The sequence below is a fragment of the Neobacillus niacini genome, assembly GCF_000759675.1.
Lineage (GTDB): Bacteria > Bacillota > Bacilli > Bacillales > Cytobacillaceae > Neobacillus > Neobacillus niacini_A.
In genome coordinates, this window is sequence record NZ_BAWM01000006.1 from 115,343 (window position 1) to 171,692 (window position 56,350).

General features: G+C 38.5%; 61 protein-coding genes, 3 pseudogenes and 3 riboswitches (1 of these 67 only partly in view). Of the genes and pseudogenes, 47 read left to right on the forward strand and 17 right to left on the reverse strand.

The genetic code is table 11. The features are described 5' to 3' along the window. Positions 1-225 carry the 5' portion of a VWA-like domain-containing protein gene (locus tag TR08_RS03380; RefSeq protein ID WP_045515742.1) on the reverse strand. It extends 186 nt beyond the left edge of the window, so only the first 225 of its 411 coding nucleotides appear in the window; its start codon is at positions 223-225; its stop codon lies off the left edge, out of view. Positions 226-411: 186 nt separating this feature from the next. Here TR08_RS03380 and TR08_RS03385 point away from each other — a divergent pair, with 186 nt between their 5' ends. The 6 genes from TR08_RS03385 (at position 412) to TR08_RS03410 (ending at position 8,509) form a co-directional block, all read left to right on the forward strand. Further along, positions 412-1,893 carry a helix-turn-helix domain-containing protein gene (locus tag TR08_RS03385; protein ID WP_193747663.1) on the forward strand — a complete coding sequence of 494 codons (1,482 nt, stop codon included), beginning with the start codon at positions 412-414 and terminating at the stop codon, positions 1,891-1,893. A gap of 201 nt (positions 1,894-2,094) precedes the next feature. Next, positions 2,095-3,768 (forward strand): urocanate hydratase, encoded by a 1,674-nt coding sequence (gene hutU / locus TR08_RS03390; protein WP_045515889.1) that lies wholly within the window; start codon positions 2,095-2,097, stop codon positions 3,766-3,768. A 13-nt stretch (positions 3,769-3,781) separates the two neighbouring features. Further along, on the forward strand, positions 3,782-5,080 hold the full coding sequence (gene hutI / locus TR08_RS03395; RefSeq protein WP_045515744.1) for an imidazolonepropionase: 1,299 nt from the start codon (positions 3,782-3,784) through the stop codon (positions 5,078-5,080). Next, positions 5,052-6,059 (forward strand): agmatinase family protein, encoded by a 1,008-nt coding sequence (locus TR08_RS03400; RefSeq protein WP_045515745.1) that lies wholly within the window; start codon positions 5,052-5,054, stop codon positions 6,057-6,059. The genes hutI and TR08_RS03400 overlap by 29 nt, the downstream gene beginning before the upstream one ends. A 130-nt stretch (positions 6,060-6,189) precedes the next feature. Next, positions 6,190-7,527, forward strand: a complete 1,338-nt coding sequence (locus tag TR08_RS03405) for a YjiH family protein (RefSeq protein WP_081954329.1) — start codon at positions 6,190-6,192, stop codon at positions 7,525-7,527. Positions 7,528-7,726: 199 nt separating this feature from the next. Beyond that, a complete protein-coding gene (locus tag TR08_RS03410; protein ID WP_081954330.1) occupies positions 7,727-8,509 on the forward strand; it encodes an alpha/beta fold hydrolase in 783 nt (260 codons plus the stop codon). A 10-nt stretch (positions 8,510-8,519) separates the two neighbouring features. Here the strand turns inward: TR08_RS03410 and TR08_RS03415 are convergent, their stop codons facing one another. Next, positions 8,520-9,077 carry an undecaprenyl-diphosphatase gene (locus tag TR08_RS03415; RefSeq protein ID WP_045515746.1) on the reverse strand — a complete coding sequence of 186 codons (558 nt, stop codon included), beginning with the start codon at positions 9,075-9,077 and terminating at the stop codon, positions 8,520-8,522. A 258-nt stretch (positions 9,078-9,335) separates the two neighbouring features. Between TR08_RS03415 and TR08_RS03420 the strand changes: the two are divergent. Both TR08_RS03420 and TR08_RS03425 read left to right on the forward strand, forming a co-directional pair. Then, positions 9,336-9,797 (forward strand): annotated as a pseudogene (locus TR08_RS03420) (metallophosphoesterase family protein); the annotation flags it as partial. A 24-nt stretch (positions 9,798-9,821) separates the two neighbouring features. Beyond that, positions 9,822-10,064, forward strand: a complete 243-nt coding sequence (locus TR08_RS03425; protein WP_045515895.1) for a glutaredoxin family protein — start codon at positions 9,822-9,824, stop codon at positions 10,062-10,064. A 28-nt stretch (positions 10,065-10,092) separates the two neighbouring features. Here TR08_RS03425 and TR08_RS03430 read toward each other — a convergent pair whose 3' ends face one another. Next, positions 10,093-11,412, reverse strand: a complete 1,320-nt coding sequence (locus TR08_RS03430; protein WP_045515747.1) for a YheC/YheD family protein — start codon at positions 11,410-11,412, stop codon at positions 10,093-10,095. 137 nt (positions 11,413-11,549) lie between these two features. Continuing rightward, positions 11,550-11,678 (reverse strand): hypothetical protein, encoded by a 129-nt coding sequence (locus TR08_RS33530; RefSeq protein WP_045515749.1) that lies wholly within the window; start codon positions 11,676-11,678, stop codon positions 11,550-11,552. An 80-nt stretch (positions 11,679-11,758) separates the two neighbouring features. After that, a riboswitch (cyclic di-AMP (ydaO/yuaA leader) is annotated at positions 11,759-11,900 on the forward strand. Positions 11,901-12,025: 125 nt separating this feature from the next. Between TR08_RS33530 and TR08_RS03440 the strand changes: the two genes are divergently transcribed. After that, complete coding sequence (locus TR08_RS03440) at positions 12,026-13,852, forward strand: APC family permease (protein WP_045515751.1); 1,827 nt, start codon at positions 12,026-12,028, stop codon at positions 13,850-13,852. Between the two features lie 93 nt (positions 13,853-13,945). Here TR08_RS03440 and TR08_RS03445 read toward each other — a convergent pair whose 3' ends face one another. Then, the gene (locus TR08_RS03445; RefSeq protein ID WP_045515752.1) at positions 13,946-14,380 is read right to left on the reverse strand and encodes a hypothetical protein; all 435 of its coding nucleotides are present in this window, start codon (positions 14,378-14,380) and stop codon (positions 13,946-13,948) included. A 147-nt stretch (positions 14,381-14,527) separates the two neighbouring features. Between TR08_RS03445 and TR08_RS32330 the strand changes: the two genes are divergently transcribed. Beyond that, the gene (locus tag TR08_RS32330) at positions 14,528-14,677 is read left to right on the forward strand and encodes a hypothetical protein (protein ID WP_193747664.1); all 150 of its coding nucleotides are present in this window, start codon (positions 14,528-14,530) and stop codon (positions 14,675-14,677) included. 120 nt (positions 14,678-14,797) lie between these two features. Then, positions 14,798-15,604 (forward strand): histidinol-phosphatase, encoded by an 807-nt coding sequence (locus TR08_RS03450; protein ID WP_045515897.1) that lies wholly within the window; start codon positions 14,798-14,800, stop codon positions 15,602-15,604. 326 nt (positions 15,605-15,930) lie between these two features. On the opposite strand, the gene TR08_RS03455 is transcribed toward TR08_RS03450, so the two are convergent. Next, positions 15,931-17,145, reverse strand: a complete 1,215-nt coding sequence (locus TR08_RS03455; protein WP_045515753.1) for an MFS transporter — start codon at positions 17,143-17,145, stop codon at positions 15,931-15,933. 198 nt (positions 17,146-17,343) lie between these two features. Here TR08_RS03455 and TR08_RS03460 point away from each other — a divergent pair, with 198 nt between their 5' ends. Then, the gene (locus tag TR08_RS03460; RefSeq protein ID WP_045515754.1) at positions 17,344-18,714 is read left to right on the forward strand and encodes an MATE family efflux transporter; all 1,371 of its coding nucleotides are present in this window, start codon (positions 17,344-17,346) and stop codon (positions 18,712-18,714) included. Positions 18,715-19,353: 639 nt separating this feature from the next. Beyond that, positions 19,354-19,908 (forward strand): competence protein ComK, encoded by a 555-nt coding sequence (locus TR08_RS03465; protein WP_045515755.1) that lies wholly within the window; start codon positions 19,354-19,356, stop codon positions 19,906-19,908. A 19-nt stretch (positions 19,909-19,927) separates the two neighbouring features. Here the strand turns inward: TR08_RS03465 and TR08_RS33810 are convergent, their stop codons facing one another. After that, complete coding sequence (locus tag TR08_RS33810; RefSeq protein WP_152597326.1) at positions 19,928-20,131, reverse strand: DUF5957 family protein; 204 nt, start codon at positions 20,129-20,131, stop codon at positions 19,928-19,930. Positions 20,132-20,418: 287 nt separating this feature from the next. Here TR08_RS33810 and TR08_RS32335 point away from each other — a divergent pair, with 287 nt between their 5' ends. From TR08_RS32335 to TR08_RS03520, 11 genes are all read left to right on the forward strand, one after another. Beyond that, positions 20,419-20,589, forward strand: a complete 171-nt coding sequence (locus TR08_RS32335; RefSeq protein WP_193747665.1) for a hypothetical protein — start codon at positions 20,419-20,421, stop codon at positions 20,587-20,589. Continuing rightward, positions 20,573-21,619, forward strand: a complete 1,047-nt coding sequence (locus TR08_RS03470) for an anthranilate phosphoribosyltransferase (RefSeq protein ID WP_045515757.1) — start codon at positions 20,573-20,575, stop codon at positions 21,617-21,619. Before TR08_RS32335 ends, TR08_RS03470 begins: the two co-directional genes overlap by 17 nt. Before the next feature lie 149 nt (positions 21,620-21,768). Beyond that, positions 21,769-21,870, forward strand: a riboswitch (SAM riboswitch). 69 nt (positions 21,871-21,939) lie between these two features. After that, positions 21,940-22,656 (forward strand): phosphoadenylyl-sulfate reductase, encoded by a 717-nt coding sequence (locus TR08_RS03480; protein ID WP_045515761.1) that lies wholly within the window; start codon positions 21,940-21,942, stop codon positions 22,654-22,656. 15 nt (positions 22,657-22,671) lie between these two features. Continuing rightward, positions 22,672-23,730: an inorganic phosphate transporter gene (locus TR08_RS03485; RefSeq protein WP_045515762.1), complete on the forward strand. Its 1,059-nt coding sequence runs from the start codon at positions 22,672-22,674 to the stop codon at positions 23,728-23,730. A gap of 207 nt (positions 23,731-23,937) precedes the next feature. After that, entirely contained in the window at positions 23,938-25,107 is a 1,170-nt protein-coding gene (sat, locus tag TR08_RS03490; protein ID WP_045515763.1) for a sulfate adenylyltransferase, read from the forward strand. Positions 25,108-25,120: 13 nt separating this feature from the next. After that, on the forward strand, positions 25,121-25,720 hold the full coding sequence (gene cysC, locus TR08_RS03495; protein ID WP_045515765.1) for an adenylyl-sulfate kinase: 600 nt from the start codon (positions 25,121-25,123) through the stop codon (positions 25,718-25,720). Positions 25,721-25,750: 30 nt separating this feature from the next. Continuing rightward, a complete protein-coding gene (gene cobA / locus TR08_RS03500) occupies positions 25,751-26,527 on the forward strand; it encodes a uroporphyrinogen-III C-methyltransferase (protein ID WP_045515766.1) in 777 nt (258 codons plus the stop codon). A 21-nt stretch (positions 26,528-26,548) separates the two neighbouring features. Then, the gene (locus TR08_RS03505; RefSeq protein WP_045515767.1) at positions 26,549-27,274 is read left to right on the forward strand and encodes a sirohydrochlorin chelatase; all 726 of its coding nucleotides are present in this window, start codon (positions 26,549-26,551) and stop codon (positions 27,272-27,274) included. A gap of 162 nt (positions 27,275-27,436) precedes the next feature. Further along, positions 27,437-29,239 (forward strand): assimilatory sulfite reductase (NADPH) flavoprotein subunit, encoded by a 1,803-nt coding sequence (locus TR08_RS03510; protein WP_045515769.1) that lies wholly within the window; start codon positions 27,437-27,439, stop codon positions 29,237-29,239. A 27-nt stretch (positions 29,240-29,266) separates the two neighbouring features. Beyond that, positions 29,267-30,985: an assimilatory sulfite reductase (NADPH) hemoprotein subunit gene (gene cysI, locus TR08_RS03515; RefSeq protein WP_045515770.1), complete on the forward strand. Its 1,719-nt coding sequence runs from the start codon at positions 29,267-29,269 to the stop codon at positions 30,983-30,985. Positions 30,986-31,184: 199 nt separating this feature from the next. Beyond that, the gene (locus TR08_RS03520; RefSeq protein ID WP_045515771.1) at positions 31,185-31,460 is read left to right on the forward strand and encodes an aspartyl-phosphate phosphatase Spo0E family protein; all 276 of its coding nucleotides are present in this window, start codon (positions 31,185-31,187) and stop codon (positions 31,458-31,460) included. A gap of 76 nt (positions 31,461-31,536) precedes the next feature. On the opposite strand, the gene TR08_RS03525 is transcribed toward TR08_RS03520, so the two are convergent. Further along, positions 31,537-31,722 (reverse strand): hypothetical protein, encoded by a 186-nt coding sequence (locus tag TR08_RS03525; RefSeq protein ID WP_045515772.1) that lies wholly within the window; start codon positions 31,720-31,722, stop codon positions 31,537-31,539. Between the two features lie 260 nt (positions 31,723-31,982). Continuing rightward, the gene (cysK, locus tag TR08_RS03530) at positions 31,983-32,894 is read right to left on the reverse strand and encodes a cysteine synthase A (RefSeq protein WP_045515774.1); all 912 of its coding nucleotides are present in this window, start codon (positions 32,892-32,894) and stop codon (positions 31,983-31,985) included. A 186-nt stretch (positions 32,895-33,080) separates the two neighbouring features. Between cysK and TR08_RS03535 the strand changes: the two genes are divergently transcribed. The 4 genes from TR08_RS03535 (at position 33,081) to TR08_RS03550 (ending at position 36,161) form a co-directional block, all read left to right on the forward strand. Further along, complete coding sequence (locus TR08_RS03535; RefSeq protein WP_045515775.1) at positions 33,081-33,923, forward strand: ABC transporter ATP-binding protein; 843 nt, start codon at positions 33,081-33,083, stop codon at positions 33,921-33,923. Next, entirely contained in the window at positions 33,856-34,617 is a 762-nt protein-coding gene (locus TR08_RS03540; protein ID WP_045515777.1) for an ABC transporter permease, read from the forward strand. The genes TR08_RS03535 and TR08_RS03540 overlap by 68 nt, the downstream gene beginning before the upstream one ends. 33 nt (positions 34,618-34,650) lie before the next feature. After that, on the forward strand, positions 34,651-35,643 hold the full coding sequence (locus TR08_RS03545) for an aliphatic sulfonate ABC transporter substrate-binding protein (protein WP_045515778.1): 993 nt from the start codon (positions 34,651-34,653) through the stop codon (positions 35,641-35,643). A gap of 92 nt (positions 35,644-35,735) precedes the next feature. Next, on the forward strand, positions 35,736-36,161 hold the full coding sequence (locus tag TR08_RS03550) for an OsmC family protein (RefSeq protein ID WP_045515898.1): 426 nt from the start codon (positions 35,736-35,738) through the stop codon (positions 36,159-36,161). A 68-nt stretch (positions 36,162-36,229) separates the two neighbouring features. Here TR08_RS03550 and TR08_RS03555 read toward each other — a convergent pair whose 3' ends face one another. Then, positions 36,230-36,760: a J domain-containing protein gene (locus TR08_RS03555; RefSeq protein ID WP_045515780.1), complete on the reverse strand. Its 531-nt coding sequence runs from the start codon at positions 36,758-36,760 to the stop codon at positions 36,230-36,232. Between the two features lie 117 nt (positions 36,761-36,877). Then, positions 36,878-37,378 (reverse strand): preQ(1) synthase, encoded by a 501-nt coding sequence (gene queF / locus TR08_RS03560; protein WP_045515781.1) that lies wholly within the window; start codon positions 37,376-37,378, stop codon positions 36,878-36,880. 129 nt (positions 37,379-37,507) lie between these two features. After that, positions 37,508-37,554: riboswitch (PreQ1 riboswitch) on the reverse strand. 238 nt (positions 37,555-37,792) lie between these two features. Here queF and queC point away from each other — a divergent pair. The 3 genes from queC to queE are packed head-to-tail and all read left to right on the forward strand — an operon-like array spanning position 37,793 to position 39,657. Then, positions 37,793-38,449: a 7-cyano-7-deazaguanine synthase QueC gene (queC, locus tag TR08_RS03565; protein WP_045515782.1), complete on the forward strand. Its 657-nt coding sequence runs from the start codon at positions 37,793-37,795 to the stop codon at positions 38,447-38,449. Between the two features lie 3 nt (positions 38,450-38,452). Next, positions 38,453-38,932, forward strand: a complete 480-nt coding sequence (queD, locus tag TR08_RS03570; RefSeq protein ID WP_045515783.1) for a 6-carboxytetrahydropterin synthase QueD — start codon at positions 38,453-38,455, stop codon at positions 38,930-38,932. Then, positions 38,929-39,657 carry a 7-carboxy-7-deazaguanine synthase QueE gene (gene queE / locus TR08_RS03575; protein ID WP_045515784.1) on the forward strand — a complete coding sequence of 243 codons (729 nt, stop codon included), beginning with the start codon at positions 38,929-38,931 and terminating at the stop codon, positions 39,655-39,657. Before queD ends, queE begins: the two co-directional genes overlap by 4 nt. Positions 39,658-39,679: 22 nt before the next feature. Here queE and TR08_RS03580 read toward each other — a convergent pair whose 3' ends face one another. Next, on the reverse strand, positions 39,680-40,777 hold the full coding sequence (locus tag TR08_RS03580) for an AbrB family transcriptional regulator (protein WP_238579067.1): 1,098 nt from the start codon (positions 40,775-40,777) through the stop codon (positions 39,680-39,682). A gap of 218 nt (positions 40,778-40,995) precedes the next feature. Here TR08_RS03580 and TR08_RS03585 point away from each other — a divergent pair, with 218 nt between their 5' ends. The 3 genes from TR08_RS03585 to TR08_RS03595 all read left to right on the forward strand — a co-directional run bounded on the left by TR08_RS03585 (position 40,996) and on the right by TR08_RS03595 (position 44,162). Continuing rightward, positions 40,996-41,202, forward strand: coding sequence for a Fur-regulated basic protein FbpA (locus tag TR08_RS03585; RefSeq protein WP_045515785.1), 207 nt, complete (start codon positions 40,996-40,998; stop codon positions 41,200-41,202). A 378-nt stretch (positions 41,203-41,580) separates the two neighbouring features. Next, positions 41,581-41,865 carry a hypothetical protein gene (locus TR08_RS03590; protein WP_045515787.1) on the forward strand — a complete coding sequence of 95 codons (285 nt, stop codon included), beginning with the start codon at positions 41,581-41,583 and terminating at the stop codon, positions 41,863-41,865. A 188-nt stretch (positions 41,866-42,053) separates the two neighbouring features. Further along, positions 42,054-44,162, forward strand: coding sequence for a transglycosylase domain-containing protein (locus tag TR08_RS03595; RefSeq protein ID WP_045515902.1), 2,109 nt, complete (start codon positions 42,054-42,056; stop codon positions 44,160-44,162). 200 nt (positions 44,163-44,362) lie between these two features. Here TR08_RS03595 and TR08_RS03600 read toward each other — a convergent pair whose 3' ends face one another. From TR08_RS03600 to TR08_RS32340, 4 genes and pseudogenes are all read right to left on the reverse strand, one after another. Continuing rightward, positions 44,363-44,629 (reverse strand): hypothetical protein, encoded by a 267-nt coding sequence (locus tag TR08_RS03600; RefSeq protein ID WP_045515788.1) that lies wholly within the window; start codon positions 44,627-44,629, stop codon positions 44,363-44,365. A gap of 469 nt (positions 44,630-45,098) precedes the next feature. Further along, a complete protein-coding gene (locus TR08_RS03605; RefSeq protein WP_045515790.1) occupies positions 45,099-45,344 on the reverse strand; it encodes an AbiV family abortive infection protein in 246 nt (81 codons plus the stop codon). A gap of 154 nt (positions 45,345-45,498) precedes the next feature. Further along, the gene (locus TR08_RS03610; RefSeq protein ID WP_045515791.1) at positions 45,499-45,717 is read right to left on the reverse strand and encodes an AbiV family abortive infection protein; all 219 of its coding nucleotides are present in this window, start codon (positions 45,715-45,717) and stop codon (positions 45,499-45,501) included. Positions 45,718-46,118: 401 nt separating this feature from the next. Next, positions 46,119-46,301 (reverse strand): annotated as a pseudogene (locus tag TR08_RS32340) (hypothetical protein); the annotation flags it as partial. Between the two features lie 239 nt (positions 46,302-46,540). On the opposite strand from TR08_RS32340, the gene TR08_RS03615 reads away from it, so the two are divergent. The 7 genes and pseudogenes from TR08_RS03615 (at position 46,541) to TR08_RS03645 (ending at position 51,228) form a co-directional block, all read left to right on the forward strand. Beyond that, positions 46,541-46,912, forward strand: coding sequence for a GntR family transcriptional regulator (locus TR08_RS03615; RefSeq protein ID WP_045515792.1), 372 nt, complete (start codon positions 46,541-46,543; stop codon positions 46,910-46,912). Continuing rightward, a pseudogene (locus TR08_RS03620) lies at positions 46,909-47,805 on the forward strand (ABC transporter ATP-binding protein). The gene TR08_RS03615 and the pseudogene TR08_RS03620 overlap by 4 nt, the downstream one beginning before the upstream one ends. Continuing rightward, positions 47,802-48,488 carry a hypothetical protein gene (locus TR08_RS03625; protein ID WP_045515797.1) on the forward strand — a complete coding sequence of 229 codons (687 nt, stop codon included), beginning with the start codon at positions 47,802-47,804 and terminating at the stop codon, positions 48,486-48,488. Before TR08_RS03620 ends, TR08_RS03625 begins: the two are co-directional and overlap by 4 nt. Before the next feature lie 72 nt (positions 48,489-48,560). Next, a complete protein-coding gene (locus TR08_RS03630; RefSeq protein WP_045515799.1) occupies positions 48,561-48,803 on the forward strand; it encodes a catalase-related domain-containing protein in 243 nt (80 codons plus the stop codon). Positions 48,804-48,950: 147 nt separating this feature from the next. Further along, the gene (locus TR08_RS03635; RefSeq protein WP_045515801.1) at positions 48,951-49,316 is read left to right on the forward strand and encodes a VOC family protein; all 366 of its coding nucleotides are present in this window, start codon (positions 48,951-48,953) and stop codon (positions 49,314-49,316) included. Between the two features lie 27 nt (positions 49,317-49,343). After that, positions 49,344-50,372 carry a hypothetical protein gene (locus TR08_RS03640; RefSeq protein ID WP_045515806.1) on the forward strand — a complete coding sequence of 343 codons (1,029 nt, stop codon included), beginning with the start codon at positions 49,344-49,346 and terminating at the stop codon, positions 50,370-50,372. A gap of 388 nt (positions 50,373-50,760) precedes the next feature. Beyond that, complete coding sequence (locus tag TR08_RS03645) at positions 50,761-51,228, forward strand: CoxG family protein (RefSeq protein WP_045515807.1); 468 nt, start codon at positions 50,761-50,763, stop codon at positions 51,226-51,228. A 41-nt stretch (positions 51,229-51,269) separates the two neighbouring features. On the opposite strand, the gene TR08_RS03650 is transcribed toward TR08_RS03645, so the two are convergent. Continuing rightward, positions 51,270-51,653, reverse strand: a complete 384-nt coding sequence (locus tag TR08_RS03650; protein ID WP_045515810.1) for a hypothetical protein — start codon at positions 51,651-51,653, stop codon at positions 51,270-51,272. A 382-nt stretch (positions 51,654-52,035) separates the two neighbouring features. Here TR08_RS03650 and TR08_RS03655 point away from each other — a divergent pair, with 382 nt between their 5' ends. The 6 genes from TR08_RS03655 to TR08_RS03680 all read left to right on the forward strand — a co-directional run bounded on the left by TR08_RS03655 (position 52,036) and on the right by TR08_RS03680 (position 56,297). Next, the gene (locus TR08_RS03655) at positions 52,036-52,449 is read left to right on the forward strand and encodes a VOC family protein (protein ID WP_045515811.1); all 414 of its coding nucleotides are present in this window, start codon (positions 52,036-52,038) and stop codon (positions 52,447-52,449) included. Positions 52,450-52,552: 103 nt separating this feature from the next. Continuing rightward, entirely contained in the window at positions 52,553-53,209 is a 657-nt protein-coding gene (locus TR08_RS03660) for a hypothetical protein (protein WP_052427329.1), read from the forward strand. An 81-nt stretch (positions 53,210-53,290) separates the two neighbouring features. Beyond that, a complete protein-coding gene (gene fosM / locus TR08_RS03665) occupies positions 53,291-53,713 on the forward strand; it encodes a FosM family fosfomycin resistance protein (protein WP_045515813.1) in 423 nt (140 codons plus the stop codon). A gap of 89 nt (positions 53,714-53,802) precedes the next feature. After that, entirely contained in the window at positions 53,803-54,549 is a 747-nt protein-coding gene (locus tag TR08_RS03670) for a metallophosphoesterase family protein (RefSeq protein WP_045515814.1), read from the forward strand. Between the two features lie 88 nt (positions 54,550-54,637). Next, positions 54,638-55,465 carry a GNAT family N-acetyltransferase gene (locus tag TR08_RS03675; protein ID WP_045515815.1) on the forward strand — a complete coding sequence of 276 codons (828 nt, stop codon included), beginning with the start codon at positions 54,638-54,640 and terminating at the stop codon, positions 55,463-55,465. A gap of 439 nt (positions 55,466-55,904) precedes the next feature. After that, complete coding sequence (locus TR08_RS03680) at positions 55,905-56,297, forward strand: hypothetical protein (RefSeq protein ID WP_045515817.1); 393 nt, start codon at positions 55,905-55,907, stop codon at positions 56,295-56,297. Positions 56,298-56,350 lie beyond the last annotated feature (53 nt).

Here is a 56,350-nt window from a genome sequence, read left to right on the forward strand (position 1 = left end):
GTGTGTGTGATACTTGATTTCAGTGCCTTCTGTAATAGGCTCTGCAGTGCGTATTTTAAAATCTGCTTGAACAAGCATGGTTTCAGGTGCTAATTCTTTGAAAAACGTTACGACATTTGCAATTAGGTCAATTTTTGTTTCATTTGTGGATGTATCGACCACTACTGCAAGTTTTTTGCCTTGCCGGTCTTGTACGATTTTTAGAAGATTTTTGTGCCATCTCATCCCTATTATTTTCCCCTCTCTTCAATAGTCACAAAAATTATTATGCTCATTATGAACAAGTGAATTCGAATTAAATTATTTCATTTAATGAATAAGAAAATGAATTTAAAATAACTTGTAGAAATTAAGATAGAAGGTATACTTTTATTATATTACTAGTATTTTTTTTAGATGGGAGGGAGCATATTGGAAGGGAAATGGCTGATTGCCGATCGTGATTTAAATGAACGTGAGGGATTAAAATGGCTGTTAAAATCATCCTCCATTCCTGTAACAACGATTCTATTAGCATCTAATTTTCAGGATTTTATTGGTCATTTTGAAAAAGAGTCCCCGGATATCATCCTTTTAGAACTCGATATGGTTAATAGGGAGAATTGGTCTAGCTTTAGAGAATTGATGCAAATTTATGCACCTATCGTGATAGTAACTAGCGCAGAGGCCACCTTTGAAAAAGCTCGTTTAGCGATTGAACTTCAAGCCTTAGAACTGATGATTAAACCTTTTTCTGCTACCAAAGTAAAGTCAGCTTATCAAAAGGCAACGAAAGTACTTGAAAAAAAACAATATTTGTATGCTGCTCCTCATTCAAATACCATTAAGGACTTATCTTATGAGGCACTATTTATTTCTCAGCCAGATGTATCGGATGATTACAAAATGGCAATTTTTAAAACAGAAAGTATAGAGAAGGTCAGTATCTTATATTCCTTTTTATCAGACTACCCATTTAAAGAATCACATGCTATTTTTCCACTGAGCGATATGGTAGTCCTTTTGTTTAAGGAAACCTGCAAAAATACCAAAGAACAGTGTCAAAAGGCGATGAGAAAGTGGGAGGAGGAATTTTTTGAACCACTGGCAATTGTGATTCGTAACGATAAGTCACCACATATTAGTCTCAATGAAAAATTTATAGAAGCACGGAAGATGCTGGAGTTTACCTATTATTACGGATACCAGCAAATTGTTGAGTTTGAGTACACTCCCGACTGGGTACATATCGATCCCTTCTTGGCTCCTCCGGAACAAAGAGTTTGGGTGGACATGCTGGCAAATCATGATATTGAAAAAATAAAAAAATGGTTATACGATGAATTTCTCCAATTAGTGAATCCATATCCAGACCCAGGCTTGGTAAGAATAAGACTGACAAGCATTCTCGCACAAATAAGAAGATTTATGAAAACTCACAATTTAGATGAACAGCAAATCTACGAAAGAGAATATCGTTATATCTTTCATTCGATTTTGTATGATAGTGTCCTTTATCGGTCCGTACAAAATTTAATCTTGTTTATTCAAAAAATATTTTTGGGTGCGGATTCCAGCCAGTTGATGTTCACACAGGATCCCATTGAGCGCGGAATTTCCTATATAGAGTCAAATTTTTCAAACTGTGAGCTAAGACTTGAAGATGTGGCGAAACATGTCGATCGAAATCCATCTTATTTCAGTCATTTACTGATTTCCAAAACAAGCAGGAGCTTTACGGATATACTGACAGATATAAGATTGAAAGAAGCAAAACGGATACTAACTGAAACCAGTAAACCTGTAAAAGAGATTGCTCGTTTGGTTGGTTTTTATCATCCGAATTATTTTAGCAGAATCTTTAAAGAAGTAGTCGGAGTGTCACCGAGAGAATATCGAAGGGATAAGAGATAAAATGAAAAGACTCAGAATCAACTGGGTCTTATTTTTTTCTAAAAAATTTACCTATTTCTAAAAATAGTATAGTTTTAGGCTAAAAATAAACAAGTTATATCTATAAAAAGTGTTGATTTTCAAATGATAGATTTGTATTTTTCAGAAGATTTTATTTTTATAATGAAGGGGAAGAAAAAAGTATTTAAGGGAGTGAAAATAATGGAAACAAATACTGCAAAATCAAGAGTAATCAAAAATTATAAAGGTACAGAATTACATGCAAAAGGGTGGATTCAAGAGGCTGCACTTCGTATGCTGATGAATAATCTTGACCAAGAGGTTGCAGAACGACCAGAGGATCTAGTGGTTTACGGAGGAATAGGCAAAGCTGCACGTAACTGGGAAGCTTATGACGCGATTGTAAAATCATTGCTTGAATTAGAAAGTGATGAAACGCTGTTAATCCAGTCTGGTAAACCGGTGGCTGTCTTCAAATCACATAAGGACGCACCACGTGTGTTGCTGGCGAACTCCAATTTAGTCCCAGCATGGGCGAATTGGGAGCATTTCCACGAGCTAGATAAAAAGGGTTTAATGATGTACGGACAAATGACAGCAGGAAGCTGGATTTATATTGGTACACAAGGAATTGTCCAAGGTACCTATGAAACGTTTGCAGAACTTGCCCGTCAAGAATTCAGCGGTTCATTAAAGCATACGATTACATTAACTGCCGGGCTTGGGGGCATGGGTGGCGCTCAGCCATTAGCGGTAACGATGAATGATGGTGTGTGTCTAGCGATTGATGTCGATGAAACAAGAATTGACCGCCGGATTGAAACCGCTTACCTTGATGTAAAAACAAGCGATTTAGAAGAGGCTATTAATCTTGCTATGGAGGCAAAAAAAGCTGGAAAGGCACTTTCGATTGGCTTAATAGGAAACGCTGCAGAGATATTACCGAATATGATTGAAAAAGGTTTTAATCCCGATGTCTTAACTGACCAAACGTCTGCTCATGATCCTTTAAATGGTTATGTTCCAGTGGGCTACAGCTTAGTTGAAGCAGCTGAACTTAGAAATGAAGATCCTTCTAAATATGTAAAACTATCAAAGCAAAGCATGGCAATTCATGTAAAGGCTATGCTGGCGATGCAGGAAAAAGGCGCAATAACCTTTGATTATGGCAATAACATTCGTCAGGTGGCAAAGGACGAGGGAGTAGAAAATGCGTTTGATTTCCCAGGCTTCGTACCAGCTTACATCCGTCCGTTATTCTGTGAGGGAAAAGGACCTTTCCGCTGGGCGGCATTATCTGGGGATCCTGAGGATATTCGAAAAATTGATGAAGTACTACTTCGTGAGTTTAAGGATGATGAGCACCTTTGTAAATGGGTAAGAATGGCTCAGGAAAGAATCAGCTTCCAAGGACTTCCGGCACGTATTTGCTGGTTGGGATACGGAGATCGTGCTCGTTTAGGAAAACTCATTAATGACCTAGTAGCTTCAGGGGAAGTGTCGGCACCGATTGTTATCGGACGTGATCACTTAGATGCAGGCTCGGTAGCTTCTCCAAACCGAGAAACGGAAGGCATGAGGGATGGAAGTGATGCAGTGTCCGACTGGCCAATCCTCAATGCTATGATTAATGCAGTCGGTGGTGCCAGCTGGGTTTCATTACACCATGGCGGTGGAGTAGGAATGGGCTATTCCCAGCATTCTGGGATGGTAATTGTAGCGGATGGTACGAAGGATGCGGAAGTTCGTTTACAACGAGTTTTAACCACAGATCCTGGGATGGGTGTAGTCCGTCATGCCGATGCAGGTTATGAGCTTGCAATTAAGACAGCAAAGGAAAAAGGCATCAAAATGCCAATGCTGAAACAAGACTAAAGAGGTGATACGGATGAGTAAGCCAATTTTTATAAGAAATGCTTCTCAGCTCGTGACATTACAGGGGAGTTCCGATACTCCCCTTGTAAAGGAAGCGATGTCTGAGCTTGCCATTATTGAAAATGGAAGCGTTTGGATTGAGAACGGAGTTATACAGGCTGTAGGAAAAGATGAAGAGCTTTTTGAAAAATTTGAAGGTCGCCTTGGTGAAGCAGAGGTTGTGGACGCCAGTGGAAAGCTTGTAACACCGGGTCTTGTGGACCCTCACACCCATCTTGTTTTTGCAGGAAGCAGGGAAAATGAGTTTAATATGAGGCTTCAAGGTGCCACCTACATGGAAATCATGAATAGTGGCGGTGGAATTCATGCCACGACTAGAAGGACAAAGACTGCAAGTCATGAAGAGCTTTTCCAAGAAAGCTTTGAACGACTAAATCAATTCTTACGCCACGGGGTTACAACGGTCGAAGCAAAAAGCGGCTATGGGATGGAGTGGGAAACGGAGCTTAAACAGCTAGAAGTTGCGAAAAGGCTAAATGAAAAGCATGTCATTGATGTTATTCCTACCTTTATGGGCGCTCACGCCGTGCCAAAAGAGTATAAAGAGAATCCTGATGAATTTGTGGAGTTGCTCATTAATGAAATGATACCAAAGGTGGCGGAGCTGGGTTTGGCGGTATTCAATGATGTTTTTTGTGAGCATGGCGTTTTTACCCCCGAGCAATCAAAGCGGATTCTTGAAGCTGGTAAGCGACACGGACTGATTCCGAAAATCCATGCTGATGAAATTGAACCTTATGAAGGGGCAGAACTAGCAGCCGAGGTTGGGGCGATATCTGCAGACCATTTATTGAAAGCCTCTGAGAAAGGCATGAAAGCAATGGCTGAAAAAGGTGTAGTCGGTGTGTTACTACCGGGGACAGCTTACTTTTTAATGGCAGAATCCGCAAATGGACGAAAAATGATTGATTTAGGTGTACCGGTTGCGTTATCGACCGATTGTAATCCGGGTTCTTCACCAACCGTTTCGCTGCCATTCATTATGAATCTGGGCTGCTTGAAAATGGGAATGACACCAGCTGAGGTTATTACCGCTGCAACGATCAATGCTGCACATGCAATCAATCGAGGTCAGGAAATTGGCAGTTTAGAGGTTGGGAAAAAGGCAGACATTACGATTTTTAATGTGGATAATTTTATGAAGCTTCAATACTCCTACGGAGTGAATCACACGCATACTGTGGTGAAAAATGGAAAGGTAGTTGTTAGGGGAGGTCAATTAATTGAAGAGCTTTCTCTATCCAACCATTAATCCACCAAGCTTTACGTGGGTGAGACCTGAGAGCGGGGAAGTTTCTAAGGTTCATGAATGGATTCAGCCGATTACTGCTATTACTGATCCTGAAGAGAGCAAGAACGCAGAGGTGGTGATCCTCGGTGTTCCGTTGTCCCGTTCTTCCATTAGTGCTTCAGGAGCATCTGAATTTCCTGAAGCCTTCAGACGCTCATGGCGGAGCTTTGCTACTTATAATCTTGACGATGATGTCGATTTGTCAGAAATGACTGTACTTGACGCCGGAGATGTTCAGATGCATGTGACGGATATTGGTAAATGTCATGATAACATCATACAGGCATCTGCATTGGTGCATAGCCATTTTCATAGTTCGAAGGTGTGTGGTATTGGTGGTGACCATTCGATTACAGCGATGATGGTGAAGGGATTGCACGAGGCAAAGCCTACTGAAAAGATTGGGATCTTACAATTTGATACCCATTTTGATTTAAGAGATATGTCAGATAATGGTCCTTCTAATGGAACTCCCATGCGCAATTTAATTGAGAGCGGTGTGGTAGAAGGCAGCAATATGTATAACATAGGTCTGCATGGATTTTTTAATACGAAGGATTTAAAACAGTATGCTGATGAAAAAGGCGTCAACTATTTCACTCTTCGTGAAACAAGAAAGAAGGGCGTCGAGGCAACTGTGTTGCAGTGCTTAAAGGAATTATCTTCAAAGGTTGACACCATCTACTTAACCGTAGATATGGATGTTCTCGATATTGCCTATGCTCCAGGGGTACCGGCCTCAACGCCGGGGGGCATGACAACCGCCGAGCTGCTTGAAGGGGTACTTGCAGCAGGGAGGCACCCAAAAGTCAAAGCAATGGACATCGTCTGCCTTGATCCACTGAAAGACACTTTAGTCCAACCAACAATAAAAATTGGAACACACGTTTTCTTAACCTTCCTTACTGGTGTCATGCTTCAGCAGAATGCTAGCATATAGATAGCGGTTGATATCGAATAGATAGCTACGGTGACAGGCACCACTAAAAGACATTTGTCCACCCTGGGTGGACAAATGGTTGTAAGAGAAAATGAATTAAGGGAATTAATTTGAACAAGGGGGATTGGGTATGGAAAATCAATCATTACAACAGGTACAGCATCCAGAATTGCAGAATAGTCATATGTTGAATGTAATGAAATTCTTTATTTTTAGTGCGATTGGTATTTTTGTATTTTTTGTTCCTGTTAATTTAAATGGCAAGTCTTCAATTATGCTGGATCATTTTGTATCATATATTCAACTTGCGGTACCAGGTGTTTTACCCTATTATGCATTACTGGTCATTCTATTAGGGGCGGTATACCCTTTTGTGACGAAGTCCTGGAATAAAGATGTTGTGACCACAGTGTTTTCAATTCTGAAAATTTTTGGACTTGTTGCTGCAATTATGCTTGTGTTTAATTTTGGTCCGAAATGGTTTTTTGATCCTAATATGGCTCCATTCCTTTTTAACAAACTTGTGATTTCTGTTGGACTGTTAGTCCCAATTGGCTCTGTTTTTCTCGCTCTATTAGTAGGATATGGTTTGCTTGAATTTATCGGAATATTCATGCAACCGGTGATGAGGCCGATTTGGAAAACACCGGGAAGATCAGCAATTGATGCTGTAGCCTCCTTTGTAGGCAGCTACTCCATTGGTCTTTTAATTACCAACCGTGTTTTTAAAGAAGGTAAATATACAATAAAAGAAGCAGCAATTATTGCAACGGGTTTTTCAACTGTTTCGGCAACCTTTATGATCGTTGTCGCGAAGACATTGAATCTAATGGAAGTATGGAACGCTTATTTTTGGGTTACCTTTGTTGTAACTTTCATCGTTACCGCTATTACAGTTAGAATCTGGCCGCTAAATAAAATGAGTGATTCTTATTATCAGGGCATGAAGGGTGACGAAGAGAATATTATCAAAAAAGACCGTGTTAAAACAGCATGGAAAGAAGCGATGATCACGGCTGATCAATCTTCAAGCTTAGGTAAAAATATCTGGGACAACCTTAAAGATGGCTTTATTATGACAATGGGTATATTGCCATCTATCATGTCAGTTGGTTTACTTGGGCTAATATTAGCAGAGTTTACCCCAGTATTTGATTGGTTGGGGTATATTTTCTATCCATTCACAGCTCTCGTGCAACTTCCTGAACCAATGCTGGCAGCAAAAGCAAGCGCGGTCTCAATTGCAGAAATGTTCTTGCCAGCTCTGTTAGTTACCAAGGCTGCTATTGTTACCAAGTTTGTTATCGCTGTTGTTTCAGTATCATCGATTATCTTTTTCTCAGCTGTAGTACCGTGTATTTTATCGACAGAAATTCCCCTTACTATTGGAAAACTCGTCGTCATTTGGTTCGAAAGGGTAGTATTCACCATTCTCCTTACAGCACCTATTGCTTTCTTAATTCTATAATAGAAAAACTGTTCCTTTATATCGGGGGAACAGTTTTTTTTGAAAGTTTAATAAAAATGCACTTATTATTTGGTGACAGGCTCCACTAAAATACAAATGTCCACCTCAGGAGGATGTTTTTTATTGTCGAAGAATGGATTTTGGGGTGCTATGAGTATACTACTATTTTAAGGAAATTTTTTGTCTTGGAGTGATTCTAGTGTCGATGTTGGAGCATGATGGTGGAAGCTTATATTTTTCCGTTAAGGGTGATGGCACACCGATTGTTTTTATCCATCCACCGCTATTGACGAGTGAAAATTTTAGATATCAAATGGATGAACTATCTCATGATTTTAAAGTGATTTCTTTTGATATAAGAGGGCATGGAAGAAGCCAGTATTCAACTAAACCGATTACGTATCCATTAATTGTTGAAGATATTAAACATTTATTAGATCATTTAGGGATAGAAAGAGCTTACTTATGCGGATATTCGACAGGAGCTTCTATTGCCTTAGAATTTATACTGACTTATTCCGACAGAGCCTTTGGTAGCATTTTAGTTAGTGGAATGTCGGAAGTGAGTGATTTTTATATGAAGAAAAGGATTTCTTTAGCCATTAAACTTGCAAATCCTAGGACACTTTCTTTTCTGGCACATGCTATTACAAGGGGAAATTCCGATACAAAAGAGACGTTTAGAAGATTGTACAATGAAGCAGTTAAAGGTAATGCCCAAAATATTAAACAATATTACCAATATTGTTTGAAATTTAATTGTACGAGTCAGCTAGAAAATATTGTACTTCCAATATTATTGGTCTATGGTAAGAAAGATAAATCATTTCATCGCTATGCCAATTTATTAAGAGAAAAATTGCCATGTAATGAATTAAAGTTCCTTTCTAAAGAAAAACATCAGATACCTACAAAGGCAGCGGGAGAATTAAACCAATTGATTATCGATTTTGTTCAACTACCTAACGAGAAAAAAAGCTAAGAAACTAAATTTATCTTAAGGAAATGAAACGATTGTAGGTATGGATTACGCGTGTAATAAAGGGTTCCCAAATGCGGGAAGTAAAGTTAACACATATAGCAACTATACTGCCTATCAATGCGCTGCCTAAAATATCAGAGGGATAATGCTGTCCCATCCAAATACGAGATATACCTGATAAGAACGCTAATACGGACAAGATGTAACCTAATATGCGCTTGTAAAGAAGGACTGAAATGGCAACTGAAAAAGCTATAGTCGTGTGTTTACTAGGAAAGGTAGAATCTTTTTTTGAAGGCACTGGTGCTAATAGATTTACCCTTTTCTTTGAAAATGGACGAGGTTTGAAGTAAATCAATTTAATCAAACTTGTGATCAGTAATGTTATAATGGCAGAAATTCCAGCAAGTGATGTGATTCTTTTATAAAAATTATCTTGAAGCCACATAATTACCAACAAAAACACAAATACATATCGGAGTTTTTTAGAAACCATGATCATAAAAATATCAACAGAACGATACTTTCCAGTGAATTGATTTAATGCTCTAAATATTTTGTCGTCCATGATAATGCCTCCTTAAATTGTGCTGACAATATTTTTTCCATAATACAATTAAATATGTAAGCGGTTTCTTTTTGAAAATTCGGGAAATTATTTTGTATTTCTTGGGAAAGCGCAAGAACAGACATTTCCTGAGTTATGATGTCAAATATTGTTGTCGTAATAAAGATGGGAACATTGTTAATCAGGCAGAATAGAGTGTTTTTTCGAAAATAGAGAGGAATAAGTATGAAAATTGTCGTACTTTAAGATACACATCTTACAAAAAGAAAAAAGGGCTTGCCGACTAGATTATTAGAAGAATTGAAAAATGTCGAAATCATTTTCCATGCAGGTGATTGGCTAACCATTGATGTCTATCATGAGTTGCAGACGTATGCAAGAGTGGAAGGTGTCTATGGAAATGTGGATGATGAGGAAATAATCGGATTATTACCTTCAAAGAAAATTGTAGAAGTGGGTGGTTTTACGATTGGTATTACCCATGGACATGGAAAGGGAAAAACAACTGAAAAACGTGCCATCGCAGCATTTGAAGGGGAGAAAGTAGACTGCATTATCTTTGGACATTCTCATATACCTGTAAAGAGGTTTGAAGGGGACATATTAATTTTCAACACAGGTTCGCCAACAGACAAAAGAAGACAGAAGTTGTTTTCTTTTGGGGTGATCACCTTAAGTGATAAAATAATAGCAGAACATATATTTTTTAATGAAGAGTAGAAAAGATTGGAAGGTGAGAAAACAATGGCAAAAGAAGTAATCGTCTATACCACAAATGACTGTATAGAGTGCACAATGGTAAAAAAAGTCCTTACTGAGGAAGGTATTTCTTTTGAGGTGAGGGATATTTCAACAAACGCTGACTATCAACAAGAAGTGGAGAAGTACGGCTTTCTAGGTGTTCCGGTTACCGTGTTAGGAAATAAAGTAGTAAAAGGTTTTACAAATGAACTAATGGAAATAATGGAAATAGCAAAAAAGAGCTGATTTTTTTTAGTCAGCTCTTTTGTTATTTTTAAAAACCTGCTAGCTTTTTCGCATAAAGCATATTAGTTTTTAGAATCTCATAGTAAATCTCCGGATATCCAGCTACTAAAGCAATTTCGTGTGATGGATTGCAATGGTCGATTTCTGAAATCCAGATATCACCTAATTCTCCAATAGTAATATCTACAGCAGTATTTGCAAAATGTACACCCATACTTTCTATTTCCTTAACCGTATCAATAGCAATATGGTGCAATTCCTCATAGGTCAAGGAGGCATGCAAATCACTTTGCTGCAAGAAATTTTTTACCATTTCTTTTTCAAATTTGACCAATGGCAGTAATTTGCCATCATTCTTTTCAGATTGATCGCCTCTGGTAAAAGAGCCCATTACCTTCCATTGACCTGAATGGTCTTTGACCGTAATAATCCTTATGGTGATGGTACGATAACCGGTTACATCAATAGATTCCTGGATGATGTATTCTCCCTCTTTAAAATATTTACTAAAGATAGAATAGGCTTGATCCCGATTATTAATATTAAAATTCTTGGTTTCCATATTTCTTAGATTTGTCATTCCGAGAGAGTTAGCGTCTTTTAGTAATACCCTATATGCTTGCCGATTGGCGCTGTTTAGTGGTTTAACCGTTAAATTAGGGAATTTCTTTAAAAAGTAGTATAGATCTTGAGGAGAACCATAAAGATTTGTATCGGGCAGATAACATTTTACCCCGATGGAACTTGCTAATTTCTTGTGAATGCTCGATCTATTGAGAAAGAAATCATTAAAAACGACATCCCCAATAATCGATTTGAAATGTTTAATCCATGCAGTGCTTACGGAAGATGTCATCACAAAAATAGAGGCTGGATATGGGTAGGTTCCTTCTTCCCATTGTTTTGTTCGCGGATTATAAAGATATCCTTTTACTGTATAGTTGATTTTATCAACATGGTCAAGAGAAAAGACAAGGATGGCACCATTAATTTCACGATAAAGAAAGATATAATCGAGTAGATGATCGAGATATTTCTTAATCGAACTTTGATAATATCCTGCTAATAAACCAATAAAGGGTCCGATTTGTAATTCGTTGCCATTCTGCTTGATTTCAAGGCTGCAATGCTGAGGTATATTCAGCATGTCCAAAATATCTTCAGATAGGCTTGCCCCATTCATTGGCAGCTCATCAGAAATGTCTACAATTGATTGATAGGTTTTTGCTCCAAACCTGATTTTTCTAGCAGTAATTTGAGTAATTCCCATTGATTCTGCTAATTTGGGATGAAGCGTCAATATCCCTCTGTTAGAGGTGTTTCTTGATAGCAGAATAACATTTTCCATTTATATTCCCCCAACCATTAATACTGGATACGTTATTATATGTACCAATAATCAGATTGTCTTAAAAATGGGGGAGATTCTTATAAATTGGACAAGTGTACTATTGTTATAGTGAAATAGGGAAGGTAAGGTAAGGTTCAATTTTCTTTTTCTTCATTCTTTTTTTCATCATTTTGTTCATCAGGGGTACCGTATAATTGATTGATTTCGTTAGCTAGTTCATCTAGAAATTCATCTGTTAACAGAGGCTTTTTCTTTTTTGACATATGGTTCTCCAATCTTATTTTTTTTGAAAAATTTTAATTTACTTTTGATAAACACAGGAGTATGATAATCACAGTTTCATATTTCTAAATCGCTGAGACCAAATTGGTGCGGGGGACCCATTCATATGGATAGTATATCCAAGGGGTGAATCCTTTAAAAGGTAGGGCTACTCAATGGCCCGAATCCGACAGCTAACCTCGTAAGCGTTAATGAGAAGGAAGGTGGAGCTTGTGAGACAGGTTATTAATGTCTGCAGGTCTATTTACTTTGACTTGCAGACATTTTTTTGTGCTTTTTTAGGCAAATTAAGAAAAATTACTTTTATAGAAAACTCGGTGGTGCAGATATGGTTTCTTCAGTCAAAAGATTTTTAATCGGTAGACCTTTAAAATCAACGGAATTAGGGGAGCAAAAGCTCAATAAAACAAAAGCGTTAGCAATCCTTTCGTCTGACGCGTTATCTTCGGTCGCATATGGACCGGAACAAATCCTAATTGTGCTGGTGACAATTAGTGCTACGGCATTTTGGTATTCCATACCGATTGCAATCGGTGTATTAATTTTATTATTAGCCTTAATATTATCCTATCGACAAATTATTTATGCTTACCCGCATGGTGGAGGAGCGTATGTAGTATCAAAGGAAAATTTGGGTGTGAATTATGGGCTTATATCGGGTGGTTCTTTACTGGTTGATTATATTTTAACGGTAGCGGTTAGTGTTTCAGCCGGAACAGACGCTATAACCTCAGCCTTTCCAGCCCTACATGACTATAATGTGGGTATTGCGATTATTTTTGTCTTATTTATTACAACTTTAAACTTAAGAGGAGTAACGGAGTCTGCTTCTATTTTAGCATATCCTGTATATTTATTCGTCCTTACTTTATTCATTATGATTGGCGTAGGGATGTTTAATATTATAACAGGCCAGGTACCAGCAGAATTGCATACGCCGGTTGGTACACCTATTGCTGGGATTTCATTATTTCTTCTTTTAAGGGCGTTCGCTTCAGGTAGTTCAGCACTTACCGGAGTTGAGGCGATTTCGAATGCGATTCCGAACTTTAAAGATCCAGCCCCAAATAATGCTGCAAAAACCTTAGTAGCAATGGGAGGATTACTTGCGGTGTTGTTTACTGGAATTGTATTTTTAGCCTATTATTATGGAATTACACCAAATGAAAAGGTTACAGTCGTTTCACAAATTGCGGAGCAAACATTCGGACGAAACTTTATGTATTTCTTTATTCAAGGCACTACTGCTTTAATATTAATTCTTGCTGCTAACACGGGATATACAGCTTTTCCTTTGCTGGCAGTAAATCTTGCTAATGATAAGTTTATCCCGAGAATGTTCAAAATAAGAGGTGATCGATTAGGGTATTCGAATGGAATTATCGTTCTAGGCTTAGCTTCAATTCTCTTGATCATATTTTTCAAAGGGCAAACGGAGCACTTAATTCCTCTGTATGCAGTTGGAGTATTTATTCCGTTTACCTTGTCCCAAACAGGGATGATGTTAAAATGGATTCGTGAAAAGCCTCAGGGCTGGAAACCTAAGCTCGTCATTAATACCCTTGGTGCTGTGATCTGCTTTATCGTAACAATCATGTTCTTTTTAACCAAGTTCGCCCAGGTTTGGTCTGTATTAGTATTTTTACCTGCTATTGTTTTAGTCTTTTACCGAATTAGAAAGCATTACGAGGCTGTGGGGGAACAACTTAGAATCATTGCCAATGAGCCAGCGGTACCAATCGAAGGGAACGTTATTATTGTTCCTGTTGCAGGGATTACACAAGTGGTAGAAAATTCACTTAATTATGCCAAATCCCTTGGAGCAGATCAAGTACTCGCCGTCTATGTTTCCTTTGAACGAGATGATGAGAAGAAATTTGAAGAAAAATGGAATAATTGGCAGCCGGATATAAGGCTCGTAACCCTGCACTCCCATTACAGGAGTATCATTCAGCCATTGACTAAATTTGTTGATACGGTACAGCATAAAGCCAGTGAAGCCAACTACCGTGTCACAGTCATCATTCCACAATTCATACCAAAAAAAGGCTGGCACAATATCCTGCACAACCAATCAAGCTTACTAATCAAAACATACTTGCTCTATCGGAGAAACGTAATAATCACAACAGTGCCATACCATCTAAAAAAATAACAAAAAAGCTCATCTTGCCACATGTGCAAAATGAGCTTTTTTACTGTCCATTGGAGACGGACATTTGTACTTTAATGGTGCCTGTCACCCTGTTCAATTTTGATTTTCAGAATCACTGATGATACATCCGGGTACTTCAAAGGTCCGACCATTTGCGGTTAATGAGATGGAGCAGATGGCATTCCCGATTATGGTTCCATGGAGAAAGTGTATGTTTGATAGAATGGCGTTGTCATGAAAGTGTACTCCGGAGGCTTCTCCTACCGCAGTTAGTATCATCCCAATACCGCCTCCGGATACAGGTTCAAAGGTCGGTAAATTGGATACCAAAGATTTAAAAACAAAACTATTGTTTTGATTTTTATGGTCACCATAAAGAATGGAAATAAAACTGTTTTTGGCTGAACAATTAACATCACAAATTCGTGCAGTTACAGTAATCATTCCGTTAGACGGAAAACGATCTATTAAGGTTTCAACTGGTACGGCAGTCGCGGAAACTTTTGCACGACAATCACAACTTTCCATAAAACACCTCTCACTATAATGATTAATTATATATATGAGATAGTGTGTATTTTGGATTGGACAAGGAGGAAGTAAAAAGGAATTTTCGTTATTAAAGTTGAATGATAATAGGGAGTTGAATTTTTATATAATAGGAGATGACTTGCCATGTTATATTTAGAATCTATACCCGAACCATTATCGGAATGGAATGTAAACATTCAACTTGCTATCATGAATTCTGGCCCAGAATTTAACCAAATAGTGCTTGGAAAACGTGGAAAAGAACGGTTTGAAAAAAATCAATACCTCAATTGATGAACATGAAAATCCAATTTAGATACTAAAAAAGACTTATTACAGAAAGTGAAAAGAATGAGAGTTCCTGAATATGGTAAAATAGAGGCTAGAGGTGATGAATTAATGAGTAATTTAAAAGTGAAATTTGATTTACATACACATCATGAACGATGTGGGCATGCAAGGGGTGGTATTCGGGATTATATTGAAGCTGCGATAGGAAAAGGTTTGAATATCATCGGCATATCTGACCATACCCCTTATTTCTCAAGTAAAGAAGATCATCCCTTTCCTCATATAACCATGGCGACAAGCCAATTTCCTGGATATGTAGAGGAAGTCATGAAGTTAAAACAGGAGTATTTTGGAAAAATTGATGTCCTACTAGGAATTGAGGCAGATTTCTTTCCTGAACAGGTAGAAAACTATCGACCGTATTTTGACCGATATCCATTCGATTATATTATAGGATCTGTTCATCATGTCGATGGAGTAAGTATTTTTAATAAGAACCGCTGGGAAGGGCTTAGTTCAAAAGAAAAGATACGAACGAAAGAAAACTATTATTCATTGGTTGAACAATCCGCTCGCAGCGGATTGTATCAAATTCTTGGTCATATTGATGCGATGAAGGGATACTATCCCGATTTTTCAAGGATTGAAACCGCTGCAGTCGAGCACACCTTAAAGGTTATCGCAAAATGCGATATCGCCATCGAAATTAACACCTCTGGAAAAACCAAATACGTGGGTGGATGGTATCCAGCTGATGAAATATTAGAGATGGCACTCCATCACGGAGTAAAAGTCACCTTCGGCTCAGATGCCCATGACCCACACCGAGTAGGAGACGATTTTGAAATCGTCCAATCCCGCCTAAAAGAAATAGGATTCAAAGAATGGGTTTACTTTAAAGCGCGAAAGAGATATACAGTCAATGTATAAATGGTGACAGGCACCACAAAAATGTCGCCACAAAAAAATGTAATGGGGAAGACTCCATTACATTTTTTCTTGTTTGCGTTTTTGTTTATGTTTTTTGGATAATGTTCTGATTAGGTAGATACCACCGATAAGTATTAGTAAATTCAGTGAATCTCCTAGGTTTATGGTTAAGTTGATATTGTTTTTTACTCGTACTGTGTTTTTATTGTTGTTGGTACTTGGAAAAGTCTCTGTTTCCTAGTTTTCTTTTGGCAATAAAACCACCTCCATATGACTAGTATATCAAGTGAGTCATACAGGAAATGCCAATTTACTAGAAAAAATTACTAGTTTTTTAATAACATTGTTTTCGTGAATTTCCGAGTACGGGAATACATGAGAAGAAAAACAAACGCACTGCCTATCCTCAAAATGGAATTTAACTCCATTGATTTTTGTATGCCTAAACCTTCTAACAGCAAAATACCAATCTGAGGGGCTATAAAGGCGACAAATGATAGGAGTACATTATAGGTTGTGATGCAATACGTTCTCGTTTTGGAGGGTGATTGCTCCAACAAAAGGTTAAACAATAATAGCACAACCCCGGAAATAAAAAATCCGGATAGCGCCTGGACACCAGTTAAATAGTATAGATTGGTAGACAGAATGGTTAGAAAGGGAACAAGTGCCATCCCTAGTGCAGCCCATACCAGCATGAGGGTATTAGATTTTTCCTCTGCCCATTTCTTCCACAAAGGGAAAGTAAAGATTTGAACCATTTGACATGCAACTGAAAAGATACTTATCCAAAGGATGGTCGCTTCTGCGATTCTGACATGATAAATATTGAATATTCCCCATGACATCTGCCAGGTGAAATTAAAACAGAGTGCCGCAATCAGGAACCATTTGTAACCATGATCTTTAAAAATAGACCAGTCCATCGACGATTTTTTTGTACTGGTGACGGGTTGGACTGTTTCTTTATGTTTCATTAAGAAAAACACTTCGAGTAAGCCGAAAAGTAAGGCTGCGAAAAATAGCCACTGATAGGCGGTTGCGTTACTTGTTTGGTTTTTCATGATAATCCCGATAATAAGTGTGGAAATCATTCCTGCAATGGTTAATAGCCGGTTACGATCACTAAAAAAAGCACCCCTTTGTTCCTCTTTAATTAAACCGCTAATTAATGTTTGCCAGCCTATGTTAGCGATAGTAGCGGGTACATTCATGAAAGCGATAATGATTAAGAATGCCCATGCTTGGTAAGGAGAGGAGAAATAAACAACTCCTATTAGGAGCAAATATAATAGTCGAGTCCATAAAACTGCCATGGCAACTGTTTTTTTCTGCGTCTCCAAACGATTTAATAGAATAGCAGCTGGAATTGTCATGAGGAGTGCAATTAAAGGGGGAAGTGAACTAATCAATCCAACTTGATAATTGGTCGCTCCAAGAATTGAGATAGCAAAGATGGGATAAAAGTTCCCTGCAAGGTTGATAGCAATGGTAGAAACCATTCCATGATAGATACTTATCTTTTCATTATATGTGCGCACGATTCTTCACCAGTTTCCCTATTAATCAATAACGATATTATTATACAACGGTATCCGAAATTTCTATATAAAACTTATAAAAATTTACTGAAAAAAATATCAGTTTTGACATTTAAAAATTTTTCATGAAAATATAGCCAAAATCAAGTATAATGAATCTTTGGCTTTTACATTTCAATTTTTTTAGGAGTAATTTATATGAATCAGACTTTTACGTTGAAGGAAAAGACAAAACAAATTTTTGTCATGTTAATACCTATTTTAATCACGCAGCTCGGAATGTTTTCGATGGTGTTTTTTAACACGATAATGTCAGGAAAATATAGCTCTTCTGACCTTGCAGCTGTTGCCATTGGTTCATCAATCTGGAACCCGATATTTACAGGTATAAGTGGAATACTGCTTGCCGTTTCACCTATAGCAGCTCAGCGCTTTGGGGAAAAGAGGAGCAAGGAAGTAGCTTCCGTTGTACGCCATGGACTTTATCTTTCCTTAATGATTACGCTAGTGGTGATTATACTTGGAATTTTCTTTTTAAATCCACTTTTAGATAAAATGAATCTTCCGAGTGATGTACAGGAAACAGCTTTTGACTACTTGGTTGGTCTTAGCTATGGAATTCTTCCACTATTTATTTTTAACGTGCTTAGGTCTTTTATCTATGCATTAGGAAAAACAAGGATAGTGATGTATATCCTGCTCTTGTCTTTACCCATCAATTTATTTTTGAACTATGTATTAATCTTTGGACATTGGGGATTCCCGGAACTAGGCGGTGGAGGTGCAGGATATGCCACCTCCATCACTGAATGGGTGATAACTGGAATGACATTGTTCATAGTGAAAACGCAGGATCCTTTTTCAAGCTTTTCCGTTTTCGAGAATCTGAAAAAATTTTCATTGGCAGAGTGTAAGGAAATATTGAAAATTGGTGTACCAATGGGATTATCAACGTTTTTTGAAACGAGTATGTTTGCTGTCGTGACCATTCTATTAAGTAAATTTAACGTGACAACGATCGCGGCCTATCAAGCCGCGTTGAATATTGTTTCTTTCCTCTATATGATTCCGATTAGCATTTCGATGGCGCAAACGGTTCTAGTTGGGTATGAAGTAGGAGCACGAAGATACAAGGACGCGAAAACCTACAGCTGGCTGGGAATCTATCTAGCTATCCTGATTGCACTCATTACTGGAGTGTTTGTGGTTCTTCTCCGATATCAGGTGGCAGGATTTTACTCGAATGAAGCGGAGGTCATCAACTTAACGGCTCACTTCTTAATCTTTGCACTGTTCTTCCAAATTAGTGACGCCATTCAAGTCACCGCACAGGCAGCATTAAGAGGTTATAAAGATGTGAATCTTGCCTTTATCATGACCTTAATCGCTTACTGGTTCATCTGCCTTCCAGTCGGATATGGGCTGGCAAACTACACGAAACTAGGAGCAACAGGCTATTGGCTAGGACTAACTGCTGGACTGTTAGCGGCTGGAATCGCCTTATCATGGAGATTAATCTACATCCAAAAACGAAAATTCATAGACACACAAAAATTAGAAGCAGTATAATCTTACAAAAGACAATCCACTGTCCGCCTGAGGTGGACAGTGTCCACGAGCGGTGACAGGCACCGCGAAAAAAACACATAAATATATTATGTAAACAAAAATAAAAAATCTTACTCTATGAATAGGGTAAGATTTTTCAATTTATTAGAGTAATAGGTAAATATGTATTTTTTGTGTAGATATGAATTTTCAGTTAACACTGTAAAACACTATTTTGAAATGAGCTCGAAATCGGCTATAAATAGGGGAATAGATGAATTTATGGGGTAAAAATAAATGTCGAACAGTGTCTTTCAAAGAAATTGATTAGTCGAAAATAAAAAAGTATTCATTATACGTTCAAAATAAACGTCCGTCAATATGGTTAACAATCATTGAAAAGTATGAAGAAGAGAACGAAAAATTATTTATTGGGTAACAGATTTACTTTATATCATCTAGTAAAATATACTATTTTTGAGGAGGAATATTGTGGAAATAAAAGGTGTAAGTATGGGAAAAAAGTATCACCCTCGGGTTATGATCTTTGAGGAACTGAACCCAAGGGAAAAGCAAGTTGAGTATATCAACTTTATGGTTAGTATACTCTTATTCTTAAAATAATCAACCACTAATACTAGAAAAGAGGCTAACAAATTTATGGATCTAAGAGATAGACATCTTATTAACGAAAAGACAGTCCTAGTAACAGGTGAGTACAATGCTACAGGAGAATTATGGTCAAGAGTGATCGAAGGGGAAGAAACCTTCCTTGTAAAAAAGAGTCCAACTACAGTAATCGAGGAAACCTTATTACATTTGGGTTCTAATTTCCTTGGAGCTCGACCTAGTTCAAAATACCTACTTTCGCCAATGAGGATGCACCCTATAAGTGTTAATCCACAGATGGGCATTTTATTGTTTCCAACAATGAAAATGAAGTGCCATTGCTGTATTTGGTTTTCGCTTATTCATGTAAAATCAACAAACCCTGTTGGGGTTAACCAGATAGAAGTTTTAACAAGCTTTGGTCATACCATCTTAATCGATATGAGTGAAAGAGCCTTTAACAACAGGCGTCAAAAAGCAATTCAACTTCAAGAAACCATTATCAATAATCTAAATTGTCCCTTAAATTTCTATGTAGAACCAAAGAATGGCTTTTATATCAGAAAAAAACCAAAAGAAATTAATTATTTCCTTGAGAAAAAATAATACAAAGAGAGCAGCGTCCTTAATGGAGGCTGCTTTTATAATTTGGAAGTTTTGATTTACGACCTAGCAACAGATCAATTACAGACAACACTATACCCAATAATATCGGGAAAAACTTTAGCCTAATGGTCTGGTCATACAACAGGAAGCCATATATGTTAATCATTTCAGTAAGAAGCAATCCAAGTACAAAACCAGTAATAAACATTAGTATTGTTCTCATTCCCCAACCATTCCTTCCGGCAGCATGTGTTTAAATGCTATTACCCATGCTCGTAGTGTGTTTTCTATATTAACAAGTATAGCAATCAAAAAGTCTCTACATAATGAACCCGGGATGTAACTTTGACTACGACTTTGGTCTTAGTAAAAAGAAAATCTAAGCTAATCTTAGGTAAGGAATAAATTTACTAAAATAGTAAAAATTAAAAGTTAGGAGGGACTTCATTTTGAGGTCCATTTGAAAAAAAGGAAGATACCCCTATTGCCATCATTCAGCATGGGACAACAATGGCACAGCGAACAGTAACAGGAACACTAAGCTCCATTGTCGATCTGGTTGAAAAAGAAGGAATTCAAAATCCTGCTATCATCATTGTTGGAGAAGTAGTCACCTTCCGTGATAGAATTAGTTTACTAGAAGCAGGAGGGAAGGTGGAAAGTTATGCAACAATGGCTTAAAGAAGTAGCAAGAGGAAAAAGAGGGTCAAAAGACTTAGATTATGAACAAACAAAAGAGGTCGCTCGATCTATTATTAGTGGGACGGCAACAGATGCCCAAATAGCTGCCTATCTGATCGCACTCCGTATGAAAACGGAATCACCGGAGGAGCTGCTTGCGTTTGTGCATGCCTTTCAGGATGAGAGCAAAAAATTAGAATCGTCCAATCAGCCTATTATTGATTTAGCCAGTCCTTATAATGGAAGAAAGACTTTTGCAGGTAGTATTCCAACAGCAATTTTAATGGCTGATTACGGGTTGCCTGTATTTTTACATGGAAGTGATTCGCTGCCACCGAAATATGGAACAGCGATAAAGGAGATTCTTTTACAATTAGGTGTGAGTGTCTCTCAATCAGCTCACGGTCTGGCAAAAACAATGGGTGAAGCAGGAATTGCTTTCGCATCGACCGAGGAATTTTGCAATAGCTTAGGGAAGCTGCGTGAAATTCGTAAGGAGCTTGGTGTAAGAACTCTTTTTAATACAGTCGAGAAATTGTTAAACCTAGCAAATGCAGAATCACTGATGTTGGGTGCTTATCATCGAACCGCGATTAATAAAATCGCTCCTATTTTTAAAGGGCTTTCCTATAAAAATGTTTTTGTAGTTCAAGGAATGGAAGGATCGGAGGATTTGCCTGTTCACCGCAATAGCTTTATTTTTAAAATAACAGACCATGAGATGGAATCTTTTATTGTAAAACCAGAGGAATATGGTTTGTTGATACCAGAGTTGGATAAAGATATCAAACTATCAGCAAAAGAACAGTCAGACATCACGAAGGCGATTCTGAGTGGTGAGAATTCTAAATCACTTCAGCCTTATTACAATCAAGTATTATTTAATACCGGAATACGTTATCACTTGTTCGGTAGTGTGAATGATATTGGTGAAGGAATAGAAATTGCTAAAGAACAACTTAGGGAACAAAGGGGTATGCTCCAATTAGAAAAATGGAAAGCAAGTCAGCCTGAGAATATTATTTCCTAACAAAAGCGTTCTGGACGGTACATGCGTCTAGGACGCTTTCTGTTTTTGGGGGCTTAAATGGTGACAAATTTTATTTTTCTAAATTTTTGTTTTTCTTATTTACTTAAAACCTATAGGTATGGTAGGATTAATTTCAACAATTACCATATATCTTATCATGAGAGGCTGAGGGACTGGTCCAATGAAGCCCGGCAACCTGCTGTGCAAGGTGCTAATTCCAGCATAATGATCTCCATTTTGGGAGATAAGGCGTTAAACAATCGTGAGATGCCTTTCCTTTTTGGGAGGGCTTTTTTGATGAACAAAGGAGGATTGAAGTAATGACTACACCGGTTACGTATGAAAATTGGAGTCAAATATCCGATACTTTCTCGATCGAGGATAAAACGAAGGGTGCACTATCGGTATTGGAGTGGGCTTACAGTTCTTATCCAGAAGATCAAATTGTGTATGCATCCAGTTTTGGTGCAGAAGCGATTGTATTAATCGACCTCATCCAGCAGGTTAAGCCAGACGCGCATATCGTTTTCTTAGATACAGGCTTGCACTTTCCAGAAACATATGAGGTTATTAACAAAATCGAAAATCGTTTTCCCTCACTGAAAATTGAGCGAAAACTGCCAAAGCTAACCTTAGATGAACAGCGCGAACAATATGGATCAGCGCTGTGGAAGAGGGAGCCTAACCAATGCTGTAATATCCGCAAAGTAATTCCATTAAGGGAAACGCTGACGGCTAAACAAGCGTGGATCTCAGGTCTTCGCCGAGAACAATCACCAACCAGAGCAAACACTCAATTCCTTAATAAGGATGATAAATTTGAGAATATTAAAATCTGTCCGCTTATTCATTGGACATGGGACGAAGTTTGGGCCTATATCAAGGAAAAAGACCTCCCATATAATACCTTACACGATCAAAATTACCCAAGTATCGGCTGTTTTCCTTGTACACAGCCTGTTGCGGCGGATGGTGATTCCCGTGCAGGCCGCTGGGCGGGAAGTGGCAAGACGGAGTGTGGGCTTCACACATCCTAAAGGAGGGCTTTTTGAATGCTCACAGTTTTTGCAGTTACGATAGGATTATTTTTTGCAATCAATATTGGTGCCAGTGGTGCGGCTGCTTCGATGGGGATTTCTTATGGAGCAGGAGTTGTTAAAAAAAGGCTGGCTTTGTTCCTGTGCGGTATTGCAGTATTCTTTGGTGCCTGGCTTGGAGGCGGGGAAGTGGTCAAAACAATTGGAAGCGGGATTGTCCCTAATAGCACCTTTACCGTATCCATCGCTCTTATTGTTTTAGCTTCGGCTGCACTATCGTTATTCTTAGCCAATATTTTTGGGATTCCTCTCTCCACTAGTGAAGTTGCCGTTGGATCGGTCGTGGGGGCCGGAATCGTGTACCAATCCGTATTTGTTAGTAATCTAGCATGGATTATGATCTTCTGGCTGCTTACACCTTTTGTGGCGTTCTTAATTGCTATTCTTGCTGCTAATCTGTTAAAAAATAAAACACTTAAACGCTGGATGGAAGCGCCAAAAGCTGTCCCTTTTCTTTCCGTACTTGTCGTATTAATGGGGCTGTTTGAAGCCTTTTCAGCAGGGATGAACAATGTTGCCAATGCAGTTGGTCCACTAGTAGGTGCAGATATCCTTTCAACAGGTGATGGTATCTTTTGGGGTGGGTTATTTGTAGCATTAGGGGCGATTTTGTTAGGACATCGTGTACTTGAAACAAACGGGAAAAAAATTACCACTCTGCGTTTGGAAGAAGGATGTGTCATCTCTGGAACAGGAGCAGCCATTGTTACCGCAGCTTCGATATTCGGCATCCCTGTACCATTGACACAAATCACGACCTCTTCGATTATAGGAATTGGATTTACCAAGCATGGCAAATCTGTCTTAAAAAAGGATATCGTTGTTCGGCTGCTTACCGTGTGGATCGTGTCACCTGTTTTATCGATGGTGCTTTCCTACACACTCATCCAATTGCTGATTGAACATAACTTCTACCCAATCGTCGCGATGGCAGGAGTCTTGATTTCCGTATTCGGTGTGATGTCCTTGATGAAAAGGTCGAATCAAGCAGTTGCAGAAGCTGCGGAAAAGTAGATTGTTAGTTTCGCTGATAAACGGTTGAGGTTAGCCGATAACATTGGTTTTTCGCTAAAAAAGGGCTGAATTTCGCTGATACAATATTTTAGTTTCACCGGTAAATAGTATTTCCGACTAATAACTATTTAGTTTAGCAGTTAAATAGTGTTTATCGCTGATATAAATCTCTATTAAGAAGTTTTTTAATAAAAAAACGTAAATTTCATGAAGAAAGGTTTGATTCTGTTGTCATTTTTACCAACACCTCATGGAGGTAAACTAATCCAAGCATTTGATCCAAACTATGATGTAACATCCATCGTAAAAGAACTTGAAATCGACGCCATTGCCTTAAGTGACCTAGAGTTAATCGGTGTTGGGTTATTTAGTCCGCTAACTGGTTTCCTTGGAAAAGCAGATTATGAAAATGTAGTAGAGAACATGCGCCTTGCAGACAATACGATTTGGTCTATTCCTGTTACGCTCCCTGTTTCCTATGAAACAGCAGCAACTCTTGAAGTAGGGGAGAAAATCAAGCTTGTTTTTAACAAAGAGGTTTATGGGGTTATTACAGTTTCAGAATGGTATGAACCGAATTTAGACAAAGAAGCTGTTGAGGTGTATAAAACACTTGAAACAGCTCATCCAGGAGTAAAACGTCTTTATGAAAGAGGACCTGTTTATGTGGCTGGGGATGTAACACTTGTTAAAAAGCCAGAAAAAGGTGTTTTCAGCGATGTTTGGTTTGAACCAAAAGAAACACGTGCCCTTTTTGAAGAAAAAGGCTGGAAGACAGTTGTAGGCTTCCAAACAAGAAATCCAATTCACCGTGCCCATGAGTACATTCAAAAAGCAGCATTGGAAACAGTTGATGGACTATTTGTAAACCCGCTTGTTGGGGAAACAAAGTCTGATGACATTCCAGCTGATGTTCGCCTAAAAAGCTATCGTGTCCTCCTTGAAAATTACTACCCAGCAGAACGTGTACAGCTTGGTGTATACCCAGCTGCAATGCGTTATGCAGGACCAAGAGAAGCGATTTTCCATGCGATTGCCCGTAAAAACTTCGGCTGCACGCATTTCATTGTTGGCCGCGACCACGCAGGTGTAGGTAATTATTATGGTACTTACGATGCTCAATTAATTTTCAGTGAATTCCCTGAAGGGGAGCTTGGCATTAAACCATTATTTTTTGAACATAGCTTCTATTGCAATAAGTGTGAGGGAATGGCTTCTGATAAAACTTGCCCACATAGCAACGAAGACAGAGTGATTCTATCTGGAACAAAAGTAAGAGAATTACTACGTGCAGGACAGCTTCCTCCATCCACATTCAGCCGTAAAGAGGTTGTCGAAGTGCTGATTGAGGGAATGAAAGAAGAAACGACGGTTTAAGGAGGAGAAACTTTTGACAAAAGCAACGAACATCACATGGCATGCTAGTACTGTTACAAAATCCGACCGTCATGCTCAAAATGGTCATGGAAGCTGTGTACTTTGGTTTACAGGTCTTTCTGGTTCTGGTAAATCGACGATTGCAAATGCCGTTTCAAGCGCTTTGTACCGTCAGGGAATCAATGAATATGTTCTAGATGGTGATAATATCCGCCACGGATTAAACAAGGATCTCGGTTTTTCAGACCATGACCGGACAGAGAATATCAGAAGAATAGGTGAGGTTGCCAAATTGTTTGTAGATAGCGGTGCAGTTGTAACGACAGCATTCATCTCTCCATTCCGTTCCGATCGCGATCAGGTCCGAGCAATTTTTGAAGAAGGAGAGTTTATTGAAGTTTTTGTTGACTGTCCTCTTGATGAGTGTGAAAAGCGTGATCCAAAGCAGCTTTATGCAAAGGCTCGCCGCGGGGAAATAAAGGATTTCACTGGGATTGATTCCCCGTATGAAGCACCGGAATTTCCAGAAATTACGGTCCGTTCAGACCTTTTAACCGTGGAAGAAGCAGTTAATCAAATTTTTAGTTACCTCCAAGAAAAGAACATACTTTAATATGAGTCGATAAGAAAGGATGGTTGATCGATGGTTGGCAAGGTTTATTTAGTAGGTGCGGGTCCTGGAGATCCAGAATTAATTACAGTAAAAGGATTGCGCTGCCTGCAGCAAGCTGATGTCATCCTCTATGATCGGCTGGTAAATCCTGAACTTTTGGAGAATGCGAAAAAGGGAGCGCAACTTGTCTATTGCGGCAAGCTTCCACATTATCATACAATGAAGCAGGAAACCATTAATCATTTCTTGGTGAAGTACGCCAAAAAAGGGTATCAGGTGGTTCGCTTAAAAGGGGGAGACCCTTTTGTTTTCGGGCGCGGTGGTGAGGAAGCGGAGGAATGCGCTAAACATAACGTGCCGTTTGAAATTGTTCCAGGCATTACCGCTGGAATCGCCGCTTCTGCGTATGCAGGAATACCTGTTACCCATCGGACCATGAGTAAAAGCTTCGCATTTATTACCGGACATCAGGCTGGTGATGTCGAGGCGGAACATCAGTGGGCACATTTGGCAAAGGGTGTAGATACTATTTGTGTTTATATGGGAGTATCTCATCTTTCGACGATAACCAAACACTTAATAGTAAATGGTAAATCGCCGCAGACTCCGATTGCTCTGATCCATTGGGGTACATTAATCGACCAGAGGACAGTGGTTGGAACGATTGAGAATATTGAAGAAGTGGTGGAAAGAGAGCAGATTACCAACCCAAGCATGATCGTGATTGGGGAGGTAGTTAAACTAAACAAAAAATTGAATTGGTTTCAAGAAGAGATTGTACCAAATATACCAGTAGCCAGCAGGTAACAGCAGAAGGGAGCACATTGTATGAAAGCAATTCTTTATATCGGCCACGGTACTCGCTCAAAAAAAGGGGCGGTCGAGATTAGAGCCTTTATCGAACGTGTTAAGGCGCGAATTGATGTACCGATTCAGGAACTCAGTTTCCTTGAGTTGACAGAGCCGCTGATTGAAGAAGGCTTTGAAACATGTGTAAAACAAGGCGCAACGGAAATAGACGTTGTTCCACTGTTTCTATTGGCAGCGGGACACATAAAACGGGATATTCCTGAAGCCTTGTTACCCTTGATTGCCAAATATCCTACTATTCCGGTAAAAATAAAGAATCCATTCGGAGTACAGGAGGTCATCTTGGATGCGGTTGCTGAGTTAATTAGGGATTCTGCCGGTGAAGTCATCCCCGCAGACAGGTTATTAATCGTCGGTGTGGGTAGCAGTGACCCGGATGTTCACGTAAACTTTGGAAAGATTGCGGCAGGCATCGGGGAGCGGCTTGGTGCTGAAAGGGTTTCTGTTTGCTATTTAGCTGCAACTGAGCCGAAGCTGAGTGAGGGATTGGAGCTAATATCGGAAGGAGCGGCAGGTCGAGTAACCGTCATTCCTTATATGTTATTTTCCGGTCTCCTTCTTGCAGAATTAAATAAAACCGTTCGATCGCGGCAAAAAGAAGGTCAGAGGATCCTCTGTACCCTTCCATTAAGCAACCACACGGTGATTGAAGATATCGTAATTGAACGCGCCATAGGCGAGTAGATTAAAAATTCGTCGCGCGGGATTAACTAAAATATTTAAAGAGAAAAAAGTTACTTAAAGATTTTAATAGAGAACTGGGTCAAGAAAAAGACCAATTTATATCTAGCAGCCTCTAAAAAATACTGTATGATAAGTTTATATTCCATAGTGAGGTGGATAACGTTGCAACTTCAGGTAATGAACAGTCCGTTTAATCAGGAGCAGGCGGAACTCCTAAATCGTCTTTTACCGACATTTACTGAATCACAAAAAGTTTGGTTGAGTGGGTACCTCGCCGGTGCAGCTTCGGCGCCAATTGCTTCTGTCCTAGGAGTACCAAGCCAGCAAACAGCCGATGGGACAGCTTCAAAGGAAGTGACCATTCTTTACGGTTCACAAACAGGTAATGCGCGAGGTTTAGCAAAAAAGGCTAGCACGACGCTTGAAGGGAAAGGGTTCCAAGTAACGGTTTCCGCCATGAGCGATTTTAAGCCGAACAATATTAAGAAAGTAAAAAATCTACTTATTATAGTAAGTACGCATGGAGAAGGCGATCCACCGGATAATGCCCTTTCATTCCATGAGTTTTTACATGGTAAGCGGGCTCCAAAGCTTGAGGAATTAAACTTTTCAGTCTTATCTCTTGGAGATAGCTCGTATGAGTTTTTCTGTGAAACAGGAAAACAATTTGATGCTCGTTTGGAAGAACTCGGAGGCACACGACTTTACCCACGTTTTGACTGTGACCTAGATTATGATGAACCTGCAGCGGAATGGCTCGTAGGAGTGATTAGCAGCTTAGGTGAAGCAAAAGGTGGAATTTCAGTATTAACTCAGGGTGCTGCTACTCAAACAGTAGAATCAACCTACTCAAGAACCAATCCGTTTAAAGCAGAAGTGCTAGACAAACTCAACTTAAACGGTCGAGGATCCAATAAAGAAACACGCCATCTTGAGTTATCGCTTGAAGGGTCTGGACTTAGCTTCGAACCTGGTGACAGTCTTGGAATCTATCCAGAAAATGAACCAGAACTTGTCGATCTGCTTATTGAAGAATTGCAGTGGAACCCGGAAGAGGGCGTTACGATTAATAAACAAGGCGAGGTTCTTTCACTAAGAGCCGCCTTTATTACTTACTATGAAATTACGACATTAACAAAACCGCTTCTTGAAAAAGCAGTGAACCTTACTGCAAATAGCGAATTACAGGAGCTTTTAACAGACAGTGAAAAATTAAAATCCTATCTTGAGGGACGCGATTTACTCGATGTGATTCGTGATTTTGGACCGTGGAATAGCTCACCACAAGAATTTGTTTCGATTCTTAGAAAAATGCCTGCACGATTATACTCAATTGCAAGCAGCTTAACTGCGAATCCTGATGAAGTTCATTTAACGATAGGTGCTGTCCGTTATAATGCGCACGGTCGTGACCGAAAAGGTGTCTGCTCTATTTTTACCGCAGACCGCTTGCAGCCTGGGGACAGCGTACCAATCTACATTCAACACAACGAAAACTTTAAGCTCCCAGCTAATCCTGAAACTCCAATTATCATGGTAGGTCCAGGAACAGGGGTAGCACCTTTCCGCTCATTTATGCAAGAGCGTGAGGAGACTGGAGCAGAAGGTAAGTCTTGGATGCTCTTTGGAGACCAGCATTTTGTGACAGATTTCCTTTATCAAACGGAATGGCAAAAATGGCTGAAAGACGGTGTATTAACAAGAATGGATGTTGCTTTTTCCCGTGACACTGCTGAAAAAGTCTATGTTCAACACCGCATGCTAGAACACAGTAAGGAATTGTTCGAATGGCTTCAAGAAGGAGCTGTGGTATACATTTGTGGTGATGAGAAACATATGGCACATGACGTCCATCAAACGCTTATTGGAATTATCGAAAAAGAAGGAAGCTTGAGCCGAGAAGAGGCAGAAGCCTATTTAGCAGATATGCAGCAGCAAAAACGGTACCAGCGCGATGTATATTGATACAGTAGTGGAAGGAGATTTTCATAAATGGTGAAGCAAAAATTAATGGCACCTGATGGCGCGCCTAGCGATGTAGAGCGTATAAAAAGAGAAAGTAACTATTTACGCGGAACACTGAAAGAAGTAATGCTTGACCGAATCAGTGCAGGAATTCCAGACGATGATAACCGCTTAATGAAGCACCATGGCAGCTACTTGCAGGACGACCGTGATCTCCGCAATGAGCGTCAAAAGCAAAAGTTAGAGCCTGCCTACCAGTTTATGCTCCGTGTTCGTATGCCAGGTGGTGTGGCTACTCCAGAACAATGGCTTGTTATGGATGAATTAGCAGAAAAATATGGCAATGGAACATTAAAATTGACTACTCGAGAAACCTTCCAAATGCACGGAATTTTGAAATGGAATATGAAAAGCACGATTCAGGAAATCCATGCAGCTCTTTTAGACACGATTGCAGCTTGTGGAGATGTAAACCGAAATGTAATGTGTGCCTCGAACCCATACCAGTCTGAGGTCCACGCTGAAGTGTACGAATGGTCAAAAAAATTGAGCAACGACCTATTGCCACGAACAAGAGCGTATCATGAAATTTGGCTTGATGAAGAAAAAGTGGCTGGAACACCAGAGGTTGAAGAAGTCGAACCAATGTACGGTCCGCTTTATTTACCACGTAAATTTAAGATTGGTATCGCTGTGCCGCCATCGAATGACATCGATGTCTTTTCGCAAGACCTTGGTCTTATTGCGATTGTGGAAGAGGGGAAACTCGTCGGCTTTAACGTAGCAATTGGCGGAGGCATGGGGATGACTCATGGAGACAAAGAGACTTATCCGCAGCTTGCCAAAGTAATCGGCTTCGTTAAGCCAGAGCAAATCTATGATGTGGCTGAAAAAGTAATTACCATCCAACGCGACTACGGAAACCGCTCTGAGCGTAAAAATGCTCGTTTCAAGTACACCGTTGACCGCTTAGGACTTGAAACAGTAAAGGCAGAACTAGAAGAGCGCCTAGGTTGGAGCCTTGGTGAAGCAAAGCCTTATCATTTTGATAACAATGGTGATCGCTATGGCTGGGTGAAGGGTATTCGTGGAAAATGGCACTTAACACTGTTTGTTGAAGGTGGACGCGTGACAGATTTTGATGATTATAAGCTGAAGACAGGCTTACGGGAAATTGCCAAAATACATACAGGTGATATCCGTCTGACGTCTAATCAGAATATAATCATTGCCGATGTATCAGCACAGAAAAAGAAGAAAATTAGTGAATTGGTTGAACAATACGGTTTAACAGATGGTGAGCATATTTCAGCACTCCGTCGCAGCTCGATCTCATGTGTTGCGCTGCCAACATGTGGTTTGGCAATGGCAGAAGCAGAACGTTATTTGCCTCGTCTAATCGACAAAATTGAAACGATTGTTGACGAGAACGGTCTCCGAAATAAAGAGATTACGATTCGAATGACAGGATGTCCGAACGGTTGTGCACGACATGCACTTGGAGAGATTGGCTTTATCGGTAAAGCACCTGGCAAATACAATATGTATTTAGGAGCTGCGCATGATGGCAGCCGCTTAAGCAAAATGTACCGAGAAAACATCGGCGAAGAAGAGATCTTGAGAGAACTACGTGTCGTTCTTTCCCGTTACGCGAAAGAACGAGAGCAAGACGAGCACTTCGGTGATTTCGTCATTCGTGCTGGTATCGTTCAAGCTACAACAGATGGCACAAATTTTCATGAATAATATGGAAAAAGAGACAGAAATCCTGTCTCTTTTTTTTATGAAAAATAGTCAGAAATTTTAAACAACGTCTAGTTTTGTCATTTTTTAACTTGTTTTATCGAAACGGTTAAATAGATTTAAATACATGCTATAATTCTTTTCATGACTAACAGATTAAAGCAGCTAGATAATTAATATTGTTTAGAGGTGTATTTTTGTTATGAGGAAAGTAGATTTAGAAGAGGCAATAAATGAAAAAAGAGCTGAGATGATAGAATTAGGAATGGCAAAAGGACTTTCTTGTGAAGAAACAGTAGTTTGCAGTCAGGAACTAGATAGACTGCTGAATGACTATAGACGGTTAACAGCAAACCAGGGACGGTCTAAATTAACCTTATTTCAAGAAGATTTTTTAACCCTTATTCAGAACTCGCTAAAATTAATAGAGAGACCATACAAACTATTGCTTCCTTACAAAAGTAATAGATTCTCTTAATTTAATATGTATTCCTATAATTTATTATTAGACCCATCTATTAGTCCAAGATGGGTCTTTTTTTTCTTCAAAATTCTTACGTACGTTGAATCGTAGAGGTAGAGAAGCTTTTTACCATTTTCTGCAGGTTTCTATGTGCTTCTCTAAGTTTAATCGTTTCTTCGATGATTTTTTGAAATCCTTCAATGTCTCTATCAGATGCATTTAATAGTGTCTTCGGTACTCCTTCAGCGATTTGTTGTAGGGTAATATCCTGGCTCATAGCAATGACCACCTTTCAACTTATTCGTTAGACTAGCATTTCGTCTACTTTAATAGTTTTAGAAAAAGACGGGTTTCTCCTGCTATGACTGTAAAAAACTTATCTACATGAATCACCAGATTCTATTAGAAATTGTAAAGTTCTTGCAAATAACGACGGGAATCCATCAGACTTAATAGTAATTTGTAGAAAAATATTTAAAGAAAATTCAGTTAATTTTAAAAAGAGGCGGATACTGCAGTGAGTATCCGCCCTGAAAATTATAGATCCATGCTTAAGTATCGTTCGCCGGTATCAGGGGCAATACAAACCACTCGTTTCCCTGTACCTAATCGTTTGGCAACCTCAATGGCGGTATAAACAGCAGCCGCAGCAGATGGTCCGACAAAGATTCCTTCCTCTCTCGCTAAACGTTTGAACGTATCAACGGCAATTTCATCGGAGATTTGAAAAATTTCATCATAAACATCTGTGTTTAATATAACTGGTACGAATCCAGGACTAGTTCCAACTAACTTATGTGGACCAGGCTGCCCGCCAGATAATACCGGAGATCCTTTTGGTTCGACAACTCCTACAAAAAGATCTGGAAGCAATTCTTTTAATTTCTCACCTGTGCCAGTAATCGTACCTCCTGTACCAGCGGTCGCAACAAAAGCGTCGAGCCGTCCTTCCATTTGATTGTAGATTTCAATCGCAGTCGTGGTTCGATGGATATCTGGATTGGCAACGTTTTCGAACTGTTGTGGGATAAAACTTCCTGGAATCGTTTTTTGTAATTCCAGCGCTTTTTCAATTGCTCCCGGCATTTTCTTTTCACTTGGAGTTAGAACGACTTCGGCACCGTATGCCTTTAAGATATTAATTCTTTCTTTTGTCATATTATCGGGCATAATTAGAATCGCCCGATAACCCTTAGCAGCGGCGGTCATCGCCAAACCGATTCCGGTATTCCCACTGGTGGGTTCAATGATCGTATCCCCAGGTTTAATTAACTCTTTTTCCTCAGCAGTCTTTATCATATTATAAGCCGCACGGTCTTTAACACTTCCTGATGGATTAAACATTTCGAGCTTTACATATACCTCCGCTGCACCTTCAGGAACAAGTTTGTTCAGACGAACGACCGGTGTATCGCCAATTAAATCGGTGATATTATTAACAACCTTCATAAAGTGTTAACCTCCAAAATACTATTCAATATACCTTTATCTTAACAAAGAGGAATGGAATTTAAAAATTAAATAAGAAGTGGGCAGAAAATTTGCAGATTAATAGAAATATAGTTGACTTACCTAATGTTTGTAATATAATAAAACCAATAGATTTACTAGGGATTAAAAAAGAGGTGAAAATAAATGTATTTAAGGATAGATGGAATAGAGAAAAGTTTTATTGATGATAGAAAAGAAAACGTGAAAGTTCTTGAGGGAATAAATTTGAACGTTAAAAAAGGGAGCTTTGTTTCAATTGTTGGACCATCAGGATGTGGTAAGTCCACATTGCTATACCTTGTTGCTGGACTCGACAAATCAGATCGTGGAGAAATCCGCGTTGATGGAAACTTGGTAACAAAACCTGGACCAGAAAGAGTAGTGGTTTTCCAAGAGGCAGGTTTGTTTCCATGGCTAACTGTTTTAGAAAATGTAACCTACGGGCTGATTCTTAAAAAAATGCCAAAAGAAGTAGCAAAAACAAAGGCCTTGGATGTTTTAAAAATGGTTCACCTCAGTCGGTATGTGAATTCATATCCTCACGAATTATCCGGTGGAATGAAGCAAAGGGTTTCAATCGCAAGAGCGTTAGTAATGGAGCCTGACATCCTATTAATGGATGAGCCTTTTTCAGCACTTGATGAACAAACAAGAATGGTGCTGCATAAAGAGCTGCTCGAAATCTGGAGGAAGACAAAAGTAACGATCTTCTTTATCACCCACAATATTAGAGAAGCTGTACTTCTTTCAGAAGAAGTGGTCGTTTTTGCAACACGTCCAGGAAGGATTAAGGAAATTATTCCAGTTCCAACCATGAAGGACGGGGTAACACCTGACAGCGTTACATTAAATACGGAACAACGAATTTTGTCAATTTTACAGGATGAAATCGAAAAAGTATTGAAGGAGGAAATGGGTGATGACTACAGCTTTAAGACGGATCATCTTCATCGCGGCGATAGCGGTGATATGGGAAGTCACATCTAGATTTTCCAGCCTTCCGGATTTTATGTTTCCAAGCCTTACTCAAGTATTAGACACACTCTTTAATGGGTTAATCAGTGGGCAAATAACACTGGCAATAGGTAAAAGTATGGGTCGTATTTTACTGGGCTTCACAATCGCGATTGTTGTCGGATTGATACTAGGGTATTTTATTTGGCGGTATAAACTTGTCGAGGATACGCTTGGTTTTGTCGTTACCGCTCTACAATCAATTCCAAGTATCGTCTGGTTTCCATTAGCCATCATTTGGTTTGGATTAAACGATTTTTCCATCTTGTTTATTGTTACCATTGGGGCCACGTGGACGATGACCGTCAATGCAACAAGCGGCTTTAAAAACGTTCCACAGCTTTATCAACGTGTTGCCAAGGTATATGGTTCAAGCGGCTTTCATTTTCTACGTACCGTTATCCTGCCTGCCTCTGTTCCGCAGATTATTTCAGGGTTACGGATTGCTTGGGCATTCTCATGGCGTGCACTGATGGCGGGAGAGCTTCTTGGAGGCGGCGGAGGACTTGGTCAGCTGTTAGAAATGGGTCGTTCACTCGGGCAAATGGATTTAGTTATTTCTGTCATGATTATCATTGCGATTATTGGGACCATTGTGGATAATGTTGTTTTTTCAAGGCTAGAACGCAATGTAGAAGTAAAATGGGGTATTCGAGGAAGAGCTTAATAAAAAAATATTATATAGCCAGGAGAGAATAAGATGTTGAAAAAATCTATGCTTTATCTATTTATCACCGTTTTGTTTATTGGATTGCTTAGTGCATGTGCTCAATCTTCGAATGAAGGTGGAGAAGAGGCGAAAACAGTTAAAATCGGTTATTTTCCAAACTTAACTCATATTGCAACCATTGTTGCGCTTGAAAAAGGCTATTTTGAAGAAGCTTTCGGTAAAGATGTGAAGATTGAAACGAAAACTGTTGCAAATGGCGGACTATTTATGGAAGCAATGGCAACAAAGGCAATTGACGTTGGTACAGTTGGACCTGGTCCATTACTTAACTTTTATGTGAAGAACAAGGAATACCACCTGATTTCAGGAGCCGTGAATGGAGGAGCGGTACTTGTTGCAGCTGAAGGAAGCGGTGTTGAAAAGTTAGCTGATTTAGATGGTAAAAAAGTGGCGATTCCGGTTATTGGAAGCACGCAGGATGTTATGCTAAGAAAAGCATTAAAAGATGCGGACTTAAAGGCGAAAACGAGTGGAGGCACAGTAGATTTATTTGCTGCTGCTCCAGCTGATACAGCTTCACTTTTCATCCAAAAGCAAGTGGACGCAGCTGCGACTCAGGAGCCTTGGGGATATGTACTTGAAAATCAAGCAAACGGGAAGCTACTTCTTGACTGGGATGAATTCGCTTGGGGGAAAGAATCTACAAATACAGTGGTTGCTGCTAGAGCAGACTTTTTGAAAAACAAAGACTTATCAAAGCAGTATTTAGATGCTCACAAAAAAGCGGTAAAATTCATCCAAGATAATCCTGAAGAAAGTAAAGAAATTGTCATCAAGCACTTAAAAGATCTTACAGGTAAAGAGTTAAACAAAGAAGAAGTAGACGCAGCATTCTCACGTTTAGCTGTGACAACAGATGTAAATGAAAAAGTAATTCAGGAAATGGCTGATATCAGTAAAGAAGCTGGATATATTCCAAGCAGTGATATTAAAGGTTTAATTGATATATCTTTATTGAAGTAAACGGAAAGGTTTTGAACTTATTATGAGTTCAAAACCTTTTTTTAAGGTAAAATAAGGTAAGTAATACATACCTAGAGGAAGGAATGGTAGGAATGAAATCAACGATTACATGGACGGGGGATATGGCTTTTACGGGTATGACACCGTCAGGGCATGAATTAAGTATGGACGCAGCACAAGAAATTGGTGGGCAAAATAGCGGTCCCAGACCGACAGAGTTACTCCTTTATTCGCTTGCAGGATGTACAGGAATTGATATCGTGATGATTTTGAAAAAAATGCGCTTAGATCTGACGGGGTTTGCCATGGAAGTAGAGGGGACACGGGCAGACACAGAACCAAAGAAATTTACTGATTTTTATATTCATTATTTAGTAGAAGGGGATCTCCCAGAAGAAAAAGTAGTCCGTGCGATCCAATTATCAAAAGACAAATACTGCTCCGTATCCCATTCACTAAGTGCAAATATAGTAGCAAGCTATTCTATTAACGGAAAAAAGGGAAATCAAGATTTATAAGAATAGCTGTGTTGTTCCCGCGGAAAGCAACTGACAATTTTAACACAGCCAACAAAAAAAGAAAGGATTCAGCTTTTTGCTGAATCCTTTACCTTTTCATAGTGATCATAGAACACTTTAAAAAGTCTTTCATCTCCGCCTCTATCGGGATGGAGGGCTTTTAATATTTTCTTGTATTCTTTCCTGATAACGTCTATATCTGCCCCAGGATCTAAGCCTAATAACGAGGTTAAGGTCAGAGGTGGTGTATCGGATAGAGCATACTCAGCTTTTAGCATTCTTTTTAGGGATCTATTTTTTGCTTGTTCAATCCGAATCGAGGTTTTTAACTGTTCAATTTCTTCTTTGAATTTTTGATTTTCACGAAACGTTTTTTCCCAATGGTGAAAATCTACTCCGAACTTCTTCGTATTGTTCTCAATTTTTTTTTCTAAAATAAAGGACGCTAAATCGACTGGATTTATCGAGTATTCTAGATTTAGGTGCTTCGTCCTTCTAGCCTTGATTTTCCCATCGAGTATCCAACGGATGACAACCTGTTCACTGTCTGTAATACCTTCAGCTCTAAGCTGTTCTGTAACCTCTTTAACATTTAGCATATGATCAACTCATTCTTCATTCGTCTAGTAATTACTAAACCCAATGTATCATATGGAAAACGTTCCAGGTTTACAAGACTATTTAATTTTTATTAAAAATAGTTTTCAAACTAAAACTTAACGATTATCTACTTTTTCCGGATAGAGGTCATGGTTCATCAAACGGAAAGTTGCCATTTCTTCGAACTTGGTACCTGGTTTACCGTAGTTACACCATGGATCAATCGAGATTCCACCGCGTGGAGTGAATTTTCCCCAAACCTCAATATATCGGGGATCCAGAAGCTTGATTAAATCGTTCATAATGATATTAACGCAATCCTCGTGGAAATCGCCATGATTTCTGAAGCTGAATAGATAAAGTTTAAGAGATTTACTCTCGACAATTTTTTTATTTGGGATGTATGAAATATACATCGTTGCAAAATCAGGTTGATGGGTAAGCGGACATAAGCTTGTGAATTCAGGGCAATTAAATTTTACGAAATAATCACGCTCTGGATGAAGATTATCGACTGCCTCCAAAACATCTGGTGCATATTCAAAAGAGTATTGTGTATTTTGATTCCCTAATAATGTTAAATCCTTTAGTCCTTCTTCGTGGCTGCGGCCTGACATATAAAAAACCCCCTGTAAAATGTATCCCAACACTTTTGCGAAGGAGAGCATCTAGCCAACATTCTATGCAAAACCACAAGGATAAAAAAACAAAAAGCCACGTCCGGTATGGACATGGCATAGAGTCATGTATCCATAGTTTTTTATAGAGGGTATCAGCTATGAACCTCTCCCGTGTAAGTACGGGTATTATCTTCTCCATATGATAAAGGACACGTTGCGAAACGTCAATTGAAAAATAATGGACAGAAAATAATCCCAAAATTTAAAAGATTACTCTTTACGTTTTTTTATGGTATCATACAAACAGAAAATAATAGAGGTTCTAGCACCCCTCGTTAAAAAAACTAAGATGAAGCGGTACTTCTATCTTGGGGTACGGCTTTTTCTATTTTGGAAGGAGTTTCCATAAACATGTTAAAAGAAGAAAAGGCCATTGTCGTATTTAGCGGCGGGCAGGACAGCACTACTTGTTTATTTTGGGCGTTACAACAATTTAAAGAGGTGGAAGCAGTCACATTCGACTACAATCAAAGGCATAGTTTAGAAATTGAATGTGCCAAAAATATAGCCAATGAACTAGGTGTAAAACATCATATTTTAGATATGTCTTTATTAAATCAACTCGCACCCAATGCGTTAACACGCTCAGATATTGAAGTGAAGGATGGCGGAGAAGGTGAACTTCCTTCAACCTTTGTTCCGGGACGAAACCTGTTATTCCTCACCTTTGCGGGAGTATTAGCACGTCAGGTTGGTGCCAAGCATTTAGTGACTGGTGTTTGTGAAACAGATTTCAGCGGCTACCCAGATTGCCGTGATATTTTTGTCAAATCACTAAATGTAACCTTAAATCTTTCCATGGATGATAACTTTGTTATTCACACACCATTAATGTGGCTAAATAAAGCGGAAACGTGGGCATTAGCAGATGAATTAAATGCATTTGAATTTGTACGTGAAAAAACATTAACCTGCTACAATGGTGTTATTTCTGACGGCTGCGGCGAATGTCCAGCATGTTTATTAAGAAAACGTGGACTCGATGACTTTCTAAGTGGGAGGGTATAAGATATGTACGGATTTAGAATAGTCGATAAACTTCAGAAAATAGATGAAGACATTCAGCGTAAACAGTTAAAATACCATACTAAGCGTGTATTGGTGAGTAAAGAATTTACCTTTGATGCGGCACACCATTTACACTGCTATGAAGGAAAATGCAAGAACCTTCATGGTCATACCTATAAAGTCATCTTTGGCATTAGCGGCTATGTGGATGACAGAGGATTAATGATGGATTTTGGTGATATCAAGGAAATTTGGAAAAATGAAATTGAGATTCACCTGGATCATCGATACCTAAATGAAACTCTGCCTCCGATGAATACAACTGCTGAAAATATTGTGGTTTGGATTTATGAAAAAATGCAAGCAGCATTAGCGAAAGAAGAGAATAAGGATCAATTCCTCGGTGCAAGAGTAGAATTTGTCCGCCTTTTTGAAACGCCTACCAGCTATGCTGAGGCAAGAAGGGAGTGGATGGAGGAATGAGCAAAATTCCGGTACTAGAGATTTTTGGTCCCACTATCCAAGGCGAGGGGATGGTCGTTGGACAGAAAACGATGTTTGTCCGAACCGCTGGCTGCGATTATTCCTGCAGCTGGTGTGATTCAGCCTTCACGTGGGACGGCAGCGCCAAAGACGATATCAAGCAAATGACTGCAGAAGAAATTTGGGAAGAATTATATTCCCTTGGCGGTGATAATTTCTCCTTTGTAACCATTTCAGGGGGAAATCCCGCGCTATTGAAAAACCTAGATACACTGATTGGTTTATTAAAAGAAAAGCAGATTAATATTGGACTTGAAACGCAGGGAAGCAGATGGCAGGACTGGTTCGTAAAAGTGGATGAACTGACCATATCACCAAAGCCGCCGAGCTCGACGATGGAAACAAATTTTGAAATATTAGATTCGATTTTTATCAATCTAGATGAAAACCAGTATGAAAATAATGTAAGTTTAAAAGTCGTTATTTTCGATGAAGCTGATTTGGATTATGCGAGAATGGTTCATAAGAGATACGAAGGCATTCCTTTTTATCTACAGGTAGGGAATGACGACATCACGAATGTTAATAACCAAGAATTGATCCAAAAGCTGCTGAATAAATATGAGTGGCTGGTCAATCGGGTTATCGAAGACAGTCAGTTAAACAATGTCAAAGTACTGCCTCAACTCCATGCCTTGCTTTGGGGTAATAAACGCGGTGTTTAAATGGAAAGGCCCACCTATTAATTTAGCTGGGCTTTTCTGCATCTTTTAATAGATTCTTTTTAAAAACCCATCTTAGGAATGGAGGTACAGCAAAAAAGATAAATAGGAGTCGAAATAATTGGAATCCAGCGACCATGGATAAATCAGCTTTGACTTCATGCGCGAGAATGGCCATTTGATCAGCACCACCTGGAGTTAGGCTTAAAAAACTTGTTGTGGGAGAAATCTCATAAAAATGGACGAGGAGCATGCTTAAGCCCAATGATCCTAAAATCATGACCAATCCACTTATGATTGCAAGTATGATTATTTTTGCTTTATTTTGCAGTTTATCCGGCTTTAGTAATAAGCCAATATAGCCCCCAATCATAAATTGTGAAAAATCTAATACCGAGTTTGGCAGCTCGGGTCCGTGGAGACCGGTGACTGTCATAACAGCTGTTGCTAAGATAGGACCTAACATATAAGGAGTTGGAAACTTTAGCTTTTTTCCTAAAAAAGCACTTATCACACAAACAACAGCAAAGAAAATAATAGACGGAAAAAGTGGGGCTGAGGTTTGAATGGAATTATTTTCGATAGTAGAAATAAGTGCAGATGGTGAATGCGCAAATAAAGGGCTATAGATAAGAAAAGGCACCGAAAAAATAATCAAGATGACTCTTGTTACCTGCAGAAACGAAACCGTGGTAAGGTCGATTCCTTTTACTTCTTGAGCAAAGGTTATGATTTGCGAAAGTCCACCTGGAATGCTCCCAGTTAGGATTGTTGGATAATCAACACCAGAAAGCTTGGAAACAAAGTAGGCAATCCCTGCACAAAAGGAAACGAGAACAACCGTCAAAAGCAGCATGAGAGGAAGCTGCCCAAAAATTTGGGTCATAGCCTCTTTCGTGAACGATAAGCCAATTGAATACCCCAAAATAATTAATCCTGCATCCCGAATCTGGATCGGCCAATAAACCGGAATTCCTCCAAATCTCGAACCCAACAACACTGCAGTCATTGGTCCAAGAAGCCATGGAATAGGGATTCCTAATACTGAGAATAGGAAACCACCTATAGTAGCAATTAACAGTGTTATGTAAAAGCGATTTATTTTTTTTTCAAGATTTATCAAAAACATCCCCGCTAACTTCTTTTTATATATCATACCAAAACTTGGCTAATACCATAGACCATTAATTAAAATACAGTTTATTTTCTTTTATTAAGTTAAGATGAAATTTGCTTTAAGAGTAGGTAAAGATGCTAAAAATCGACACACACACAATAAGCAAGAGTTTAAAATCGAATAGGTAGCTAAGGAGCATTAAAAAAATCTGGAGGTGACATGGTATGAAGAACATTCTTCGAACCGCAGTCCAGCAAAGAAGGCAATATCTAATAGATAAATTGCTTAAAGATGGTGTATTCAAAAAAGAAGACCGACATCTGTATGAATGGACCTTAAGTGACCTAGAGAAAGAATATAAATATATGGAAAAAAACAGTGTTAATCTACCTAAGGGGAAGATGGACAAAGATAACCAACTACAACAATAATGAGGTAAATACTTAGATGAATACAAGAAAAGCCGGTCAATAGACCGGCTTTTAATTTAGGCTGTGTTAAAGGTTATTGTTGATTTTTTCCTATGTTGGCGGAAGGTGCGAGACTCCTGCGGGAGGACGGGGCAGGGGAGACCCCACAGGCGCTTAAGCGCCGAGGAGGCTCCACGGACCGCCTGCGGAAAGCGAAGCGCCTTGAGCGCAAATCAACATGCTAGTTTAACACAGCCTTAATTTAAAGTTCATTGTCCTACGCGACCTGGCTAAATCCAAATAAATATTTTTACTGGAAATTGATAACAAAATGACAAATTAATCGTATGTATGTTTACATCAAGGTAAAAGGATGTGTGCATACTGGACATTCTCATCATGTTTATTGTTTTTTTTGGTCCAATATTGTTGATATATAGTTTAATTGATTATTTTGCTTATCGGAAATGGTCTTTATTATACATTGCTCTTCGTGATGAAAGTTATTTTGCACTTACTGAAAAACTAAAACAAGCCGGAATTAAGTATCGAGTTAAAAATTTCTTTAATCAAACAGTTACCCCAATGTTCGGTGGTGATCGGTACAGACAATACGAAATATACGTTAAAAAGAGTGATGTAGAAAAAGCATCCCAAATCGTTTCTACACTAAGAAAGCTGTGATTTTTTTTGAGCCGATCAATGGATGGGCTCTTTTGTTTTGTGTTCTTTATTCGTACATTGGGCGTTTTGAACTAGAAAATGTAAGACTTATTTCTCATTAACTTTAATGATTTTCGTTTTAAAATTAAGCAATATGTAAAATGATACTGGAAATTAGTAGAGTTGAAGGTGGTAAAGACGTGGGACGAATGGAACAAAGACAGCAAAGAAAGGCGTCTAAACAACGAGATTGGAGTCAGTTTTTAAAAAAGGATTTAGTTAAGAAGTTGATTATAGCAGGGATCATAACAGCAATATGTGGCCTCCTTATCGTTAATATCTTTATATGGGCCAGCGATGTCAGCAAATTAAACAAGCCGGCGCCACAGCCAACGATTATTTATGATCAGAAAGGCGAGATTGCTAGTAAGATTTCCAATTCCAGTATTGAAGGAGTAGGGATCAAGCAAATTCCAAAAGAAGTCATCCATGCTGTGATTGCAACGGAAGACCAACGTTTTTATAAGCATAATGGAATAAACTATTTTGCTATTATGAAGGCTTTTTTCAAGAATATGTTGAGCGGCGACATCGTTGCAGGCGGGAGTACCGTTACCCAGCAGCTTGCCAAAAATGCATTTCTGACACATGAACGAACGTATACACGCAAAATCAAGGAACTGATTATTACAAAGAAAATTGAACGTACCTACTCAAAAGATGAAATCATGGAGAGATATCTAAATCAGATTTATTTTGGAGAGGGAGCATGGGGGATCCAGCGAGCAGCTAAAACCTACTTTGGAAAAGAAGCAAGTGAACTAACCTTAAGTGAGTCTGCGATGCTAGCTGGGCTAATCAAAGCTCCTTCGAATCTCTCACCATTTAAGAATATGGAAAAATCAGTCGAGCGTCGAGATCTTGTATTAGCCTTGATGGAAAAAGAAGGATACATTAGTCAAAACGATGTTGACAAAGCAAAGGGACAGCCAGTGGTGTTAAATGAAGAAAAAGTGGAAGATGAGTATGATGGCAAATATCCTTATTATGTAGACCACATTATAGAAGAAGCAATGAAGGAATATCAGCTGACCAAAAACGAAATTCTTTCTGGCGGACTTCATATTTTTACAGAATTAAATCCAACTGTTCAAAAGGCGACAGAAGAAGTCTATCACAATGATAATCTTTTTCCAATCAGTCCAGACGATCAGCTGCTTCAAAGCGGGGCTATTTTCATTGATCCTAAGAATGGCGGTATTCAGGCTCTTGTTGGTGGAAGAGGAGAACACACCCTATTAGGATTTAACCGGGCTACACAATTAATTAGGCAGCCAGGTTCGACGATGAAACCATTAGCTGTTTATACACCTGCATTAGAACAAGGCTTTGAAATATTTGATCTGTTAGAAGATAAACCGCTAAATATTGGCGGCTACCAGCCTAAGAATTATGATAAGCAATATCGTGGCGAGGTAACAATGTATGACGCGGTCGTGAATTCGTACAATGTTCCTCCTGTTTGGTTATTAAATCAAATCGGATTGGAAAAGGGTACGAAGTCAGTGGAAACTTTCGGTATTCCTTTACAAGAAGAAGACCATTCTCTTGGAATTGCACTCGGGGGAATGAACGAAGGAACCTCACCGTTAGCCATGGCACAAGCTTACACCGTATTCGCAAATAATGGAACAATGGTAGAGGCGCATTCCATCGAAAAAATAGAAGATGCAGAAGGAAAAGTTATTGCTAAATGGAAGAGCAAATCAACTACAGTGACTAAACCGGAAGTAGCTCAAAAAATCACCTACATGCTAAAGGGTGTTGTTGAGGAAGGTACTGGGAAGAAGGCTCAATTAGATCGGTTTGACATTGCAGGTAAAACTGGTTCAACACAGCTTCCATTCGCGAACGAAGGCGGAACAAAGGATCATTGGTTTGTCGGCTATACCCCTAACATTGTCGGAGCGGTTTGGTTAGGCTATGATCAAACCGATGAAAATCATTACCTAGCCACATCAAGCAGTGGAACCACTCCTGTAATTTTTAGAGAAATTCTATCGAAGGTAGGATCAGAGCTGCCTGATGATAAATTTGCATTAACAAGCGTTGAAAAAAAATACAAGAATGAAATCAAGAAGATAAAAGAGCAAGAGGAAAAAGCTAGGAAAGAAAAAGAAAAACAGAAGAACAATAAAGGAAAGGGTAAGGAAAAAAAGGAAGAAAAGGGAAAAAATAAGGGGAAAAAGGATAAGGATAAGGATAAAGATAAGGATAAGGATAAGGATGAAGATGACGCCGAAGATGATGATGAATAAAAGATAATTTGTGTTTTAAAATGCTGTGCAGGATCCGTTTTTGTGGTGTTACTTCATCTCTATATACTAATTGGCAGACCAAATCACATACGATTTGGTCTGTTATAGTTTCAAGTAATATCTATAAATATTAATTTTCCGTATAGGACAAGAAAGCACCGCGTCAACGGTGCTTCAATACCTTTTGAAGGTTAGGAAATTTATCTTTGCCCTGGATAAAATGCCTCGTTTATTTCCCAAGACTCCACTATCTTGTGAGCAATGTTAGGTTCATATCCCATACCCATAAGGTACGCAATAGCTGCTACCTCTCGTAGGGCATGGGTAAAAGAAGTGTGTTTTGCTTCATGTAATCCATAATGAACAAGAGGCTCAACTTTTTTTAATACTGTGTGTTTATAATGGTATGGGTTATAATGTTGATTTTGATTAAAGTGATAAGGGTTGTATTGGTAAGGGTTATACAACTATAGTCATCTCCCTATATAAATAATTTGTAAAGTCATCATTAGTCTATGTATGTTTTAACATGGATGAAACGGATACTGAAAAATAAATAATAATGAATATATATGACATTTAGAAAACATAATCCAGCTCCCCTATCACCGGGTCAAAGCATTTGGCTGTGCAAAACGACGTCATAATCATTTCCTGTCATGGCAGACTTCGATTTAAGAGAATGCTTAATGGAACTTAGAATTAATTTTTCCATTAAAGTAAATCAATTTCAAATAAAATAAGATATTCAAACCGGTTAGGATTTCCTTTCTTAACCAGTTTTTTTGGTAGAAAATGAAAAAATACATACAATAAAATCGGATTGGAAATAAATAAATAGTATGATTTCAGGCAATGGAGGGATAAAGTGGAAGGGAAAAATAGTATGGGAACTGGTGAAAGTGCAGATTCATTAACGAATCGCCAAGGTCATCCTTACGGATAATCAAAATATTTTCTTTGTATTTGAGCTAGTACAATCATAAAAATACAAGACTTTTTATCAATCTTTTCATTGGGTTTATAAAAAATATCATTATTAAAATCTGCATACAAGCTGCTATTCTTATACCCATTTAAGATATCTGCTACATTAGGGATAGTATCAAGTTGTACTTGATTTCCAATATCCATAAAAAGTTCTTCTACACTTTCAGCCATTAACCAATTATGTTCATCCATAAATTTAAGTATCTCATCATAGCAATTAATTATTAAAGAAAAGCTAAATTGTTTATCCACTTATCTTCATAAATTAAAAAAGAGTCATTAGTCTTGTTGCATAACTTTGAGAAAGTTTTGTGTGATGACTTCTTATATCTTTATTTAATTTATTTCAATCAATATTCTTACCAAAGAAAACATCTATAGCTACAGAGTTTAACATGGGTAATTTTCCAAATTCCTCAAAGGCTATATGTGCACATAAATAGGCTCTTGCATGCTTGCCATTGTTATATAATATCTCTGATTCCTCTAAAAGCTCACAAGCATTCTCATAAATCTTACTAAAAATTTTTTCAATATCCTCTACCTTTAATTGATTAAAGCTCATTATTATCTCTCCCAAAAAATATGCCATTAACAAATATTGTATCTATAATTAAAAAGAAAAAAAGGAAAAGCCTATTAGCTCTTCATTTAACTTACTGATTTATTTTGTTTGGCAACTGTAGATTTAAAATAAACGATTTTTTTGTATCTAGAAAAAGAAGTAAGAACGAATAAACGTGAAACGATTACTCTTACATGTAAAGAGGACCTAATTCGCTTCTATGAAAGCCAAGAATACTACAACAACGGTGTATCAAATTCTGAGCATGTAGGGGTCACTTGGTGTAACATGAGTAAAAAAATGTAGTGAAATGATTTATTAGTCTTAAATATGAGGATGTCTTAAAAATAAAGGTGTTGACACTTTTAAGACAATCCCCTTTGTTTATCTCCGTAGTAAAACTAGTGAATACGGTATTCTATCAATTGTTCTCCAAGTTCTCTCCGGCCGGTATCTTTAAAACCGAATGTTTGATAAAACCGCAAGGCATTTGTATTTGATTCCTTTACTCCCGAGTTGATGGTTTGGCTGCAATTAGGGAGAGTTGCTAAAAAGTAGATGGCTTGAGTCAGAGCCATCTTGCCATAGTCCTTACCTTACTGTGTTTAATCTATCATGAAACGGATAATCCACTACGTTCTATCCTCCGGTTCCTTCCCTTACAAAAGAAATCCTATCAAATTCTAGTAAACACATATAGGTACAAATAATGGCTCGAATTTTTATCAGAACGATTTTATTTGGGCGAATAGCCGTTGACGTGACAGTTGCTTTGTTATATGGTTAACTACATAAGTAACTAACCGATGTGGTGGTGTGTATTATGGCTTTCACGATGGACGACAGTCGCCCGATTTTTGTGCAAATTGCTGAGAATATCGAAGACGATATTATCGAAGGCCGGTTGCCGGAGGAATCGCAAGTGCCGTCAACGACTCAATTTGCATCGTTTTTTCAAATAAATCCGGCAACGGCGGCCAAGGGCGTTAATTTGCTGGTGGACGAGAACATTTTGTATAAAAAGCGGGGGATCGGCATGTTTGTGGCAACAGGTGCAAAAGCAAGGCTGATGGAGAAGCGAAAGGAGAGTTTCTATGAACAGTATGTCGTAGCGATGATTCGCGAGGCGGAAAAGCTTGGCATTTCGAAAGGACAATTGACGGATATGATCCGGAGAGGGGAAGGAACGAAATGATGAACATTGTTGAAGTCCAAGGGCTGACCAAAACATATGGTGGTGTCAATGCGGTAGACGATGTCAGCTTTAGGATGGAATCAGGCAAAATTTACGGATTGCTGGGCCGAAACGGCGCAGGCAAAACAACAATCATGCACATGCTGACGGCGCAGATGTTTCCGACAAGTGGGAAGGTGAGCGTGTTCGGAGAGGCTCCTTATGAGAACAATCGCGTATTGAGCTAGGTTTGTTTTATTAAAGAAAGCCAGAAGTATCCCGACCATTTTCGAGTGATCGACGTGCTGGAGTTGTGTCCGGTAATTTTTCCGAATTGGGACCAGCGATTTGCCGATCAATTGCTGAATGATTTCCATCTGCCGTTGAAACGGGCGATAAAGAAGCTGTCGCGGGGTATGCTCTCGTCCGTCGGCGTCATTATCGGTTTGGCGAGCCGCGCGCCGCTGACGATGTTTGACGAGCCTTACCTGGGGCTGGACGCTGTAGCGAGGGAGTTGTTCTATGATCGGCTGATCGAGGATTACGCGGAGCACCCGCGGACGATCGTTTTGTCCACACATTTAATCGACGAGGTAAGCAGGATTTTGGAGCATGTGATCGTCATCGATAGCGGGAAGCTTATTCTTAATGAGGATGGGGATGCCATTCGCGGGCAGGCCTATTGCGCCGTAGGTCAGGCGGAGAAAGTGGAGGCCTTTATTTCCGGGCAGGAGACAATCGACCGTAAACCATTCGGTGGCCTATTGTCGGCTACGGTGCTTGGCAGGCTGGATCCAGAAAGAAGGAAGAAGGCCGAATTACTAGGGCTTGAGCTTACCCCGGTATCACTTCAACAGTTGATTGTTCATTTGACCAAACAAAAATCTGATCGCAGGGCGGTGGATTTCCGATGAATCGAATTGCAACCGTAATGAAAATTCATGCCAAGGATAGAATGATGTGGTTGATTGCTCCATGGTGTTTTGCATTGCTTCCTGCTTTTTTAGTCAACTTCTTGATTGGATGGATCGTCCAGCCGGAAAACGGGTTATTTACCGGCGGTTTGGCTTCCATCTTCATTTTGATGATGATTGTCGGCATCGCTACGCTGACGAAAAGTTTTCCTTTTGCGCTTGGCCTGAGCATCCGGAGAACGGACTTTTTTCTTGGGACTCTCATGATGGTCACCGTTGTTTGCTTGGGTATTTCCGTCGTGCTTTTGGCGCTTTCAGTCGTGGAGGGCGATTGGGGCTGGGGAGTCGGGCTGCATTTTTTCAACCTGCCTTATTTGAGTGATGGGTCCCTGGCGGAACGGTGGTGGACCTTGTTCGCGACAGCGTTCCATATGACCTTCCTTGGCTTCGCCATTGTCGCCGTATACCGGCGTTTTGGGAGGATGGGTATGTTCGTCTTGTTTCCGATTATTTTGGTTGCGGGGTCCGTGCTTTCGTTCTTGTGCACGTATTTCGGCTGGTGGACGGACATTTTCAATTGGCTAAGCGGACATTCCGCCGCTCAATTAGCTTCGTTGTTGTTTGTTGGCGCGGTCATCTTTGTCCTGCTGTCATTTTTCATGATTCGCAAAGCAACCGTTTAGCCGGTAACACGCCGTATGGCCGTCCGATCATTTGTCGGGCGGCCTTCGCCGTATTTATACAGAGCCGTCCGGATGAAAATACCGGGCAAAACACCCCTCACTTGCCGAATACGGATCACGATGTGCAGAGCCGAAATCCAGAATAAAATGATTGAGTATTTTACGAATGCTGACGATGATTATGGAAAACGAGTCCAAGATGGAGTAGCGATAGCAATGGAAATGAGGAAGGATAAAACACATACAAGCACGGCGGAAGCAGATGAGGCGACAGATAAGGCAAATCGAATGGGACATGAAGCAGATCCATATTAATAGTAGAATGGCTGAACTTGTTTTAAGTTCGGCCATTATTCGTTTAATTATGATAATTAGGTATTGAATGTTGTGATAGAAGGAATTTATCAAGTTGTGGCGAAATTTGTATATAATAAAACATTTTTAACTGGAGGTAGTTTTTTTATGTATCGTTTTAAAGCGATTGATCACATTCAACTAGCTGCTCCAAAAGGTTGTGAAGATACTGCAAGGAAGTTTTTTATAGATATTCTAGGATTTGAGGAAATAGAAAAACCAGAGGAATTGAAAAAGCGCGGCGGTGTTTGGTTTCGAAGTGGCAGGACGCAAGTACATATTGGCGTTGAGGAACCTTTTACGCCAGCGAAAAAAGCACATCCTGCCTTTGAAATAGAAAATATTGATGCGTTGAAAAAACATTTACTAGCAAACGGGGTAGAAGTAATTGAAGACAATAACCTTCCGGGAGCCAATCGTTTCTATACAACTGATCCCTTTGGTAACCGTATTGAATTATTAGAGTGGATCTAATCTTTCGAAGAGGGGGAAGTGAGGATAATGAGTCTAAGAGAAAAAACAATTGAAGAATTAGAAGAGATAGAAGAAGAACTGAATGAGCAGGAAGAGGAACATGGGTATTCTAATTATTCAATGAAAATTGAATTGTACAAGGAAATGTACCGAAAACTCTCCCAGCTTGTCCGGCAAAACAATGAGGATTATCAAAGTTCGCTTGATTATGTAAAAAGGAAATTAATTTACTGTCTTATCCACTATGGAACGTATTTGAAAACGGAATACCAAAAGGATGATTATTTGGCAAGGAGCTGCCTAGAGGAATCGTTAAAATATGATAAAAGAAATCCGTTGGCGTCCTATCGACTAGGTTTCTTGTCTTATAAATTTAATGAATATACAAAAGCGATTCAGTATTTCCAAAATGCATTAGACAATGAACAATACCATAAACAGCATCTCTATCAATTAAATGAACAGCAGCAGTTGAATGCCCATCTTTATTTATCCAATTGTGCTTTGCATATTGCAAAAGAAACGTATGAAAAAATTAATCAATTACCTCTCGCTAAGACGCAAGAAATTCCGAAACAAGAGTTATCTCCATTGTTTAGCAGTTTAATAGAAAATGAACAATATTTACTGCGTCATGCGTTTTACAAGGTCAATAAAGCGGGAACCACTACTTGTTCTAAAGCGGAGTGTGAGAAGTTAATTTCAAATCCACCGCGTGATACCTTTCTTCTTTATTTTAGTGATCGTACAATCATTGCTGTTTTTAACGGGGAGGAAGCTTTGCTAACCCAGGACCAAGGATATATGCTGAGTTATTTTCTTTTAAATAGTTCAGAAGCAGTGCCAGCCACAAGACATGATTTCTCAGTCGTGGATACCATCATTCCTAACACGTATACCACAAATGTCAGCAGATTACGTCGGAAATTAACTGAACAAGGATTTCCACCAATGATTCAAACGAAAAGATATGATAATGAAACAGGCTACTACTGTAATGGAACCTATCCATTTTATATCATGTATCGATCAGACGAAGAAATCGAATATCGTTAAAAGGCGGTGACAGGAGGTCATCGCCTTTTTAGGTTATAGAAGTATGTAGCATAGACAGAGAATAATCTCGGGAATTTTATATCAGTCCATACATATGAGCTTGGAGTGCCCGAAAACGATTTGGAATCATGAATAGGTCAATGCAGAGGAGATGGAGTGACCGAAAAGATATGAAATCACAGTTACGGTCAATTCAAAAAAAGGCTTTTAATTCCCTTTTTCTCAGAAAAAGAATCAGCGAGGGAATCAAAAATGGTCTTTGATTCCGGTTAGTCCAAAATAACTAACCAAAGAACACAAAAATTAATTTTGAATATTCATATGTGAATTGAATATTAGTTATAATAGGTATTTTATCTTGAAGACCTTCAAAAATGGAGGGGATCCTTTGAAAATTGAATACCAGCATACCTTTGGTTTGCCAAGAAAAATTGTCTGGAAGTACATCAAAGATGAAAAGGTTCTTGGAAATGCGATTCCGAGCTGCAGGTCATTTGTCCAAAGCTCAAGCGGATTATATCATGCTGAGATGGAGGTTACCATTGGACCACTTAAGGATGTTTTTGCACTCGAGGTCAAGCTGGTAAAAGAAAAAATGCCTTCTTATTATCATTTGATTCTGAAAGGAAAAGGTAATTTAGGGGAAATCAGTGGCAAAGCGGATTTATTCTTGAATGACCAACAAGGAAACACCAAGCTCAACATCCAGGCTGAGGCGAATGTCACTGGCGTCCTGTCAGGGGCTGCAGAGCGCGTCTTAAATGGAGGGGCAAACAAGGGAATAAAGAAATTTTTCATTAGTCTAGAAAGTGAAATAAAGAAAAACCTTTATCTTTTAAGAAAAGGTCGAAAGTGAGAAAGAGCAACGTCATTGAACGTTGCTCTTTTCATTCCTATCTATTCATGCTCAGGATAATTGGCTAATTCTTTTATTCCTACTATCCAATCCTTGAAATTAGCGTATTTATTGGAGTCGAAACCAAAGTGCTCCCTAATTATACGGATCGACTTTTGTTCATTTTCGTGAACAATACCGTCTGAATAGACCAAGCGAAGGATTTCTGTTAAGACAATATGTTTGGAGCGTTCTTCTTTAAATACCTTTAGGATATCTTCTAACGTTGCACCTTTGGATGAATAATCCTCAAGATCCATTTCTTTTTGATATTTTACAATAACAGGATTTTCAAATACCGAATAATTTCCATCAATGGTTGCGATTAAGTAGGCTAACTCAAGAAAGGCTTCTTTCTCCTCTTGTTGAAGCTCTGTCAAAAACATTATTTGTAGCTCCTTTTTCAATAAAAAATGTAAATATGTTATTAGACATCTTACCAAGTTTAAATACCTTTTGTCTATTATTTGATTGGTTGAAAAAGGAAAATTCCTGTCTAAAAGCGAATAGGATATATATTGGGTATAAAAAGGTGGTGGGAAAGGTTGTGGTTTTATTTCTCTTTTTGTTTGTTACACCGCTGCTTGGTATGTTGTGGTTTATTAATCTTGTTTTTTTTATAAAAAACATAAAGGAAACTAAAAGTACTCATAATCAGACCGTATTGGGTTCAGTACTAACCTTCTTTTTTATTTTCTCGTTTATGTATTTTTTGGGTAGTCTTCATTAATATTTAAGATGTAAACATTAGGAATAGGGGGAATTAGGATGGTCGAAAGATTAATTAGGATTGGTACAACTTATTTACCTGTTAGTGATGTAGATCTTTCTTCTGAATGGTATGTAAACAAATTAGGAGCAATTTTAAACTATAAAGATGAAGACAAAGCCATACTTAATTTTGCCAATCAAAGTGTCTTTTTAGTAAAGGCAAAGGAATATCAAAGCGCCAATTTCTTTAATTCATACGGTGAAGAGTGCTTTTCAATCACATTTGAAGTGAATGGATTCAATGCTCTTGAAGCGGTTCATCGAGAATTTAAGGAGAAGAAAATTAGAGTTGGAGAAATTGAAAACAGAGGACACAGCGGTAGAAACTTTGTATTCTATGATCTGGATGGTAATAAATTTGATGTTTGGAGTGAATTAAGTCCAATTTATAAAGATAAGTTTCTTTCTTAGTATGGGGGAAAATGTAAATGATCAAATTAGTAAATGAAGAGGATATTGTCATTGCACACCGATTGATTTTTTTGAAAAAGAAACTAGAGTGGAGTGCAAAACGATGATTCGAGAATCAACATTACATATATTAAATGGACAAAGCATGTATGATTTTTTTAAAAAGACGAATTTTCTCGAAAAAGAATTGATGATACCCTTTAACGAAGCAATGTGTTTTGGAGATACATCTATTGAGCTATTCACACAGGATTTCGTAGAAATACGCGCGAAGGTTCATCAAGTAACACCGGAACAATATATTGAAATTACTCTAAAACCATTACAGCCTCTCTTTCGTAAAAACTTTACCCGAATAGCTTTATGGTTTGATGCTGATATGTTTTGTCAAATTAACATCCTCACTATTCTTGCATGGTTGGATAGAACCGGTCATAACAATACGATTGACCTTCATTTAGTGGGTGATAAGTTTAAACCTGTTGAAAGTTTCACACTAGAGGTCAATGGATATGACCAATTTTATAAACAAGTGTTGATACATAAAACGATGCCAAAATCAATCAGTCCTGCTCCTTTAATGAAGGGTGTTGAACTATATTTAACTTATCTTAATAGTAATAGTAATCTAATGTTGTATATTCAAGAGCACAAATATGTCCCCGAAAAAGAACTTGTGTCTTCACTTATCGAAAAATTCACTGAGTATGGGTTAGGCGATGTACAATATCTAGAATTAATTAGAGCTCAACGTAAATGATACTTAAATACGTTCCATTTAGGTTTCAATTAAAGATATACTTGAGACTTCGGATAAAGACATAATGCTTGAGGTGGTTTGGTGACAATACAAGGGTTAAATCATTTCTTATTCTCAGTATCGAATTTAGAGGAATCTATTGAATTTTACCAAAGTGTGTTTGGTGCAAAGTTGTTAGTTAAAGGTAGAACCACGGCCTATTTTGATTTAAATGGTATGTGGCTTGCTCTTAATGTAGAAAAAGATATTCCTCGTAATGAAATAAACCAATCCTATACGCATATCGCTTTTTCAATAGAAGAAGTAGATTTTGATCCAATGCACGAAAGGCTAGTGGAATTAGGTGTAAACATACTACCTAGTCGCCCTAGAGATATAAAAGATAAAAAGTCTATTTACTTTACGGACCCTGACGGTCACAAATTTGAATTCCATACAGGTACATTACAAGACAGATTAAATTATTATAAACAGGAGAAAAAACACATGGTGTTTTATGATTAAGGTTGGTAGAGGGAGCTATCAATCTTTAAACCTAGGTGTTTCGTGATTTTGAATAAAGTAGGAAGGTTTTAGAAAATGGAGCGAATAAAATGAAGCGAATGGCAATTATTACGGATATTCACGGGAATGCACCAGCATTAAAAGCCGTACTCACAGAACTTGATAAGAGAAGAGATGTTGACCATATTTATTGTTTAGGAGATATGATTGGAATAGGTCCTGACTCAAACGAAGTTTTACAAATTCTTTTTTCTAGAAATGATACGTCTATAATTACAGGTAACCATGATGAGGCCGTATTAGCTTTAGCAAAAGGGCAAGAGTACCCACAAAGTCATTCTCTTGTAAGAGAACACCATCAATGGATTTTAGATAGAATGGATCAATCATTTATCCCGAAGTTAGATCAATTACCTCGAACCATTATCCATGAGATTGAAGGTCATTCCATCCTATTTAATCATTACAAACTTGAAAAGAGTAAATGGAATGAGCATATTAGCAAGGATCCATTTAGTTCGATTGTAGAGCCAAGTGTCGAAAATTTAGAAACCTTATTTAAAGATAATCGGGAAGATTTGATCTGTTTCGGACATCATCATCCAACACAGTATTTTAAAGGAAAAAAAGCAATATACCTAAATCCAGGTTCACTTGGATGTAATGATAAACCAGCTGCTCGCTATGCGATTATTACGCTTTCTACTAACCAGTTAGAAATTAATCTTGAAGAAGCATTGTATAATAACTCTGAGTTCCTAGAATCGTATCATAGGTTAGATGTACCTGGACGTGAATTCATACTTAAAGTATTTCACGGGAACCAAATTCAATGAATACAACTTTTTGTAAAAAAAGGTGAACGTTGCTTGCAAGTAGAATATTAGATTGATGTAAAGTCACAATAAACAGAGGTGTTAATGAATGTTAACGAAAGAAAAAATAAATGAGATAAAAACACTTCTGGAGATTTGCGAGAAAGAGGGCAATCTTCAGTTGAAGCTAAATTTTGATATGCTTGAAAGCAGGTCTGAAAATCGGAAGGAAGACTTTTTCCATTATGTAGACGGCAAACTTGTTGGGTTTCTTGGAAGCTATTATTTTGGTAATAAGGTAGAATTTTGCGGGATGGTGCACCCGGATTACCGTAGAAGAGGAATATTTTCAAAGCTGTTAGAAGGTGGACTTGAGGAGGCAAAGAAACGCGAAGCTAGGACCATTTTGTTAAATGCACCAACAGAATCTCAATCAGCAAAGGAGTTTTTAAAGGACATCCCTTGTACTTTGTCAATGGTAGAATATCAAATGAAATGGCAGAAAACAGAATTAGCTGAAGATGATTCAGTTACGGTAAGACCTTCTTTTTCTGATGAAGATTTAGAAGCGGAAATACAACTCGATGTCCAGTGCTTTGGGTTAAATGAAAAAGAAGCACGCCAGTATAAGCAAGAAACCAAAGACCTTAATACGGACCTAAGGTTAATTATTGAAGCAGAAGGAAAAACTGCTGGAAAAATGCGTCTCTCCGAAATGAATGGAGAATCATGGATTTATGGATTTTCCGTATTTCCCGAGCTCCAGGGAAAAGGGATAGGTAGAAAAGCACTATCGAATGTAGTAAAAATGCAAGACGAAAAAGGATTTTCTATTTTTCTAGAGGTAGAGTCTAAAAATGCGCATGCCCTGAGGCTCTATGAATCATGTGGATTTAGAAGCTATCATTCCCAGGAATACTATAAAGTAACACAATAAATTAGAGGGGGTTACTCTAATCCCCTTCTAATGTCTCGAACCCTTTCCTATTCTTTCCATTAAAAAACAGAAGACAATTGTAACCGTTTACATTATAATAATAGTAAGAACTAGGAGAGGGGAAACAAACCATGGAACTTTTATTAGAACAATGTGAACATAACAAATCGGAAGAACCTTGTGAAGAGTGTGCCCCAAATAAAGATAGTGATGAGAATATGGACTTATATGAGTATGACTATTATAAAAGGATTTGGTTTTAGGAAAGAACGTAATCTAGTTAATAAAGTAAATTAAAATAGTATAAGAGAAAAGTAAGAGCTGTCTTATGACGGCTTTTCTTTTTGTCCTAAAAGGAGTCTTTTTATTAATCGGTAGTTATTTTGTGGTAAAATTTTGAAAAGAGGACGAGTAATTTACACTTTATAGAGGTGAGTGAATGAACGAATTTGTATTTACAAAGTTGCTTGGCGTGATTGTGGGTACCTTGACAATCTTCGTAGCCATAGGATTTGGTATATTATCTTTTATAGGAATAGGTTTATCCAATGCGCTAAATTCCGGAACGGATTATTCCTCAAGCAGCCATTATATACTGCTTATTTTTATTAGTCTTCTCCTTTGTGGTTTCATCACCAGTATTGGAGCCTTCAAACTTAAGAAAACAGGTTGGAGAATTTTTTATATGTACTTTTGTTTCATTCTTGGTCTTGGCTTTATAGCCACCTTCTTAATCTCTTTTGGTTCAATAGGATCTAAGAATGAAATTTTACTATTATCTGTAGGAATGGTTTACCTGTTGTTAGGTTATTTAGTAAAAAAGAAAAAATGAGGAGGGTGTCTAATGTTTAAACATGATTTCTTTTAATAGAATAAAAGAATATT

What these genes read in the sequence shown, in the direction of transcription:
- TR08_RS32335 (WP_193747665.1), top strand. Translation starts at nt 20,419, where the DNA reads ATGGCACAGCGAACAGTAACAGGAACACTAAGCTCCATTGTCGATCTG.
- TR08_RS03680 (WP_045515817.1), top strand. Translation starts at nt 55,905, where the DNA reads ATGAACGAATTTGTATTTACAAAGTTGCTTGGCGTGATTGTGGGTACC.
- TR08_RS03625 (WP_045515797.1), top strand. Translation starts at nt 47,802, where the DNA reads ATGAATCGAATTGCAACCGTAATGAAAATTCATGCCAAGGATAGAATG.
- TR08_RS32330 (WP_193747664.1), top strand. Translation starts at nt 14,528, where the DNA reads ATGTTATATTTAGAATCTATACCCGAACCATTATCGGAATGGAATGTA.
- hutI (WP_045515744.1), top strand. Translation starts at nt 3,782, where the DNA reads ATGAGTAAGCCAATTTTTATAAGAAATGCTTCTCAGCTCGTGACATTA.
- TR08_RS03640 (WP_045515806.1), top strand. Translation starts at nt 49,344, where the DNA reads ATGAGTCTAAGAGAAAAAACAATTGAAGAATTAGAAGAGATAGAAGAA.
- TR08_RS03470 (WP_045515757.1), top strand. Translation starts at nt 20,573, where the DNA reads ATGCAACAATGGCTTAAAGAAGTAGCAAGAGGAAAAAGAGGGTCAAAA.
- TR08_RS03615 (WP_045515792.1), top strand. Translation starts at nt 46,541, where the DNA reads ATGGCTTTCACGATGGACGACAGTCGCCCGATTTTTGTGCAAATTGCT.
- TR08_RS03430 (WP_045515747.1), bottom strand. Translation starts at nt 11,412, where the DNA reads ATGGAAAATGTTATTCTGCTATCAAGAAACACCTCTAACAGAGGGATA.
- TR08_RS03610 (WP_045515791.1), bottom strand. Translation starts at nt 45,717, where the DNA reads ATGAGCTTTAATCAATTAAAGGTAGAGGATATTGAAAAAATTTTTAGT.
- TR08_RS03585 (WP_045515785.1), top strand. Translation starts at nt 40,996, where the DNA reads ATGAAGAACATTCTTCGAACCGCAGTCCAGCAAAGAAGGCAATATCTA.
- queE (WP_045515784.1), top strand. Translation starts at nt 38,929, where the DNA reads ATGAGCAAAATTCCGGTACTAGAGATTTTTGGTCCCACTATCCAAGGC.
- TR08_RS03480 (WP_045515761.1), top strand. Translation starts at nt 21,940, where the DNA reads ATGACTACACCGGTTACGTATGAAAATTGGAGTCAAATATCCGATACT.
- TR08_RS03675 (WP_045515815.1), top strand. Translation starts at nt 54,638, where the DNA reads ATGTTAACGAAAGAAAAAATAAATGAGATAAAAACACTTCTGGAGATT.
- queC (WP_045515782.1), top strand. Translation starts at nt 37,793, where the DNA reads ATGTTAAAAGAAGAAAAGGCCATTGTCGTATTTAGCGGCGGGCAGGAC.
- TR08_RS03655 (WP_045515811.1), top strand. Translation starts at nt 52,036, where the DNA reads ATGGTCGAAAGATTAATTAGGATTGGTACAACTTATTTACCTGTTAGT.
- queF (WP_045515781.1), bottom strand. Translation starts at nt 37,378, where the DNA reads ATGTCAGGCCGCAGCCACGAAGAAGGACTAAAGGATTTAACATTATTA.
- TR08_RS03635 (WP_045515801.1), top strand. Translation starts at nt 48,951, where the DNA reads ATGTATCGTTTTAAAGCGATTGATCACATTCAACTAGCTGCTCCAAAA.
- hutU (WP_045515889.1), top strand. Translation starts at nt 2,095, where the DNA reads ATGGAAACAAATACTGCAAAATCAAGAGTAATCAAAAATTATAAAGGT.
- TR08_RS03650 (WP_045515810.1), bottom strand. Translation starts at nt 51,653, where the DNA reads ATGTTTTTGACAGAGCTTCAACAAGAGGAGAAAGAAGCCTTTCTTGAG.
- TR08_RS03670 (WP_045515814.1), top strand. Translation starts at nt 53,803, where the DNA reads ATGAAGCGAATGGCAATTATTACGGATATTCACGGGAATGCACCAGCA.
- TR08_RS03550 (WP_045515898.1), top strand. Translation starts at nt 35,736, where the DNA reads ATGAAATCAACGATTACATGGACGGGGGATATGGCTTTTACGGGTATG.
- TR08_RS03465 (WP_045515755.1), top strand. Translation starts at nt 19,354, where the DNA reads ATGGATCTAAGAGATAGACATCTTATTAACGAAAAGACAGTCCTAGTA.
- cysI (WP_045515770.1), top strand. Translation starts at nt 29,267, where the DNA reads ATGGTGAAGCAAAAATTAATGGCACCTGATGGCGCGCCTAGCGATGTA.
- TR08_RS03445 (WP_045515752.1), bottom strand. Translation starts at nt 14,380, where the DNA reads ATGGAAAGTTGTGATTGTCGTGCAAAAGTTTCCGCGACTGCCGTACCA.
- TR08_RS03460 (WP_045515754.1), top strand. Translation starts at nt 17,344, where the DNA reads ATGAATCAGACTTTTACGTTGAAGGAAAAGACAAAACAAATTTTTGTC.
- TR08_RS03485 (WP_045515762.1), top strand. Translation starts at nt 22,672, where the DNA reads ATGCTCACAGTTTTTGCAGTTACGATAGGATTATTTTTTGCAATCAAT.
- TR08_RS03595 (WP_045515902.1), top strand. Translation starts at nt 42,054, where the DNA reads ATGGAACAAAGACAGCAAAGAAAGGCGTCTAAACAACGAGATTGGAGT.
- sat (WP_045515763.1), top strand. Translation starts at nt 23,938, where the DNA reads ATGAAGAAAGGTTTGATTCTGTTGTCATTTTTACCAACACCTCATGGA.
- TR08_RS03555 (WP_045515780.1), bottom strand. Translation starts at nt 36,760, where the DNA reads ATGCTAAATGTTAAAGAGGTTACAGAACAGCTTAGAGCTGAAGGTATT.
- TR08_RS03535 (WP_045515775.1), top strand. Translation starts at nt 33,081, where the DNA reads ATGTATTTAAGGATAGATGGAATAGAGAAAAGTTTTATTGATGATAGA.
- TR08_RS03440 (WP_045515751.1), top strand. Translation starts at nt 12,026, where the DNA reads ATGGTTTCTTCAGTCAAAAGATTTTTAATCGGTAGACCTTTAAAATCA.
- TR08_RS03590 (WP_045515787.1), top strand. Translation starts at nt 41,581, where the DNA reads ATGTTTATTGTTTTTTTTGGTCCAATATTGTTGATATATAGTTTAATT.
- TR08_RS03605 (WP_045515790.1), bottom strand. Translation starts at nt 45,344, where the DNA reads ATGGATGAACATAATTGGTTAATGGCTGAAAGTGTAGAAGAACTTTTT.
- TR08_RS33530 (WP_045515749.1), bottom strand. Translation starts at nt 11,678, where the DNA reads ATGTCAAAAAAGAAAAAGCCTCTGTTAACAGATGAATTTCTAGATGAA.
- cobA (WP_045515766.1), top strand. Translation starts at nt 25,751, where the DNA reads ATGGTTGGCAAGGTTTATTTAGTAGGTGCGGGTCCTGGAGATCCAGAA.
- TR08_RS03505 (WP_045515767.1), top strand. Translation starts at nt 26,549, where the DNA reads ATGAAAGCAATTCTTTATATCGGCCACGGTACTCGCTCAAAAAAAGGG.
- TR08_RS03525 (WP_045515772.1), bottom strand. Translation starts at nt 31,722, where the DNA reads ATGAGCCAGGATATTACCCTACAACAAATCGCTGAAGGAGTACCGAAG.
- TR08_RS03405 (WP_081954329.1), top strand. Translation starts at nt 6,190, where the DNA reads ATGGAAAATCAATCATTACAACAGGTACAGCATCCAGAATTGCAGAAT.
- cysK (WP_045515774.1), bottom strand. Translation starts at nt 32,894, where the DNA reads ATGAAGGTTGTTAATAATATCACCGATTTAATTGGCGATACACCGGTC.
- TR08_RS03660 (WP_052427329.1), top strand. Translation starts at nt 52,553, where the DNA reads ATGATTCGAGAATCAACATTACATATATTAAATGGACAAAGCATGTAT.
- TR08_RS03630 (WP_045515799.1), top strand. Translation starts at nt 48,561, where the DNA reads ATGAAAATACCGGGCAAAACACCCCTCACTTGCCGAATACGGATCACG.
- TR08_RS03425 (WP_045515895.1), top strand. Translation starts at nt 9,822, where the DNA reads ATGGCAAAAGAAGTAATCGTCTATACCACAAATGACTGTATAGAGTGC.
- TR08_RS33810 (WP_152597326.1), bottom strand. Translation starts at nt 20,131, where the DNA reads ATGAGAACAATACTAATGTTTATTACTGGTTTTGTACTTGGATTGCTT.
- TR08_RS03415 (WP_045515746.1), bottom strand. Translation starts at nt 9,077, where the DNA reads ATGGACGACAAAATATTTAGAGCATTAAATCAATTCACTGGAAAGTAT.
- TR08_RS03540 (WP_045515777.1), top strand. Translation starts at nt 33,856, where the DNA reads ATGACTACAGCTTTAAGACGGATCATCTTCATCGCGGCGATAGCGGTG.
- queD (WP_045515783.1), top strand. Translation starts at nt 38,453, where the DNA reads ATGTACGGATTTAGAATAGTCGATAAACTTCAGAAAATAGATGAAGAC.
- TR08_RS03545 (WP_045515778.1), top strand. Translation starts at nt 34,651, where the DNA reads ATGTTGAAAAAATCTATGCTTTATCTATTTATCACCGTTTTGTTTATT.
- TR08_RS03520 (WP_045515771.1), top strand. Translation starts at nt 31,185, where the DNA reads ATGAGGAAAGTAGATTTAGAAGAGGCAATAAATGAAAAAAGAGCTGAG.